General features: G+C 67.1%; 52 protein-coding genes and 1 tRNA gene (1 of these 53 running past the window's edge). 26 read left to right on the plus strand and 27 right to left on the minus strand.

Annotated features, from left to right (window positions below):
- Nucleotides 1–128: 128 nt before the first annotated feature.
- Nucleotides 129–1,505, minus strand: coding sequence for a VWA domain-containing protein (locus F817_RS0111455; protein ID WP_024327780.1), 1,377 nt, complete (start codon nt 1,503–1,505; stop codon nt 129–131).
- Between the two features lie 628 nt (nt 1,506–2,133).
- Here F817_RS0111455 and F817_RS0111460 point away from each other — a divergent pair.
- From F817_RS0111460 to F817_RS0111475, 4 genes are all read left to right on the plus strand, one after another.
- Nucleotides 2,134–2,853, plus strand: coding sequence for a 2OG-Fe(II) oxygenase (locus F817_RS0111460; protein ID WP_024327781.1), 720 nt, complete (start codon nt 2,134–2,136; stop codon nt 2,851–2,853).
- 101 nt (nt 2,854–2,954) lie between these two features.
- Nucleotides 2,955–5,090 (plus strand): adenosylcobalamin-dependent ribonucleoside-diphosphate reductase, encoded by a 2,136-nt coding sequence (locus tag F817_RS0111465; protein ID WP_042799167.1) that lies wholly within the window; start codon nt 2,955–2,957, stop codon nt 5,088–5,090.
- Nucleotides 5,091–5,110: 20 nt separating this feature from the next.
- Nucleotides 5,111–5,818 (plus strand): hypothetical protein, encoded by a 708-nt coding sequence (locus F817_RS0111470; protein WP_024327783.1) that lies wholly within the window; start codon nt 5,111–5,113, stop codon nt 5,816–5,818.
- A gap of 210 nt (nt 5,819–6,028) precedes the next feature.
- Nucleotides 6,029–6,457, plus strand: coding sequence for a hypothetical protein (locus tag F817_RS0111475; protein WP_024327784.1), 429 nt, complete (start codon nt 6,029–6,031; stop codon nt 6,455–6,457).
- A 215-nt stretch (nt 6,458–6,672) separates the two neighbouring features.
- Here the strand turns inward: F817_RS0111475 and F817_RS0111480 are convergent.
- From F817_RS0111480 to aroB, 7 genes are all read right to left on the minus strand, one after another.
- Nucleotides 6,673–6,749, minus strand: a tRNA-Ile gene (locus F817_RS0111480).
- A 104-nt stretch (nt 6,750–6,853) separates the two neighbouring features.
- A complete protein-coding gene (rpoD, locus tag F817_RS0111485) occupies nt 6,854–8,764 on the minus strand; it encodes an RNA polymerase sigma factor RpoD (RefSeq protein ID WP_024327785.1) in 1,911 nt (636 codons plus the stop codon).
- A 184-nt stretch (nt 8,765–8,948) separates the two neighbouring features.
- On the minus strand, nt 8,949–10,736 hold the full coding sequence (dnaG, locus tag F817_RS0111490; RefSeq protein WP_024327786.1) for a DNA primase: 1,788 nt from the start codon (nt 10,734–10,736) through the stop codon (nt 8,949–8,951).
- A 663-nt stretch (nt 10,737–11,399) separates the two neighbouring features.
- Nucleotides 11,400–15,863: a glutamate synthase large subunit gene (gene gltB / locus F817_RS0111495; RefSeq protein ID WP_024327787.1), complete on the minus strand. Its 4,464-nt coding sequence runs from the start codon at nt 15,861–15,863 to the stop codon at nt 11,400–11,402.
- A 366-nt stretch (nt 15,864–16,229) separates the two neighbouring features.
- Complete coding sequence (locus tag F817_RS0111500; RefSeq protein ID WP_024327788.1) at nt 16,230–18,083, minus strand: SPOR domain-containing protein; 1,854 nt, start codon at nt 18,081–18,083, stop codon at nt 16,230–16,232.
- An 11-nt stretch (nt 18,084–18,094) separates the two neighbouring features.
- A complete protein-coding gene (locus F817_RS0111505; protein ID WP_042799168.1) occupies nt 18,095–19,285 on the minus strand; it encodes a deoxyguanosinetriphosphate triphosphohydrolase in 1,191 nt (396 codons plus the stop codon).
- Nucleotides 19,269–20,378, minus strand: coding sequence for a 3-dehydroquinate synthase (aroB, locus tag F817_RS0111510; protein WP_024327790.1), 1,110 nt, complete (start codon nt 20,376–20,378; stop codon nt 19,269–19,271). The genes F817_RS0111505 and aroB overlap by 17 nt, the downstream gene beginning before the upstream one ends.
- Nucleotides 20,379–20,558: 180 nt before the next feature.
- Between aroB and rpsU the strand changes: the two genes are divergently transcribed.
- The 4 genes from rpsU (at nt 20,559) to hemE (ending at nt 23,835) form a co-directional block, all read left to right on the plus strand.
- Nucleotides 20,559–20,774 carry a 30S ribosomal protein S21 gene (gene rpsU, locus F817_RS0111515; protein ID WP_012981683.1) on the plus strand — a complete coding sequence of 72 codons (216 nt, stop codon included), beginning with the start codon at nt 20,559–20,561 and terminating at the stop codon, nt 20,772–20,774.
- Between the two features lie 40 nt (nt 20,775–20,814).
- Nucleotides 20,815–21,264, plus strand: coding sequence for a GatB/YqeY domain-containing protein (locus F817_RS0111520; RefSeq protein WP_024327791.1), 450 nt, complete (start codon nt 20,815–20,817; stop codon nt 21,262–21,264).
- Nucleotides 21,265–21,364: 100 nt separating this feature from the next.
- A complete protein-coding gene (locus F817_RS0111525; protein ID WP_024327792.1) occupies nt 21,365–22,771 on the plus strand; it encodes an FAD-dependent oxidoreductase in 1,407 nt (468 codons plus the stop codon).
- Between the two features lie 8 nt (nt 22,772–22,779).
- Complete coding sequence (gene hemE, locus F817_RS0111530) at nt 22,780–23,835, plus strand: uroporphyrinogen decarboxylase (protein WP_024327793.1); 1,056 nt, start codon at nt 22,780–22,782, stop codon at nt 23,833–23,835.
- Between the two features lie 205 nt (nt 23,836–24,040).
- On the opposite strand, the gene F817_RS0111535 is transcribed toward hemE, so the two are convergent.
- Both F817_RS0111535 and F817_RS0111540 read right to left on the minus strand, forming a co-directional pair.
- Nucleotides 24,041–24,670: a hypothetical protein gene (locus F817_RS0111535; RefSeq protein WP_024327794.1), complete on the minus strand. Its 630-nt coding sequence runs from the start codon at nt 24,668–24,670 to the stop codon at nt 24,041–24,043.
- The gene (locus F817_RS0111540) at nt 24,670–27,045 is read right to left on the minus strand and encodes a penicillin-binding protein 1A (RefSeq protein ID WP_024327795.1); all 2,376 of its coding nucleotides are present in this window, start codon (nt 27,043–27,045) and stop codon (nt 24,670–24,672) included. Before F817_RS0111540 ends, F817_RS0111535 begins: the two co-directional genes overlap by 1 nt.
- Before the next feature lie 143 nt (nt 27,046–27,188).
- On the opposite strand from F817_RS0111540, the gene F817_RS0111545 reads away from it, so the two are divergent.
- The 6 genes from F817_RS0111545 to F817_RS0111570 all read left to right on the plus strand — a co-directional run bounded on the left by F817_RS0111545 (nt 27,189) and on the right by F817_RS0111570 (nt 32,774).
- Complete coding sequence (locus tag F817_RS0111545; protein WP_024327796.1) at nt 27,189–28,256, plus strand: pilus assembly protein PilM; 1,068 nt, start codon at nt 27,189–27,191, stop codon at nt 28,254–28,256.
- Nucleotides 28,253–28,816, plus strand: coding sequence for a PilN domain-containing protein (locus tag F817_RS0111550; RefSeq protein ID WP_024327797.1), 564 nt, complete (start codon nt 28,253–28,255; stop codon nt 28,814–28,816). Before F817_RS0111545 ends, F817_RS0111550 begins: the two co-directional genes overlap by 4 nt.
- The gene (locus F817_RS0111555; protein ID WP_024327798.1) at nt 28,816–29,397 is read left to right on the plus strand and encodes a type 4a pilus biogenesis protein PilO; all 582 of its coding nucleotides are present in this window, start codon (nt 28,816–28,818) and stop codon (nt 29,395–29,397) included. Before F817_RS0111550 ends, F817_RS0111555 begins: the two co-directional genes overlap by 1 nt.
- Nucleotides 29,397–29,939 (plus strand): pilus assembly protein PilP, encoded by a 543-nt coding sequence (locus F817_RS0111560; RefSeq protein WP_024327799.1) that lies wholly within the window; start codon nt 29,397–29,399, stop codon nt 29,937–29,939. Before F817_RS0111555 ends, F817_RS0111560 begins: the two co-directional genes overlap by 1 nt.
- A gap of 19 nt (nt 29,940–29,958) precedes the next feature.
- Complete coding sequence (gene pilQ, locus F817_RS0111565) at nt 29,959–32,151, plus strand: type IV pilus secretin PilQ (RefSeq protein ID WP_024327800.1); 2,193 nt, start codon at nt 29,959–29,961, stop codon at nt 32,149–32,151.
- Between the two features lie 80 nt (nt 32,152–32,231).
- A complete protein-coding gene (locus tag F817_RS0111570; RefSeq protein ID WP_029681118.1) occupies nt 32,232–32,774 on the plus strand; it encodes a shikimate kinase in 543 nt (180 codons plus the stop codon).
- A 184-nt stretch (nt 32,775–32,958) separates the two neighbouring features.
- Here F817_RS0111570 and F817_RS0111575 read toward each other — a convergent pair whose 3' ends face one another.
- Nucleotides 32,959–33,420, minus strand: coding sequence for a nuclear transport factor 2 family protein (locus F817_RS0111575; RefSeq protein WP_024327802.1), 462 nt, complete (start codon nt 33,418–33,420; stop codon nt 32,959–32,961).
- On the minus strand, nt 33,396–33,806 hold the full coding sequence (locus F817_RS0111580) for a nuclear transport factor 2 family protein (protein ID WP_024327803.1): 411 nt from the start codon (nt 33,804–33,806) through the stop codon (nt 33,396–33,398). Before F817_RS0111580 ends, F817_RS0111575 begins: the two co-directional genes overlap by 25 nt.
- Before the next feature lie 133 nt (nt 33,807–33,939).
- Here F817_RS0111580 and F817_RS0111585 point away from each other — a divergent pair, with 133 nt between their 5' ends.
- Entirely contained in the window at nt 33,940–34,830 is an 891-nt protein-coding gene (locus tag F817_RS0111585) for a PfkB family carbohydrate kinase (RefSeq protein WP_024327804.1), read from the plus strand.
- Between the two features lie 60 nt (nt 34,831–34,890).
- Here F817_RS0111585 and F817_RS0111590 read toward each other — a convergent pair whose 3' ends face one another.
- From F817_RS0111590 to F817_RS0111660, 15 genes are all read right to left on the minus strand, one after another.
- A complete protein-coding gene (locus F817_RS0111590) occupies nt 34,891–35,160 on the minus strand; it encodes an HPr family phosphocarrier protein (RefSeq protein ID WP_024327805.1) in 270 nt (89 codons plus the stop codon).
- Nucleotides 35,132–35,557 carry a PTS sugar transporter subunit IIA gene (locus F817_RS0111595; protein WP_024327806.1) on the minus strand — a complete coding sequence of 142 codons (426 nt, stop codon included), beginning with the start codon at nt 35,555–35,557 and terminating at the stop codon, nt 35,132–35,134. The genes F817_RS0111590 and F817_RS0111595 overlap by 29 nt, the downstream gene beginning before the upstream one ends.
- A gap of 51 nt (nt 35,558–35,608) precedes the next feature.
- Nucleotides 35,609–36,481 (minus strand): RNase adapter RapZ, encoded by an 873-nt coding sequence (rapZ, locus tag F817_RS0111600; RefSeq protein ID WP_024327807.1) that lies wholly within the window; start codon nt 36,479–36,481, stop codon nt 35,609–35,611.
- 7 nt (nt 36,482–36,488) lie between these two features.
- Nucleotides 36,489–37,520 carry an HPr(Ser) kinase/phosphatase gene (gene hprK, locus F817_RS0111605; protein WP_024327808.1) on the minus strand — a complete coding sequence of 344 codons (1,032 nt, stop codon included), beginning with the start codon at nt 37,518–37,520 and terminating at the stop codon, nt 36,489–36,491.
- Between the two features lie 51 nt (nt 37,521–37,571).
- The gene (locus F817_RS0111610) at nt 37,572–38,039 is read right to left on the minus strand and encodes a PTS sugar transporter subunit IIA (RefSeq protein ID WP_024327809.1); all 468 of its coding nucleotides are present in this window, start codon (nt 38,037–38,039) and stop codon (nt 37,572–37,574) included.
- A 3-nt stretch (nt 38,040–38,042) separates the two neighbouring features.
- Nucleotides 38,043–38,381 carry a ribosome hibernation-promoting factor, HPF/YfiA family gene (gene hpf / locus F817_RS0111615; protein WP_024327810.1) on the minus strand — a complete coding sequence of 113 codons (339 nt, stop codon included), beginning with the start codon at nt 38,379–38,381 and terminating at the stop codon, nt 38,043–38,045.
- Between the two features lie 16 nt (nt 38,382–38,397).
- Complete coding sequence (locus F817_RS0111620) at nt 38,398–39,879, minus strand: RNA polymerase factor sigma-54 (RefSeq protein WP_024327811.1); 1,482 nt, start codon at nt 39,877–39,879, stop codon at nt 38,398–38,400.
- Between the two features lie 88 nt (nt 39,880–39,967).
- A complete protein-coding gene (lptB, locus tag F817_RS0111625) occupies nt 39,968–40,738 on the minus strand; it encodes an LPS export ABC transporter ATP-binding protein (RefSeq protein ID WP_024327812.1) in 771 nt (256 codons plus the stop codon).
- Nucleotides 40,735–41,259, minus strand: coding sequence for a lipopolysaccharide transport periplasmic protein LptA (lptA, locus tag F817_RS0111630; RefSeq protein WP_024327813.1), 525 nt, complete (start codon nt 41,257–41,259; stop codon nt 40,735–40,737). The genes lptB and lptA overlap by 4 nt, the downstream gene beginning before the upstream one ends.
- Nucleotides 41,240–41,761, minus strand: coding sequence for an LPS export ABC transporter periplasmic protein LptC (gene lptC, locus F817_RS0111635; RefSeq protein ID WP_029681119.1), 522 nt, complete (start codon nt 41,759–41,761; stop codon nt 41,240–41,242). The genes lptA and lptC overlap by 20 nt, the downstream gene beginning before the upstream one ends.
- Before the next feature lie 62 nt (nt 41,762–41,823).
- Nucleotides 41,824–42,363: an HAD family hydrolase gene (locus F817_RS0111640; protein ID WP_024327815.1), complete on the minus strand. Its 540-nt coding sequence runs from the start codon at nt 42,361–42,363 to the stop codon at nt 41,824–41,826.
- Entirely contained in the window at nt 42,363–43,340 is a 978-nt protein-coding gene (locus F817_RS0111645) for a KpsF/GutQ family sugar-phosphate isomerase (protein WP_024327816.1), read from the minus strand. Before F817_RS0111645 ends, F817_RS0111640 begins: the two co-directional genes overlap by 1 nt.
- The gene (locus tag F817_RS0111650; RefSeq protein ID WP_024327817.1) at nt 43,337–44,314 is read right to left on the minus strand and encodes a calcium/sodium antiporter; all 978 of its coding nucleotides are present in this window, start codon (nt 44,312–44,314) and stop codon (nt 43,337–43,339) included. Before F817_RS0111650 ends, F817_RS0111645 begins: the two co-directional genes overlap by 4 nt.
- A 61-nt stretch (nt 44,315–44,375) precedes the next feature.
- Nucleotides 44,376–45,308, minus strand: a complete 933-nt coding sequence (locus F817_RS0111655) for an NAD-dependent epimerase/dehydratase family protein (RefSeq protein WP_024327818.1) — start codon at nt 45,306–45,308, stop codon at nt 44,376–44,378.
- Between the two features lie 11 nt (nt 45,309–45,319).
- Nucleotides 45,320–46,420, minus strand: coding sequence for an LLM class flavin-dependent oxidoreductase (locus F817_RS0111660; protein WP_024327819.1), 1,101 nt, complete (start codon nt 46,418–46,420; stop codon nt 45,320–45,322).
- Between the two features lie 78 nt (nt 46,421–46,498).
- Between F817_RS0111660 and F817_RS0111665 the strand changes: the two genes are divergently transcribed.
- From F817_RS0111665 to hisC, 11 genes are all read left to right on the plus strand, one after another.
- The gene (locus F817_RS0111665) at nt 46,499–47,155 is read left to right on the plus strand and encodes a hypothetical protein (protein ID WP_024327820.1); all 657 of its coding nucleotides are present in this window, start codon (nt 46,499–46,501) and stop codon (nt 47,153–47,155) included.
- Between the two features lie 355 nt (nt 47,156–47,510).
- Nucleotides 47,511–48,344 carry an ABC transporter ATP-binding protein gene (locus tag F817_RS0111670; RefSeq protein ID WP_029681120.1) on the plus strand — a complete coding sequence of 278 codons (834 nt, stop codon included), beginning with the start codon at nt 47,511–47,513 and terminating at the stop codon, nt 48,342–48,344.
- Nucleotides 48,337–49,119, plus strand: coding sequence for a lipid asymmetry maintenance ABC transporter permease subunit MlaE (gene mlaE / locus F817_RS0111675; RefSeq protein ID WP_024327822.1), 783 nt, complete (start codon nt 48,337–48,339; stop codon nt 49,117–49,119). The genes F817_RS0111670 and mlaE overlap by 8 nt, the downstream gene beginning before the upstream one ends.
- A 29-nt stretch (nt 49,120–49,148) precedes the next feature.
- On the plus strand, nt 49,149–49,607 hold the full coding sequence (mlaD, locus tag F817_RS0111680; RefSeq protein ID WP_024327823.1) for an outer membrane lipid asymmetry maintenance protein MlaD: 459 nt from the start codon (nt 49,149–49,151) through the stop codon (nt 49,605–49,607).
- Between the two features lie 244 nt (nt 49,608–49,851).
- A complete protein-coding gene (locus F817_RS0111685; RefSeq protein ID WP_024327824.1) occupies nt 49,852–50,517 on the plus strand; it encodes a phospholipid-binding protein MlaC in 666 nt (221 codons plus the stop codon).
- A complete protein-coding gene (locus tag F817_RS0111690; RefSeq protein ID WP_024327825.1) occupies nt 50,514–50,831 on the plus strand; it encodes a lipid asymmetry maintenance protein MlaB in 318 nt (105 codons plus the stop codon). Before F817_RS0111685 ends, F817_RS0111690 begins: the two co-directional genes overlap by 4 nt.
- A gap of 110 nt (nt 50,832–50,941) precedes the next feature.
- Complete coding sequence (gene murA / locus F817_RS0111695) at nt 50,942–52,201, plus strand: UDP-N-acetylglucosamine 1-carboxyvinyltransferase (RefSeq protein ID WP_024327826.1); 1,260 nt, start codon at nt 50,942–50,944, stop codon at nt 52,199–52,201.
- Nucleotides 52,202–52,239: 38 nt separating this feature from the next.
- On the plus strand, nt 52,240–52,890 hold the full coding sequence (hisG, locus tag F817_RS0111700) for an ATP phosphoribosyltransferase (protein WP_024327827.1): 651 nt from the start codon (nt 52,240–52,242) through the stop codon (nt 52,888–52,890).
- Nucleotides 52,891–52,901: 11 nt separating this feature from the next.
- The gene (locus F817_RS0111705; RefSeq protein WP_024327828.1) at nt 52,902–53,969 is read left to right on the plus strand and encodes a 3-deoxy-7-phosphoheptulonate synthase; all 1,068 of its coding nucleotides are present in this window, start codon (nt 52,902–52,904) and stop codon (nt 53,967–53,969) included.
- Nucleotides 53,970–53,983: 14 nt separating this feature from the next.
- A complete protein-coding gene (gene hisD, locus F817_RS0111710; protein WP_024327829.1) occupies nt 53,984–55,285 on the plus strand; it encodes a histidinol dehydrogenase in 1,302 nt (433 codons plus the stop codon).
- Nucleotides 55,282–56,213: the 5' portion of a histidinol-phosphate transaminase gene (hisC, locus tag F817_RS0111715; protein WP_024327830.1), read on the plus strand. Its footprint extends 163 nt past the window's final position; only the first 932 of its 1,095 coding nucleotides appear in the window; it begins with the start codon at nt 55,282–55,284; its stop codon lies off the right edge, out of view. Before hisD ends, hisC begins: the two co-directional genes overlap by 4 nt.

Genomic DNA, 56,213 nt, shown 5'->3' on the forward strand with positions numbered 1-56,213 from the left:
CACCTGGACCCGACGCTCCATCCATCGCGCCCGAGCGCGGCCTGGATGACGGATATCACCAACGACATCGTCGGCTTCTGCAACGAGCGCCGTCTCCGCACCGAAAATGGCTTTCGATGCAATAACGATTACTGCTGACAAGCCTGGATGGGCTTGATCCCTTCGCCGGCGCGCGTCTCATTGTACTTATCGTCGTACGCTACCGCGACCTCAAGTGAGGATCCTTCGTTATCTGAGAGGCCGCTGAAGTCGATCACATATTGATCCTCGAAGAGCAGGCTGGCCAATTGCTGAAAGACCTGCTGGAGGTTGGCGTCACCTGGCGGCTCGTAGAACAAGCCGCCGGTCTCGTCCGCGAGCCTTTGTAGTTCAGCTATCTGTATGAATGGGCCGAACCCGATCGTGAAGACGGGGATATCCGCCCCTAGGGCCTGATCGATAGTGGCATCCAGTGCGGCCTTCCGCGCGGCTTCCGTGTCGTCAACAAAAGTATCTTCGCCGTCGGTCAGGGTGATGACGGCCTTCCTGTCGTGGGTGCTTTTCTTCGTTCCGAATCGCTCGATGGCTTCCTCGGTTGCGGCGTAGAACGCGGTATCTCTGTCGAGGCCGGGTGGATCGTCGATCGCGTCCTGCAGTATGTCCTGGTCGGAAGTGAAATACTCGGTCATTGGCTTGACCTCGTTGGCGTACTTGATGATGTCCGCGTCATCGTTGGCTTTCATCTCGTTCACCAGCAACGTCGCGCCCGCCTCCATGTTGTCTACAGCATCGGGGAGATCGGTGATACTGCCGCTGTAGTCCATCGCGATGCTGAGAGAGAGGCCGATGTCGGCGACGTGTCCGACATGATCGACCTTGAGCTCCCCGGATCCGAGTTCTACAAGAGTGAAAGCTTCAGTGCGCAGGTTCGAGATTGGGAACCCCCCCTGGTCGGTGACGGACACGAAGGCTTGAGGGCCATTAAGGGCGCAGGCATTGACCTGATTGACGGTGACGAAGATCTCGTCGACTGGTTCGTAGGTCCCGGCTACAGTGCCCCCGACCGCGGGGGTGTTGGGGTTATCGCTCTGCGCGATCAACAGGGCCTCGAATGGGTCCTCGGGTGTGCTGAAACTCCGTGGTTCAAATTCGACCTCAACGGTGCAGCTGCCGCCGGCGGGGAGGTCAAACGGGGGCGCACCACAGGGGGCATTGCCGCCCGAGTCGTCCAGACGAAACTGGCGTGGGTCGCGCCCGAACAGATTTATGCTCGAGATGTTGTGGGACGTCGCTCCCTCGTTGCGGATGATGAACTGGCGAGGGAGCACGTGATCCTCGTTGCCTTCCGTCATGATCCCGAAATCGAAACGCTCCGGTACCACCGTGATCCCGGTTTCTGGCGTGTTGCCACCGCCGCCGCCACCGCCGGCATCACCCCCGCCCCCGCCGCCGCAGCCACTCAGGCCAAGCGACGCAGCCAGCAGGGCTGGTACCAGGAGTCGGGACTTTCCGTATTCAAGCGTCATGGCTTTGTTTCTCCATCGATGGGCGGGTGACCGGGTCGGCGCCCTGCAAGGGTTGCGGGTGCCGGGAACGGTCAGACGGCGCGGCGGGTTGTCCGCCGGGAACCTGATTACGGAAAAAATCTAGTGGAAGAACGAGAACTGGGTCCGTGCGGTGCCGAACATAGGCGCCCCGGCCGCGCCGGAACCCCTTTCGTCCGGAGGGCTCCCTTCTGCCCAAGAATAGTGATGAATGAACGCCGTGGAAGGCCCCCCGTTACCCCCTCGTTAACGCACCGGGATGCCCGTGAAACATGGACTTACCCGGTTAAAGCGGACACTCGCGAGAAGGCCCATGCTGGGCCGAAGGCGTGTTCATCACGCAGCGCAAACGGTACAGCCCCGAATACCAGCACGAAGCGCTGGAGGTTGTGTGTCACGTGGTGCAGAAGTGCGGCGGCCATGTTCGGTTGGTCGTCGGCTCAGGCCGCCCTGCGTCAGCACCTGGGTGCCGGCGGTTTCCCGACGCACTGAGCGGGCCGGGGCAGGACGCTCCGAAAGGGGCTTGCGCAGGGGCTCGTTCCCGGTATATTGCTTCGGCAGGCACTTGCCTGCGTGCCGCCACGGCGGCCCGAATGGACGACCCCTGCACGTGAATCTGCCTCTCCCACGGCCCGAGTGGCCATCCCCGACCGAGATCGATCCGGCCTGCCTGCCGGGGCCGTCGGATGGTGCGTTCCCCGGAACCCGCGAGCCGGATGGCTGGCTGGATGCCCTGGCGCGCGATCAGTTATTCGTCTGGCCCGATTTCCTGCCCGTGGCGACGGTCGACGCCCTGCGCGACGAGGTGTATGCGCTACGGGATACGGCGCGGCTGGAGCAGGCGCGGATCGGGCGTGCCGGGGAACGTCATCGCGACCGGTCCACACGCGGCGACTGGATTCACTGGCTGGATGGTGCGAGCCCCGGCCAGCAGGTGTTCATGGCGCGCCTGGACGAGATCCGGCTGCAGGCGAGCCGATCCTTGATCCCGGGCCTGTTCGAGACGGAATCGCACTTCGCGCTGTACCCGCCCGGCACGCATTACGCCCGGCACGTGGATGCCTTCCAGGCCGGCAACTGCCGCCGCCTGTCGCTGGTGTTCTACCTGAATCGCCACTGGCGCGAACGCGATGGCGGCCAGCTCGCGATCTACGACCGCGATGGATGCGAGATCCGCCGCATCCAGCCGCGGGCGGGGACGCTGGTGATGTTCCTCAGCCAGACGGTGCCCCACGCGGTGCTGCCCACCCGTCGCTGGCGCGCCAGCATCGCCTCCTGGATGCGTATCCGCGACCTGTCGAACCCGCTCGCCAGCCTCGACCGCTTCTGATGGATGTCGTCGGCGCTGCCTTGCAGCGTCCGGCGCCGGCGCCCATGATCGGAGAACGGGCTTCCTGAAGCCCCGGATCGAACGCGGAGCGGCGGGCCATCATGGGCGACAGCTGGCAATCGCAGGACAAGCCGACACCCCTCCGGGACACGTTGCCCGACGTGCCCCTGCAGGCGTCCTCGGCTTCGATCTGGGCCGAGCGCTATCAGCTGCGCGATGCACATGGCGAGCCGGTGGACGCCTCGATGGGGGCGATGTTCGACCGGGTGGCTCGGGCGCTGTCCGCGGTGGAGGCGCCGGAGAAGCGCGCGCACGTCGAGCAGGACTTTCGCTGGGCGCTGGCCAACGGCGCCATCCCGGCCGGGCGCATCCTGGCCAATGCCGCGGCCGAGGCGTTCAAGCCGCACACCACACTGATCAACTGTACGGTCTCGCGCACGATCCGTGACTCGCTGCAGGCCATTCTCGAGGCTAATACCGCTGCCGGCCTGACGCTGAAGGCCGGGGCTGGCATCGGCTACGACTTCAGCACCCTGCGCCCGAAGGGCGCGCTGGTGGCGGGCGCCGGGGCCCCGACCAACGGCCCGGTTGCCTTCATGCAGATCTTCGACCAGACCTGTCGGACCATCGGTGCGGCCGGCGGGCGCCGCGGGGCGCAGATGGCAACGCTGGATATCGGCCACCCGGACATCGAGCGCTTCATCCGCGCCAAGCGCCGCAAGGGGCGGCTGACCCAGTTCAACCTGTCCGTGCTGGTGCGCGATGCCTTTCTGGAGGCCGTGGAGCGCGACGACGAATGGGCGCTCGCCTTCCCGCTGCTGCCTGTCGAGCACGACAGAGTGCCCGCATCCGATCTCGTCTATCGCGACTGGCCGGTGGTCGAGGACGGCTACCGCGTCGACGACCAGGGCCGGGTCGCCTGCCGTGTCTATCGCCGCGTGCGCGCCCGCGAGCTGTGGGACACGCTGATGCGAAGCACCTATGACGTTGGCGAACCCGGCGTCATCCTGATCGATCAGGTCAATCGGCAGAACAATGCCTGGTTCGACGAGGTCATCCGCGCGACCAACCCCTGCGGCGAGGAGCCGCTGCCGCCGGACGGGGCCTGCCTGCTGGGGTCGGTGAACCTGACGGGCTTCGTCTCCGGTCCGTTCACCGAAGACGCCGCATTCGACTGGGAACGCTTCGAGCGGGTGGTGCGCGTGTTCACGCGCATGCTGGACAACGTCGCGGACATCTCCGGGCTGCCGCTGCCGGAGCAGCGCGCCGAGATGCTGCGCAAGCGCCGCCACGGCATGGGCATCCTCGGGCTCGGTTCGGCGCTGGCGATGCTGGGGGAGACCTACGGCTCCGAGGCGGCCGCTGACTTCACCGCAGAGGTCTGTCGCCGCCTGGCGCTGGAGAGCTGGCGGGCCGGACTGGAGCTGGCGCGCGAAAAGGGCCCGGCGCCGATCATGGACGAGGACTTCACGCTGACCGCGGACATGCTGCGGCGGCAGCCGGCTCTCGCCGAGGCCGGCTACCAGATGGGCGACGTGCTGAAGGGGCGGGCGCTGCATGCCCGCTTCAGCCCCTACATGCAGCGCATCGCCGAGGAAGACCCGGCGCTGGTCGCGGCACTGGCCGAGGAGGGCGCGCGTTTTACCCACGCCACCTCCATCGCGCCCACCGGCACCATCAGCTTTTCGGTTGCCAATAACGCGAGCAATGGCATCGAGCCAACCTTTCTCCACCACACCACGCGCAACATCCGTCGCCCCGGGCGGCGTACCCGCGAGGCCGTGGACTGCTACTCCTACGAACTGCTGGCGTACCGGGCGCTGGTGGATGCCGAGGCGGGACCGGAGGATCTGCCCGCCCGCGCGATCACGGCGGACCGGGTCAGTGTGGATGCCCACATCCGCATGCAGGCCGCCGCACAGCCGTGGGTGGACTCGGCCATCTCCAAGACGCTCAATGTCCCGAGCGAGTTCCCGTTCGAGGATTTTCAGGAGGTCTACCTGCAGGCCTGGCGCGCGGGGCTCAAGGGCTGCACCACCTACCGGCCGAACCCGCAGGCGCAGATGGGTGTTCTGGTGGACCCGGAACGCCTGCGCAGCACCTGGTACACCTTCACCCTGGCGGACGGCCAGGAGGTGACCCTGCGTGGCGATGAAGAGGTGGAGTACGAGGGACAGGTGCACACCGCCGCCAACCTCTTCGCCGCGCTGGACGAGGGCTACTACGACGACGTCTAGACGTCGTCGGGGAGAAAACGATGCACCGGATCGACCAGCCCATCATCGCCTTTCGCCGCTCGGATGCGGCGGCCGGGGAGAGTGCCCCGGCGGGCGACGACAATCCGCTCGGCAAGCGTATCCCGTCGCGCCCCGAGGGCGAGCTCGAGTCGATCACCGAGAAGGTGCGCTACTGGACCCAGGACGGGCCGCAAACGGTGTACCTGGTGGTCAGCTTCGTGGCCGTCTCCGGCACGGTGGACGGCGAGACCGTGACCATCGAGCGCCCCATCGAATTCTTCCTGCCCACCGGGCAGCACTCCGAGTCCTATCAGTGGATATCCGCCACCATGCGCAGCCTGTCGCTGGCGGCCCGTGGTGGCTACGCCGCCCGCGCCCTGCGCGACCTGCGGAAGGTCACCTGGGACCGCGGCCCGGTCCGTAGCGGCACCAACGACTACGGCAAGCCCCTCTATCACCCCTCCGAGGTCGCCGCCATTGCGCACGCCCTGCAGCGGATACTCCAGCGTCGCGGCTTCCTCGACTCGGACGGACACCCGCGCCCGCTACGCGAGTTGGCCGCCGCCTACCAAGACAAGGCTCGGGGCACTCGGCCGGCGGGTGTTCTTACTTGGGATTCGCCGCTGTCTGGGCCGATGGGTTCGTCCTTCTGCCCGCAGTGCGGCGGCCATCTGGAAATCATCGACAGCTGTCCCACCTGCCGCGACTGCGGTTACTCGAAGTGCTAGGTCCCTTGGTGGAGGGCCGCCCTGTATGACACCCGCGACCGAACCGAGCCATCCGACTCCGACACGTGATGGATCATCGATCGAAGCGTCTCTTGGCCCTTGTTGCGTACACACCCGAATGGATAACCCCTCGGCATACGGGGCCGCCGTGGAAATCTCTAAGGGGGTCTCGTAGTCTCCCCGGCTCGTCCATTCCGCTCTGGAGACATCGTGGCCAACATCCTGAACCCGTACGCCGACGATCAGCCTGAACCCAAGCACATCGTGCTGCGTGCCCGCAGTGGCCAGGCGGTCTCGGCCGACTTCACCCTGCAGGATCGGCGGGGGCGCCAGAGCGCGGCGGAATATCTATTTCATCTCTATTCCACCATCAAGCAGAAGCTGGACGAGCCGGTCCTGGATACCGCCGCGCCATCGCCGGACGACCAGGCCGCCATGCAGCGACTGATCCTGTACTCGGCGGGTGCCCACGACACCATGTTCGGCACCTTCAATGGTTCCAATACCTCCTCGGAGATGCCGGAGGAACAGCGCAACGAGTTCGTGGAGATCTTCCTGCTAGCCTGCGCCACGGTCATCGAAGGTCAACGGATCACCGTCGACCTCCAGCGCGGCCTCATCACCGCCGACGCGGCCTGAGCGCAACACCCCGCGCGGGGTCGCCGCCGCAGGGGGGCGTGCAGACGAACATGGATGTATGTCTGCTTGTTTCAGGGACGGCCTTGTGCTGTCGCCTTCCCGTAAATCTCGGATTGGACTGGTGGGGGCCGGTTGGGTGGAGGCCGGCCGCGTAGCGGCGCGAAGCACGGCTTCACGAGGCCGGAACGGCGTACGCCGGCAGGCGCGCAAGCGAGTGGTGGGCCCGGTCGGACTCGAACCGACGACCAAGGGATTATGAGTCCCCTGCTCTAACCAACTGAGCTACAGGCCCGTATTCGGGGAGGGTACAAACGACTGCGGCGCCATTCTACCCGGAAAGGCAGGGATGGCGCCGCAGCGGCAGGGCAGGTTCCGGCCGTGCGGCCGGGACACCGGTTACTCGGCGTCGGTGTAGGTGCGCAGCAGTTCGGCGCGGGTCGGGTGGCGCAGTTTGCGCAGGGCCTTGGCCTCGATCTGGCGGATGCGCTCGCGGGTGACGTCGAACTGCTTGCCGACCTCCTCGAGGGTGTGGTCAGTGTTCATGTCGATACCGAAGCGCATGCGCAGGACCTTGGCCTCGCGCGGGGTCAGCGTGGACAGGATCTCGCGGGTGGCCTCGGTGAGGCTCTCCTGCGCGGCGGAGTCGGACGGCGAGGCGACCTTCTCGTCCTCGATGAAGTCGCCCAGATGCGAGTCTTCGTCGTCGCCGATCGGGGTCTCCATGGAGATCGGCTCCTTGGAGATCTTGAGCACCTTGCGGATCTTGTCTTCGGGCATCTCCATGCGCTCGGCCAGCTCTTCCGGTGTGGCCTCGCGGCCCATCTCCTGCAGCATCTGGCGGGAGACACGGTTGAGCTTGTTGATCGTCTCGATCATGTGCACCGGGATGCGGATGGTCCGGGCCTGGTCCGCGATGGAGCGGGTGATCGCCTGGCGAATCCACCAGGTGGCGTAGGTCGAGAACTTGTAGCCGCGGCGGTATTCGAACTTGTCCACGGCCTTCATCAGGCCGATGTTGCCTTCCTGGATCAGGTCGAGGAACTGCAGGCCGCGGTTGGTGTACTTCTTGGCGATGGAGATCACCAGACGCAGGTTGGCCTCGACCATCTCCTTCTTCGCGCGGCGTGCCTTGGCCTCGCCGATGGACATGCGGCGATTGATCTCCTTGATCTCGGAGATGTTCAGGCTGGCCTCGTGCTCGATCTCGGCGAGCTTCTTCTGCAGGCGTACGATCTCGTCCTCGTGCTCGGCGAGGGCGGTGGTGTACTTGCCCTTGGCCTTGCAGGCTTCCTTGATCCAGTCGAGATTGGTCTCGTTCTTGGGGAAACTGTCGATGAAGGCCTTGCGCGGCATCTGGGACTGCTCCACGGCCAGCGCCATGATGCGACGCTCGTGGCGGCGGATCTGGTCGATGCTGCCGTGCAGCTGGGTGGTCAGCTGGTCGACCATGCGCGGCACCAGCTTGAACTCCATGAAGTACTTGGCGGTGGCCTCGCGCGCGACGGCATAGGCCTCGCGGTTGCCCTTTTCGAAGGCCTTGTGCGCCTTGGCGTGCAGCTTGCGCAGCTTCTCGAAGCGTTCGCGCGCTTCTTCCGGATCCGGGCCGGTGTCGACCGGCTCGGCAGCCTCTTCGTCTTCCTCGGCGTCTTCCACCTCGTCGACGATGGCATCCAGTTCGGCGCTGGCCTGCTGCTCGGCGGCTGCCGCGGCGGCGGCCTTCTGCTCGTCCTGGGCCTTCTGGGCCTGTTCCGGCGTGACCAGGCCACGGGCGACGGCCTCGCCATTGGCGTGGTCGTTCGGGTCGATGAACGAGACCACGAGGTCGGTCAGGCGGCCGTTGTTTTCGACGATCTGGTCGTACTCGTGGATCAGTCGCTCGATCGCGCCCGGGTGATGGGCCAGCGCGAACAGGACCTGCATCAGGCCCTCCTCGATACGCTTGGCGATGCGGATCTCGCCCTCACGGGTCAGCAGCTCGACCGTACCCATCTCGCGCATGTACATGCGCACGGGGTCGGTGGTGCGGCCGAAGTCGCTGTCGGCGGAGGCCAGCGCGGCCACGGCATCCTCGGCGTCCTCGTCGGCGGAGACGGAGCCGTCGGACAGCAGCAGGCTGTCGGCGTCCGGGGCCTGCTCGTGCACCGCGATGCCCATGTCGTTGATCATCGCGATGATGTCCTCGACCTGGTCGGAGTCGATGATCGAATCGGGCAGGTGGTCATTCACCTCGGTATACGTGAGGTATCCCTGCTCCTTGCCCTTGGCAATCAGTTCCTTGAGCTGGGATTGCTGCTCTTCACGATTCATTGCGGTAGCACTCCGAGGGAAGTCGAGTCGGCCAAAAATTAATCCTACATTGTAGCAGAAGATTCTTATATTGCTGGCTGCCCGACATAATTTGCGGTCAAGGGCATGCCGCGAGCGCCGTGTGAGGCGGTTCCGCTGACTGCAACAGTGCGGGCAAATGCCGCCACTTCAAGGGCCTGGAGGGCTATCGTGGCGTGTCGAATTTCTGCAGCTGCCCGGTAAGACGAGCGAGCTCGGCGCGTTGTTCCGTCCCGAGTTCGGTTCCGGGGCGTGTCAGTTCACGAATTCGCGAACGATAGTGCTGGCGCAGGAGCTGCCGGGCGCAGTCGAGGGCCGTCTGCCGGGTGACAGCCACCTCGCCGTCGTCCAGCGTCTGGTGGGCCAGGGCCATCAGTCGCTGGAAGTGGCGCTGGTCGCGGAAGCGTTCCAGCAGGCCGGCGGTATGCCGTTCGGGGTTCTCGTCCAGGGCCGCGAGGAGTTCGCGCAGCGTCGTCGCAGCCACGCCGGGCAGTTCGACCAGCTGGCGGAACTCGGGTTCGGACCAGTCCAGCTCCGGGTGTTGCAGCACGCGGGCCAGCAGGGCGCCCCACAGCGCCGGGGGGCTTTCCCCCCCACCCGCAGGTGCGTGGGCGCCGCCGGATGGGGCCGGGAGCTCGCCGCCCGCATACGGGTCGATCCCACGGGCGGGCCCGGGTGGTTGTTCGGCCAGGACCTGTTCCAGGCGCTCGTGGCTCAGTCCGGTTTCCTGTCCGATGCGTTCGACCAGCTGGTCGCGGAATAGCGGATCGCGGGCGGTGGCGACCAACTTCATCGCCGCGTGGGCGAAGCGGGTGCGGCCCTCGGCGGTATCGGTCGGATGTTCCTCGCGCAGCAGCCGCACCAGGGTTTCGGACAGCGGGAGGGCGCTGGCCAGGCGTTCCTCCCAGCCGGCCAGCCCGTCTCGCAGTACCAGGCTGTCGGGGTCGTCGCCCTCCGGCAGGAACAGCACGCGCACCTCGCGCAGGCCCTGGATCGCGGGCAGGGCCTCGCCCAGGGAGCGCCAGGCGGCGCGGCGGCCGGCGGCATCGCCGTCGAAGCACAGGGTGATGCGCGAGACCTGGCGGAACAGGCTGTCCAGGTGGGCGCGGGTGAGGGCGGTGCCCATGCAGGCCACCGCGCGGCGGAAGCCGGCGCGTGCCAGCCCGACCACGTCCATGTAGCCCTCGACCACCACGATGTCGTCCAGACGGGTGTTGGCCTTGCGTGCCTCGAACAGGCCGTAGATGACCTGGCCCTTGTGGAAGACCTCGCTCTCCGGACTGTTCAGGTATTTCGGCTCACCGTCCTCGATCAGGCGCCCGCCGAAGCCGGTGATGCGCCCGCGCCGGTCGCGGATCGGGAACATGATGCGGGCGCGGAAGCGCTCGCGGATGCCGCCGTCGTCGCGCCGCGCGGCCAGCCCGGCATCCACCAGCTGCTGCGGGGTGAAGTGCGGCTTCAGCACCTCGATCAGGCCCGACGGCGGAGCCCAGCCGATCTGGTAATCGCGTGCGGTCGTGCCGTCGATGCCGCGCTTTTTCAGGTAATCCACCGCCTTCGGCGTCTGGCGCAGCTGCTGCACGTAGTACTCGGCGGCGGCATTCAGCGCGTCATACAGTGGCGCGTGGGCTTCGGGCTGCTCGGAGCCCCCGGCCTCGCGCGGGACCTCGAGCCCGGCCTGCTCGGCCAGCTGCTCGACCGCCTCGGGAAAGCTCAGGTTCTCGTACTCCATCAGGAAGCTGATGGCCGTGCCGTGCGCCCCGCAGCCGAAGCAGTGATAGAACTGCTTTTGCGGGGAGACGTAGAAAGATGGCGTCTTCTCGCCGTGGAACGGGCAGCAAGCCGCGAACTCGCGTCCGGCCTTCTTCAGGCTGACGCGACGCTGGATGACTTCGACGATGTCGCTGCGCTCGAGCAGCTCGTCGATGAACGCCTGGGGGATGAGGCCTGCCATGGTGTCGCGGGGTGTTCCTCGGGGGTGTGCTCGTCGTCAGGTTCGCATGATAGCCCGGCGTCGGGCCGCAACACGTCATTGCGGCACGCCTAGGGAGACGCTGATCAATGCGCACGTCCGCGCTCGAGTCGACTTTGCGGGCTGACAAGGCGCGGCGAGTGAAGTGTAGCCGAGCTACATGAGCGAGCCGCTACGCGGTCAGCGGGCAAAATCGGCCGAGCCCCTTCGGGGTTGGGCCCCATTTTCCCCGATCCTGCGTTGCGCCGCTTGACCGTAGAATGACTACGGCGCTGCGCTGCGCGCCTTGTCTCGGGAAAAATGGGGCACCAACGCGGACGTGCGCATTGATCAGCGTCTCCCTAGGCCGACGGGGCAAGACCCGGCGGTTTCCAAGGCGGACGCCGGGGTTGCCCGTGGAGATCGCCACGTCGCTTCGCTCCTCGCGATGACGGTGTTTCGCTCTCCCGTCATTGCGAGGAGCCGGAGGCGACGAAGCAATCGTTATCTATGGCCCCCGATTCCGGTGCGGGACGCGGGACTGGATATTACGCGCTGCTCCTTTGCCACGGTCCCTGTTGGGTCCTGTAATGACGGACTTTTACGCGCGCAAACAAAACGGGCCCCGTGAGGGGCCCGAATCGGGGTGCCGCCGGCTGTGGCGGGTCAGGCGGCCTGGCGCAGGTTGGCCAGCAGGCCCCGGAGTTCCGAGGCCTTGGGCTTCACCAGCCAGAACGAGCCCTGGTAGTCGTCGAAGCGTTCCAGGATCTCGCGGCCCCAGGCGCTGTCCGTCTCGTGCACGAACTCGGTGATGAGCTCCTCGAGATAGTTGCGGTGCGCCTCCATCTCCTCGGTGTCGAGGCGATGCAGGTCGATCAACTCGTTGTTGATGCGGTCCGGGAAGTCGTTCTCCCGGTCCAGCACGAACGCGAAGCCGCCGGTCATGCCCGCGCCGAAGTTGATGCCGGTGTTGCCCAGCACCACCATCACGCCGCCGGTCATGTACTCGCAGCCGTGGTCGCCGATGCCTTCCACCACGGCGAGCGCGCCGGAATTGCGCACGCCGAAGCGTTCGCCACACTGGCCGGCCGCGAACAGCTTGCCGCCGGTCGCGCCATACAGGCAGGTGTTACCCATGATGGTGGTGTCCTGACTGGCGAAGCTCGAGCCCTCCGGCGGACGGATCACCAGCTTGCCGCCGGTCATGCCCTTGCCGACATAGTCGTTGGCGTCACCCTCCAGGTACAGGTGCAGGCCGCCGGCGTTCCAGACGCCGAAGCTCTGCCCGGCCGTGCCCTTCATGCGCACGGTGATCGGGGCATCGGACATGCCCTGGTTGCCATGGCGCTTGGCGATCTCGCCGGACAGGCGGGCGCCGATCGAGCGATCGGTGTTGGCCACGTCGAACTGGTATTCGCCCCCGGCCTTGCTCTCGATCGCCTCGAGCATCGCCGCGACCATCTTCTCGGCCAGCTCGCCCTTGTCGAACGGCTCGTTCTTCGGCGCCTTGCAGAAGCGCGGCTTGTCGGCCAGATCGCCGCTGGCCAGCAGGCCGTTCAGGTCCAGGTGCTGCTGCTTGGGCGTCTCCCCCGGCAGGACCTCCAGCAGATCGGTGCGGCCGATCAGGTCGGTCATGCTGCGCACACCCAGTTTCGCCATCCACTCGCGGGTCTCGCGGGCGACGAACTGGAAGTAGTGCATGACCATCTCGGGCAGCCCGATGAAGTGGTTCATGCGCAGCACCTTGTCCTGCGTGGCGACACCCGTTGCACAGTTGTTCAAGTGGCAGATGCGCAGGTACTTGCAGCCGAGTGCCACCATCGGACCGGTGCCGAAGCCGAAGCTCTCGGCCCCCAGGATCGCGGCTTTGATCACGTCCAGGCCGGTCTTCAGGCCGCCGTCGGTCTGCAGGCGCACCTTGTCGCGCAGGTCGTTGCCGCGCAGGGTCGCGTGGGTCTCGGTCAGGCCCAGCTCCCACGGGGTGCCGGCGTACTTCACCGAGGTCAGCGGGCTGGCGCCGGTCCCGCCGTCGTAGCCGGAGATGGTGATCAGGTCGGCGTAGGCCTTGGCCACGCCGGCGGCGATGGTGCCGACCCCGGCTTCGGAGACCAGCTTCACCGAGACCAGCGCATCCGGATTGACCTGCTTGAGGTCGAAGATCAGCTGCGCCAGGTCCTCGATGGAGTAGATGTCGTGGTGCGGCGGCGGCGAGATCAGGGCCACGCCCGGATTCGAGTAGCGCAGCTCCGCGATCATCTTGTTGACCTTGTGCCCCGGCAGCTGGCCGCCCTCGCCGGGCTTGGCGCCCTGGGCCACCTTGATCTGCAGGACCTCGGCGTTGACCAGGTAGTGCGGGGTCACGCCGAAGCGGCCGGAGGCCACCTGCTTGATCTTGGACATGCGCTCGGTGCCGTAGCGGGAGACGGCCTCGCCGCCCTCGCCGGAGTTGGAGCGCCCGCCGAGGCGGTTCATCGCGGTGGCCAGGGCCTCGTGGGCCTCCGGCGACAGCGCGCCCAGGCTCATGCCGGCGGAGTCGAAGCGCGGCAGGATCTCGGCCTCGGACTCGACCTCATCCAGCGCGATCGGCTCGATGTCGTCGCGCACCTTGAGCAGGTCGCGCAGTACGGTCACCGGGCGCTCGTTCACCAGGTCCGCGTATTCCTTGTAGACGCCGTAGTCGCCGGACTGCACCGCGCGGTGCAGGGTCTGGATCACGTCCGGGTTGTAGGCGTGGTACTCGCCCCCGTGGACGTACTTCAGCAGGCCGCCCTGACCGGCGCTCTTGCGCGGGTTCCAGGCGCGCTTCGACAGCGTCTCGAGGTCCGCCTGGATGTCGGCGAAGCGGGTGCCCTTGATGCGGCTGGTGGTGCCGGTAAAGCAGGTCGCCACGACCTCGTCGGCCAGGCCGACGATCTCGAACAGCTGCGCGCCGCGGTAGCTGGCGATGGTCGAGATGCCCATCTTCGACAGGATCTTGAACAGGCCCTTGTTGATGCCGCGGCGGTAGTTCTGCGCCAGGGTCAGCGGGTCGGCGTTCGGGATCTCGCCGGACTGGCACATGCCGTGCAGCGCGGAGTACGCCAGATACGGGTAGATCGCGGTGGCGCCGTAGCCGAGCAGCACCGCGAAATGGTGCGGGTCGCGCACGGTGGCGGTCTCGGCGACGATGTTGGCGTCGGTGCGCAGTTTGGCGCGGATCAGCGCGTGATGCACCGCGCCCACGGCCAGCGCGGCCGGGATCGGGCGGCGTTCCGGGTCGATGCCGCGGTCCGACAGCACCAGCACCACGGCACCGTCGCGCACGGCCTCGACCGCGTTTGCGGTCAGGGCCTTCACGGCGTCCTCCAGCGAGCCGGAGTGGACGTCGTAGTTGAGGTCCATGCGCTCGACGCGGAAGGCGTCCTCGGTCTGGTTGCACAGCTCGCGGAACTTGGCCTCGGACAGCACCGGGGAGTCGGACACCAGGCGGTGGGCGTGGTCCGGGGTCTCCTCGAACAGGTTCTGTTCGCGGCCGAAGCAGGTCTCCAGCGACATCACGATGCTCTCGCGCAGCGGGTCGATCGCCGGGTTGGTCACCTGGGCGAACTGCTGGCGGAAGTAGTCGAACAGCGAACGGGTGTGGCCGGAGAGCACCGCGAACGGCGTGTCGTCACCCATGGAACCGACGGCCTCCTGCCCGGCCTCGGCCAGCACGCGCAGGATCTGGTCGCGCTCCTCGAAGGTCACGTCGAACAGCTTCTCGTAGGTCTCCAGGCGCTCGGGCGGCATCGGCTCGCCGGAGAACAGCTGGTTGTCGTCCAGCTGGCTCTTCAGGTGCCGGACGTGCGCCCGCAGCCACTGGCGGTAGGGCTGGCGGGTGCGGTTGATGCGGTCGATGTCCTCGGGCTGCAACAGCTCGCCGGATTCGGTGTCCACGGCCAGCATCTGGCCGGGCTTCAGGCGCCCCTTGGCGACCACGTCCCCGGGGGCGTAGTCATACACGCCGATCTCCGAGGCCAGGGTGATGTGGCGGTCCTTGGTAATCACGTAGCGCGCCGGGCGCAGGCCATTGCGGTCCAGGGTGCAGGCGGCGTAGCGGCCGTCGGTCAGCACGATGCCGGCCGGGCCGTCCCAGGGCTCCATGTGCATGGAGTTGTATTCGTAGAACGCGCGCAGGTCGGAATCCATGTGCGCGACGTTCTGCCACGCCGGCGGGACCAGCAGGCGCATCGCGCGGAACAGGTCCATGCCGCCGGCCAGCAGCACCTCCAGCATGTTGTCCAGGCTCTGCGAGTCCGAGCCTTCGAGGTTGACCAGCGGCTCCAGCTCGGCCAGCTCCGGCAGCTTCTCGGTGGCGAATTTGTGCTGGCGCGCGACCGCCCAGTTGCGGTTGCCCTGCACGGTGTTGATCTCGCCGTTGTGGGCGAGGAAACGGAACGGCTGCGCCAGGCCCCACTGCGGGAAGGTGTTGGTGGAGAAACGCTGGTGGAACACGCAGATCGCGGTCTCCAGTTCCGGGCGCTTCAGGTCCGGGTAGAACACCGGCAGGTTGGCCGGCATCACCAGGCCCTTGTAGGAGAGCACGTGCGCCGACAGGCTGGGCACGTAGAACACCGGATCGTCGCCCATTGCGATCTCGGCGCGGCGACGCACCACGAACAGCGCGCGTTCGAAGGCGGCCGCGTCCATCTCTGCCGGGGCATTGATGAACACCTGCAGGATGTGCGGCTGGCTCTTCATCGCCTCGGCGCCGCAGGCGTCTTCCGGATTGACCGGCACCTCGCGCCAGCCGGCAAGCCGGAGCGGGCCGCGCTCGATGGCGCTCTCCACGGCGGCGCGGGTCTCGGCGATCTGGGCCGGGTTGATGAACACGATGCCGGCGGCGAAGCGCTCGGCCAGTTCGATGTTCGACTCGGAGGCGAGGGTGCGCAGGAAGGCCTCGGGGGTCTTCATCAGGAGCCCGCAGCCGTCGCCGGTCTTGCCGTCGGCGGCGATCGCGCCGCGGTGGGTCATGCGTTCCAGGGCCTTGATCGCGGTGTCGACCACCCAGTGGCTGGCTACGCCGTCCATGTGCGCAATGAGGCCGAAGCCGCAGTTGTCGCGCTCGAATTCGGGGCGGTAGAGGGTGCCGTTCAGTTGGTTCTGTCGCATCGGTCAACTCCGGTCGCAGCGCGCGGGGCCATACGCGGGCGCGGTACGTTGGTCAGGGCCGTCCCTGGAAAAAGAACACGGAAAAAGGCGCAGGAATATAGCCGAACCGTCATTCTCCCGGCAAACCGGGGCCGGTCAAGAAGACACGACACCGACGCAGGTTAAGCGTGGCAGGGCGGCTCGCTCCGAACCGCGCGAAGCCACAAATCAGGTGAAGGGCGATTTACAGGAAGACGCGAAGATGGGAAGGAAAGGACGATTCTGACTAAAAACAATCCAAGTCCCTACCATCTTGCCTTTCCATCTTTCTGTTAATGCTTTTCAGGTCTTCTTTGAGCGCTTCGTGGTGAACAAGCAGCCTGGGGATTAGTCGCGGACGGCGTTCTGGACCGAGCCGATGGAGCGGATCCAGGGTTCGTCACTGCGCACGGCGGCTGGCAGGTCCTCCACCGCGCGCTGGGCGGCGGCCCGGTCGGGAAAGACCCCGGCCAGGATGACCACGAACTCGCGGTTGTTGACCCGCGTCGGGATGTAGCGGATGCCGCCCAGTTCGTGCTGGTCGGCATAGGCTCGTGCAGCCCCCATGTTCGGCGCGGCCAGCAGCTGGATGGTGGTGGCGCCGCCGTCCTGGTCGTTCAGCCAGGTGCGGTCGTTCTGCAGGCGCTCGGCGTCCCCATCTTCTGTAGCGAGTTCCTCGGTGGCGGGCTCCGGTTCCGGGTCGGCGGTGGGCTCGGGCGCGGGTTCCGGCTCCGGTTCCGGTTCCTGAGCGGGTTCGGGCTCGGGCTCGGGCTCGGCTTGAGGTGCCGGCTCTGCCGGTTCCGCGGGCATCTCGGGTTCGGGCTCGGCCGGGGTCGGTGCGTCGGTCGGTGGTTCGGTCGGTTCGGCTTCAGCCGGACCGGGCAGGTCCAGCGGGTCGGCCACGACGACCTCGTCGTCGGTGGCGGGCGCGGCGGGTTCCGGCTCGGCCTCGGTGATGCGCGGTTCGGGCAGGGGCAGTTCGATGATCTCGCTGTCGGCGGGCGCGGGTTCGCTCTCCAGTAGCTGCCAGGCCACCGGTGCGGCAATCCCCAGGGCCACGGTGATGGCCACGGCCGGGACGAACCAGCGCTGGTTCCAGAATGCCGCGTTTTCCGTAACTGGGGGTTCGGGGATGCGGTCGTCCGCGTCGATGCCGCCCGGCCCGCGCGCCTGGGGTTCGGCTGCAATGCCGGATTCCGGAGTGTCGGACGGGGCGGTCGAGGCCAAGGCCTCGGCCGCTGGTGTGAAGTCGTCGTCTGCATCGCGGCTGGCACGTATTGCCGGTTCGGTGGGCGCCTCCGACCCGGTCTCGGGGGCGGCGGTGAACACGGCCTCGTCGGTTCGCGGTGGGTCTGCGGCGCCTCCTGCGGTGCCGGCCTCGGCCGCTTCGCCGGCGGCAACCCCGGGAGCTGTGCTGTCGAGGGCGGCTGCGCCGCCGGCTCGGCGTTCGCTGCGGCACTGGCGCTCGAGGAAGTTGTTGGCCTCGCGGTTGAGGTTTCCGGGCAGGCCCTGGCTGGTGGTCTGCAGGTGGTGGATGGTGTCCGCATCCAGCAGGCGCTCCGGGTCGGCGAGGCCGGCCGCCTGTAGCCGGTGGCGCAGGTAGGCCGCCGTCTGCTCGAGGTTGAACGGGCGCAGGCTGACGCGGGTGACCTGGTCCTCGTCGGCGGGGTCGGGGAGGTAGAGGCGCCGGCGCAGAAGGCCGCCGGAACCGACCAGGACGATGCGCGGGGCGCGGCCGTGCTTGGCGAGGACCTCGCTGCGCATGCGCATCAGGTTGTTGACGATGTCGGTGCCCACAAGGTGGGCGTCGTCCATTGCGATGACCGGGTCTACGCCCTCGGCGATGCGGTCGGCCAGGAGTTCGGTCAGGGGGCGGTCGGGGTCGTCCGCGTTCTGCGAGCGCAGGTAGTTGCGGATGGTGTTGTCCACCGACTCGAACTGGGTGTTGATGCGGGCGCGGAAGGCGATCAGCTCGAACGGGTCGGGCAGCATGGCCAGCAGCCGCATCAACTGGAGGCTGCGGCCGGACCCGTTCTCGCCGGTCATCAGTACGACTGCGCCGGGGCCGTTCAGGGCCGCGCGGGCCGATTCCAGCAGCCCGTCGAGCAGGGGGTCGCTGTAGACGAAGGTCTCGTCGGGGGCGTCGTCAAACGGCGGTGCGTGCAGGCCGAGTTGTTCCAGGCATTGTTCGGAAAGTGCCATCAGATTCGGTCTCAGGTCAGCGTGCCCAGGTCGAACAGGCGGTGATGTTCGCGGATGGCGTGGCGGTCGGTCATGCCGGCGATGTAGTCGGCGACGGCCCGCTGCGCACCATGCGGGTCGTGGGCGGCGATCTCCTCGGCGTGGCGCTGGTAATTCTCGGGCATCAGGCGGGGGTCTGCCTCGAACGCGGAAAACAGGTCGTGGATCAACTGGCGGGCCTTGTGCATCACCCCGTGTACCTGGTGGTGATGGTAGAGGTTCTCGCGCAGGAAGGCCTTGAGTTCGCGCGCCTGTTCCGCCATTTCCGGGCTGAACCGGATCAGCGGTTCACCGGTGCGGCGCACGTCGTCGGGGCTTTGCGGGCGGCGCTGGTCGATCGTGGCCTGGCTGGTCTCGATCAGGTCGCCGACCAGGGCGTCGATCATGCGTCGTACGGTTTCGTGCTGGGTCCGCCGCGGATCCAGCCCCGGATAACGGGCCTGGACCGTCTCGCGGCATTCGCGGAACAGGGTGACCTCGGCGAGGCTGTCCATGGTGAGCAGGCCGGAGCGCAGGCCGTCGTCGACGTCGTGGTTGTTGTAGGCGATTTCGTCGGCCACGTTCGCGAGCTGGGCCTCCAGGCTCGGCTGTTCCTTCTGCAGGAAGCGCACGCCGATCTCGCCCAGCTGGCGGGCCTTCTCCGGCGAGCAGTGCTTGAGGATGCCCTCGCGCGTCTCGAAGGTCAGGTTGAGGCCGTCGAAGTCGGCGTAGTGGCGTTCCAGCAGGTCGACGATGCGCAGGGACTGCAGGTTGTGCTCGAAGCCGCCGTGCTCGCGCATGCAGGCATTCAGCGCGTGCTGACCGGCATGTCCGAAGGGGGTGTGGCCGAGATCATGCGCCAGGGCAATGGCTTCGACCAGGTCTTCGTTCAGCCGCAGGGCGCGCGCGATGGAGCGTCCGATCTGGGCGACCTCCAGCGAGTGGGTCAGGCGGTTGCGGAACAGATCGCCCTCGTGACTGATGAAGACCTGGGTCTTGTACTCCAGCCGGCGAAAGGCACTGGAGTGCACGATGCGGTCGCGGTCGCGCTGGAAGTCGCTGCGGTGGCGGGGTGCCGCCTCGGTCTGGGCGCGACCGCGCGAGCGCGTCGGGTCGCAAGCCCAGGGCGCCAGGCCTGACGCGGTCGTGCTGATGGTGGCCGTGACTTCAGGCGACACGGGCATGCTCGTGCAGGGTGTGGTCCAGCGCGGTCTCGTCGAATTGATCGGTCAGGACGGCCTCGCCGATGCCGCGCAGCAGCACCAGGCGCAGGCGCCCGCTGGCGACCTTCTTGTCGATGGCCATCAGTTCGCGGAAGCGCTCCGGCGTGACCGCGGCCGGCGGTTCCAGGGCGAGGCCGGCGCGGCGGATCAGGGCCTCGGCACGTTCGCGCCCCGCGCGGTCCAGCCAGCCCATGCGCTCGGACATGCGGGCGGCCATGGCCATGCCGGTGCCCACGGCCTCGCCGTGGAGCCAGGCGCCGTAGCCCATGCCGGCCTCGATCGCATGGCCGAAGGTGTGGCCCAGGTTGAGCAGGGCGCGGATGCCACCCTCGCGCTCGTCGGCGGCGACGATCTCCGCCTTGCAGGCGCAGGAGCGGCGGATGGCGTAAGCGAGGGGCTCCGGCTCCAGGGCGCGCAGGGCGTCGATGTGCTCTTCCAGCCAGGCGAAGAACCCGGCGTCGCGGATCAGGCCGTACTTGATGACCTCGGCCAGGCCCGCCTGCAGCTCGCGCTCGGGCAGGGTCTTCAGGGTGTCGGTATCGATGACCACGGCGCGCGGCTGGTGGAAGGACCCGATCATGTTCTTGCCCAGCGGGTGGTTGACCCCGGTCTTGCCACCCACCGACGAGTCCACCTGGGCGAGCAGGGTGGTCGGCACCTGCACGAAGTCGATGCCGCGCTGGTAGATCGCGGCGGCAAACCCGGCGATATCGCCGACGACGCCCCCGCCCAGAGCGACGATTCGGCTGCCGCGATCCAGCCGGGCCTCCAGCAGCCGGGTCAGGATGGTCTCCACGGTGGCCAGGGTCTTGTGCTGTTCGCCGTCGGGCAGTTCGATCCACAGCGGCTCGCCGCTGATGGTGCATTGGTCCAGGGTTGCGCGCAGGGCTTCGCCGTACAGCGGGCCGACCGTGGTGTTGGTCACCACGGCGACGCGCCGGCCCTCCAGCGCCGGACGCAACCGTTCCGGGGCGGCCAGCATCCCCGGTCCGATGTGGATCGGGTAGGCGCGCTCGCCCAGTTCTACATTGAGGCTTTCCATGCCCGTCATCATAGCGTGCGGGTTGGCGGCGGCGTAAGCGGGGCATCGCCCACGCTGCGGATCGCTTCACGGACTTTTGCAATTGGTGCGGGTTGGATTACCATAGGGAGTTCTGCATGGTCGCCCGGAGTGTTTGGCGGCCAGTTTTGTTGTTTTTGATCGAGATGATCCAGCATCCGTTTCGGAGATTGTATGCCGCACGTACGAGTTCGTGAGAATGAGCCCTTCGAGGTTGCCCTGCGCCGCTTCAAGCGCACCTGCGAGAAGGCCGGCGTGGTCGCGGAAGTCCGCCGCCGCGAGTACTACGAAAAGCCGACCACCGAGCGCAAGCGCAAGGCCGCCGCGGCGGTGAAGCGCCAGCTGAAGAAGAATTCCCGCGACATGACCCGTCGGGTGCGTCTGTACTGAACCCCTATCCGGGTGGCTGCCCGGACCCGAGGACCCAAAGATGTCGCTCAAGGCCCGGTTGCAGGATGACGTGAAGCAGGCCATGCGGGCCCGGGAAAAGGACCGCCTGGCCGCATTGCGCATGATTCAGGCCGAGGTGTCGCAGTTCGAGGTGGACGAGCGGCGCGAGGCCGACGACGACACCGTGCTGGCGATCCTCAACCGCATGCTCAAGCAGCGGCGCGATTCCATCGATCAGTACCAGAAGGGTGGTCGCGAGGACCTCGCCGACCGCGAGGCCGCCGAGGTCGCCATTATCGAGGAATACATGCCCGAGCCGCTGGACGCGGCGGCCCTCGATCAGCTGGTGCAGGAAGCGATCGCCGAGACCGGCGCCGCAGCCCCCGGTGACATGGGCAAGGTGATGGGTGTGCTCAAGCCGCGGGTGTTTGGCCGCGCCGACATGGGGCAGGTGAGCCAGAAGGTCCGGTCCGCGCTGGGGAATTCTTGACCGGCCTGCCCGGTTGGCCGTAAAGCCCTCCTAACCTGAACGCAACAACGGGGAACCCGTGGCGTCCGCGCCTGCGAGTGTTCGCCGGAGCGAGTGATCCATGGCTTCCAATCCGATGCAGTTCCTGGACCTTCCGCGCCAGGACCCCCAGAAGACCCCCGCCGAGATCCGGATCCACGAGTTCGGCGAGATCATCGGCCAGTTCGATCCGGCGACCGCCGGGCAGCAGGCCGGCCGTTGCCTGGCCTGCGGCAACCCCTATTGCGAATGGAAGTGCCCGGTCCACAACTTCATCCCGAACTGGCTGAAGCTGGTGGAGGAGGGCAACCTGTTCGCGGCCGCGGAGCTGTCGCACAAGACCAACTCCCTGCCCGAAGTCTGCGGCCGCGTATGCCCGCAGGACCGTCTGTGCGAGGGCGCCTGCACCCTGAACGACGGCTTCGGCGCGGTCACCATCGGCTCGGTCGAGAAGTACATCACCGACGAGGCCCTGAAGGCCGGCTGGCGCCCGGATCTGTCCGATGTCACTCCGACCGGCAAGCGGGTCGCGGTGATCGGCGCCGGGCCCGCCGGGCTTGGCTGTGCCGATATCCTGGCGCGCAATGGCGTGCAGGCGGTGGTGTATGACCGCTATCCGGAGATTGGCGGCCTGCTGACCTTCGGCATCCCGCCGTTCAAGCTCGAAAAGCAGGTGATCCGCACCCGCCGCGAGATCCTCGAGGGCATGGGCGTCGAGTTCCGCCTGAATACCGATATCGGCCGCGACATCGCGATGGACGCCCTGCTCGAGGAATACGACGCCGTTTTCCTCGGCATGGGCACCTACACCGCGATGCAGGGCGGCTTCCCGGGCGAGGACCTGCCGGGCGTCTACCCGGCCCTGCCATTCCTGATCTCGAACATCCGCCAGGTGATGGGCTGGCCGCAGGAAGAGGGTGGCGAGTTCATCGACATGGCCGGCCAGCGGGTGGTCGTGCTGGGTGGCGGCGACACCGCGATGGACTGCAATCGCACATCGATCCGCCAGGGTGCGGCCTCGGTGACCTGTGCCTACCGCCGCGACGAAGACAACATGCCCGGTTCGCGCAAGGAAGTCGTCCATGCGCGCGAAGAGGGCGTGCACTTCGAGTTCAACGTGCAGCCGGTGGAGATCGTCGGGGACGGCAAGGTCGAGGGCGTGAAGGTCGTGCGTACCCAGATGGGTGCCCCGGACGAACGCGGCCGCCGCCGTCCCGAGCCGGTCCCCGGCTCCGAGCACGTGATCCCGGCCGACCGGGTGCTGATCGCTTTCGGTTTCCGTCCGTCGCCCTCCGACTGGTTCGCCGACTACAAGATCGGCATCGACGAGGGCGGCCGCGTGCAGACCGCGGGCGAGCACGCCTTCCAGACCGGCAATCCGAAGGTCTTTGCGGGCGGCGACATGGTGCGCGGCTCCGACCTGGTGGTTACCGCCGTCTTCGAGGGCCGCGAGGCCGCCGAAGGCATCCTTGAATATCTCGGCGTTTGAGCCTTTCGATGTCCCAGAACCTGAAGAACGACCTCCTGCTGCGAGCCCAGCTGCGCGAACCGGTGGAGCGTCCGCCGATCTGGATCATGCGCCAGGCCGGGCGCTACCTGCCGGAGTATCGCGAGACCCGCGCCCAGGCCGGCAGCTTCATGAGCCTGTGCCAGAACCCGGAGCTGGCCTGCGAAGTCACCATGCAGCCACTGCGCCGGTTTCCTCTCGATGCGGCGATCCTGTTCTCCGACATCCTCACCATCCCCGACGCGATGGGGCTGGGTCTGTATTTCGAGACGGGCGAGGGCCCGCGTTTCCGCGAGCCGGTGCGTACGCTGGAGGCGATCGAGAACCTCCCGGTGCCCGATCCGGAGCAGGAACTGCGCTACGTGATGGACGCGGTGCGCCTGATCCGCCGCGAACTGGACGGCCAGGTTCCGCTGATCGGTTTTGCCGGTAGTCCATGGACGCTGGCGACCTATATGGTCGAGGGTCAGGGCTCGCGCGACTTCGCCGAGACCAAGCGTCTGATGTACGGCGAGCCGCAGGCGATGCACGCCCTGCTGCAAAAGGTCGCCACCGCGGTGACCGACTACCTCAACGCGCAGATCCGCGCCGGCGCCCAGTCGGTGATGATCTTCGACACCTGGGGGGGCTCGCTTACCCCGCGCGGTTATCGCGAATTCTCGCTGGCGTACATGCAGCGCATCGTCGACGGGCTGATCCGCGAGAACGACGGCCGCCGCGTGCCGGTGACACTGTTCACCAAGGGCGGCGGGGCCTGGCTGGAGGCGATGGCGGACACCGGGGCCGATGCCCTGGGGCTGGATTGGACGATCGAGATCGGCGAGGCCAGCCGCCGGGTCGGCGACCGCGTCGCATTGCAGGGCAACCTCGACCCGTCGGTGCTCTACGCACCGGAGGCCGTGGTGCGCGAGGAGACGCAGCGCGTGCTGGACGGCTTCGATCGTGATTCCGGGCACATCTTCAATCTGGGCCACGGCGTTCATCCGGGGATCGACCCGGAGCGTGTCGCCGCGATGGTGGACACCGTCACCAACTACCGACGCTAGGGAGACGCTGATTCAATCGCACGTTCCCGTTGGTGCCCCCTGTTTCCCGCGCACGGCGTTGCGGCGCCGTTGTGCAGAATGGCTGAACGGCAGTCACCGCGCCTTGTTCGCACGCAAATGCGACTCGAGCGCGAACGTGCGATTGAATCAGCGTCTCCCTAGCCCGCAGGAGGGCTTCGGGTTTCGGTGGCCCGCTCTAGTCGGCCTAGTCGGCCGTGACGGCGGCCTCGTCGGCGCTGGCTTCCGCGAGCAATCTCTCCACGTCCACGCGGGTGGCGCGCGCCATCGGGCGCCCGTCCACGGGTGACGGCGGCGCCTGGCGCATGCCGTCCAGCGGGAACACCGTGAGTTCGATATCGGTGTCGTCCGGACCGCTAAAGGCGAGGAAGGGGATCCGTTGTTCGCGGCCTTGGCGGCTGCGGTAGCGGCGTTCCCCGCTCTCGCAGTGGATGCCCCGTTCGCCCAGTTCCAGGATCACCTCCTCCACTGTCTCCGCGAAGGCATGGAGATTGATCAGCGGCTGCGACTCGACAAGTCCCTGGAGCAAGGGGCCGACCAGGCGCGGCTCCAGATGCCGCAGGCGCTCCATCACGATCAGGGCGGCCTCCAGGCGTTCGCGGTAGGCGGCCCGGCTGGCGGGGCTGGCAAACAGCCGGCTGCGTTCGATGGCCGCGTCCTGGATCTCCAGGTTTCCGGGCATCTCGTGGCGGGCATCCACACCCAGGTGTTCGGCGGCCTTGCGCTTGGCGAGACCGAAGTCGCGAATGCCGTCGTCGAGCATGATCCGGGCGGCCTCCTGCGCCAGTTCCAGGCGCACGCGCGAAGGGCTGCCCATCAAAACACCAGTTCGGGTTGCTGGCTGTTGCCGCCGTTGCCCCCGTCACCGGGGATGACGTGCCCGCGTTCGGGGATCTGGTGCGGCAGCAACCACTGGTTAGTGGCGCCCGGGGCGTCGTCGCTGGGCGCGCGCTGGCCATTGGGAAGGATGGCGACGCGGACGAGATCGTCGGGACGTTCCAGCGGACGCTCCGGTTGGTCGGCCAGCACACTGCCCATAAAGCGGGTCCAGATCGGCAGGGCGGCGCGGCCGCCGCTCTCGCGCCGGCCCAGCTCGCGATTGTCGTCGAACCCGATCCACGCGGTCGCGACGAGGTCTGCGTTGAACCCCGCGAACCACGCATCCCGGTAGTCGTTGGTAGTGCCGGTCTTTCCGGCCAGGTCGGACCGGCCCAGTTCCATGGCCCGCCGCCCGGTTCCCGATGTGATGACGCTGCGCAGCATGTCACCCATCTGCCAGGCGATGCCCGGGTCCAGGACCGGAATCGGGTCGGTGTACTGCAGTGGCCCACTGCTGGCGACCAGCGGCAGGTCCTGACCCTTCGGGCTGGAACAGGGGGCCGGGCAGGCGCGTTCGGTGGCGGCTTCGTAGAGCACCTCGCCGTCCACGGTCTCGATCCGCGAGATGATCCACGGGCTGTTGAGGCGCCCGCCGCTGGCGAACACGCCATAGGCGTTGTTCAACTGCAGCGGGGTCAGCGTCCCCGTGCCCAGAACCATGGACAGGTTGTTCGGCTGCGTCTCGCGGCTGAGGCCGAAGCGGCCGAGTTCCTGGTGGACGTTGCCGGTGCCGAGCCGATCCAGCAGGCGGATGGACGCCAGGTTGCGGGAATTGGCGAGTGCCTCGCGCAGCGTCGTCTCGCCATGGAAGCGTCGGGTGTAGTTTTGCGGGCGCCATTCGGCCCCCAGGGCCGGATCATTGAACACCATCGGGGCGTCGACGACCGTCCCTTCCGGGCGGTGGCCTTCGCGCAGGGCCAGGGCATAGACCAGCGGCTTGAAGGCGGAGCCGGGCTGGCGCTGGGCCTGCGTCGTTCGATCGTAGCGGTTCTCGAAGAAGTCGAAGCCACCGGCCAGGGCTGTAATGGCCCCGTCCTCCGGCGCCTGGGCGATTACGGCGCCGGTCGCCTCGGGCTTCTGTGCCAGGCGCCAGCGCCCGTCGATATAAGGCCGGACGCGAATGACATCGCCCCGTTCGAATTCGGGGGAGTCCGCCCATTCGCGGTCTTCCGGCAGGATCTGCTGCTCGCCGATGCGACCACCGTCCACGTGCAGTACACCGTCGTCGTCCTGCTCCAGAACCACCGCCGGGAACAGCAGCCGACCATGTACGCCGATGGCCAGCAGCGCGCGTTCGCGCGCCTCGGCGTCTTCCATGGTCGCGGCCGGGACGCGCATCTCAGGGCCGCGAAAACCGTGACGTTCGTCATATTCCAGCAATCCTTCGCGCAGCGCCTGATTGGCGGCCTCCTGCTGGCGGGAGTCGATCGTGGTGTGTACCTGCAAGCCGCGGCGATAGGCATCGTCACCCCACAGGTTGACCACCATCTGGCGCGCCATCTCCGCCACCCAGTGGGCGTCGATCTCGGTGGCCGCGGTATGGCGTTCGGACAGCACGGGCCGGGACATCGCTGCCTCGAAGGCTTCTTCGTCGATGGCCCCGGTTTCCAGCATGCGGCGCAGCACATAGTTGCGGCGAATCTCCGCGCGCTCAGGGCTGGTGACCGGATTGGTGGTCGACGGTGCCTTCGGCAGGGCCGCCAGCGTGGCAATTTCGTCCAGCTCCAGTTCGTCCAGCGAGCGGCCGAAATATACCCGCGAGGCGGCTTCAATGCCGTAGGCGCGCTGCCCCAGGTAGATTTTGTTGAGGTAGAGCTCGAGGATCTCGTCCTTGGTCATCTCCTGTTCCAGGCGGATGGCCAGGAAGATCTCGCGCAACTTGCGTTCATAGGTGCGCTCGCGCGTCAGGAAAATATTGCGCGCGAGTTGCATGGTGATGGTGCTGCCGCCCTGGCTGCGTTCGCCGCCGGTGGAGATGACATTCAGCCCGGCTCGGGCGAGCCCCATGACATCGACCCCTGGATGGTCGTAGAAGCGCTCGTCTTCTGCCGCAATAAAGGCGTCGCGCACTTGTTGCGGGATTGCGTCGATCGCGACCGGAATGCGGCGTTCTTCGGCGAATTCTCCCATCAGGCGGCCGTCCGCGCTGCGTACCTGCAGTGGTGTCTGCAGACGCACGTCGCGCACGGCGTCGGCCTCGGGGAGGGTCGGCGCGTAATGGATATAGAGAGCGGCCAGTGCGATGGACAGGCCGACTCCGGCTGCCAGAATCAGGGCAAGCAGCGCCGTAGTAATCTTGAGGACCGGATTCATGACAGCAAAAAAAGTGAGGCCAAGGTAAGAAGTCGCTTTCAATGCGACTTGCAACCTTGAAGTCGCGGTGTATATTGTGAACCAGCTAGCATACGTGATTGTAACGCTACCAGTTACTTTCGTTGGGGTATACAGGGGGATGTGTGCTGAGTCTCGGAAAATCCAAACAAGGGGTCCTGGGCGTGGATATCAGCTCGGCAGCCGTCAAGGTGCTGGAGCTGGCGCGACAGGGTAAGGGGTACCGGGTCGAGGCCTTCGCGGTCGAACCCCTTCCTGACGGGGTTATGGTCGACAAGGTCTGTCAGGACACCGAAGCCGTGGGCAATGCCCTCGCCCGCGCGGTCAAGCGTTCCGGCACCCGGCTCAAGCACTGCGCGATGGCTGTTCCATCCTCCGCCGTGATCACCAAGACGATCCAGATGTCGGCCGCGCTGGGCGATGCGGAGCTCGAAGGCCAGGTCTTCGTGGAGGCCGACCAGTACATCCCCTATACCCTCGAGGAGGTCAACCTCGACTTCCAGGTCCTCGGCAAGAACGAGAAGAATCCGCAGATGGTGGACGTGCTGGTGGTCGCCTCGCGCCGCGAGAACGTCGATTCCCGCGTGGCCATCGCCGAGGCCGCCAAGCTTACCCCCGAGCTGGTGGATGTCGAGGCCTACGCCATCGAACACACCGCCGAACGCCTGATGGAGCAGGTCCCCGATCGCGAGAACAAGCCGATCGTCGCGGTCGTCGACGTGGGCTCGTCGGTCACCGCGGTCTACGTGGTCAGTCAGGACGAGGGCGTGGTCTATACCCGCGAGCAGAACTTCGGTGGCCGCATGCTCACCGAGGAGATCATGCGCCGCTACAGCATGAATTATCAGGAGGCCGGCGCGGCCAAGATGAGCGGGGACCTTCCCGCCGACTATACGAGCGCCATCCTCGAGCCGTTCAAGCAGACCATGGTGGACCAGATCCAGCGGCTGCTGCAGTACTTCTACGTGACCCGTCCGCAGGACACCATCGATCACATCCTGCTGGGTGGTGGTTGCGCGGCCATCCCGGGTGTGGACGAGCTGCTCGAGGAGGCCGCCGGGACGCCGGTATCCATCGCCAATCCGTTCCGCGGCATGGCCCTGGCCAAACGGGTGAACCAGGAACGCTTCGCGAATGATGCCCCGGCGCTGATGACGGCCTGTGGCCTGGCCATGCGGGGGTATGCGTCATGATTTACATCAACCTGCTTCCCTGGCGCGAGAAGGCCCGCGAACAGCGGCGCAAGCAGTTCTTCGCGGCCGTTGGTGGCGCGGCCGTGGTCGGTGTCCTGCTGGCGTTCGCCGGATACAGCTTCATGGGCTCGCTGATCGATCACCAGCAATCGCGCAATCAGATGCTGGAGAGCGAGATCCGCGAACTGGACCGTCAGATTGCCCGGATCCGCGATCTCGATGAACAGCGCGAGGCGCTGATCGCTCGCATGGAAGTCATCCAGACCCTGCAGGCGCGGCGCCCCGAAGCGGTCCACCTGTTCGATCAGCTCGTCGAGACCCTGCCCGATGGCACCTATCTCAACGAGGTTCGACAGGAGGACGAAAACGTCCGCCTGGTCGGGCGTTCCGAGTCCAACACCCGCATCTCCGCGCTGATGCGCCGGATCGACGCCTCGCCCTGGCTGGGCAGTTCCAACCTGCAGATCATCGAGACACGGGAAGAGGGCCGCCTCCAGGTCCGTGACTTCCGTCTGGATGCCACGCAGACCCGGCCGGATGCCGAAGAGGGGGATTCCTGATGGATCTGAAGGAACTCAACCAGATCGACTTCAACAACATCGGGGAGGCCTCCTGGGGCGTTAAGGGCCTGATCCTGGCCGTGATCGTCCTGGCCATCCTCGGCCTGTCGTATTACCTCTTCATCGGTGATCAACGCACGGAACTCGAGCGCGCGGAAAGCCGCGAGCTGCAGCTGCGGGACGAGTTCGAGGACAAGCAGGAACGCGCGGCCAACCTGCAGGCCTACGAGGACCAGCTCGAGGAGATGGAGCGCATGTTCGCCTCGCTGCTGGAGTTGCTGCCGAGCAGCGCCGAGATTCCCAGCCTGCTGGTGGACATCTCGCAGACCGGGCTGCAGGCCGGCCTCGAGATCGAACTGTTCGAGCCACGGGGCGAGAACCGCCGCGACTTCTACGCCGAAGTGCCGATCCGCCTTCGGGTCCGCGGCGATTACGAGGATCTCGCGGAGTTCGTCAGTGGGGTCTCGGCCCTGCCGCGCGTGGTCACCATGCACAACATGCACATCCGTCCCGGTGATTCCGACAACGACCTGCTGATGGACGCGGTCGCCCGAACCTACCGCTACCTGGAGGAGAACTGATGAAGCATTCTTCCATGCAGGCGGTGTGGCCCGGGCTGGCCATGATCCTGGCGGGCGGTTTCCTGTTATCCGGATGCGCCCAGGACAACCGGGATCTCCAGGAGTACATCGCCGAGGTCAAGGAGCGCCCCGGCAGCGGCATCGAGCCGATTCCGACCCTGGAGCCGCACGAGCCCTATCTCTATCCGGGGCATACCCGGTCGCCCTTTGATTCCTCGGTGATCGCCCAGCCGGAACTGGCCGCCGCCGAGGGCCAGCCGGGTGATGCGGAGATCGATCCCGATCGCCCGCGCGAGTTCCTCGAGGGCTTTCCGCTGGACTCCCTGCGCATGGTCGGCTCGCTGGAGCAGCACGGGGTGCGCTATGCCCTGGTCCGGACCCCGGATCGAGGGGTGCAGCGTGTCACTGCCGGCAATTACATGGGACAGAACCACGGGGAGATCGTGGAGATCACGCCGACGCAGATTCGTCTGGTCGAGATCGTGCCGGATGCCTTCGGCGGCCATGTGGAGCGCGAAAACTCCGTGGCGCTGACCGACTAGCGGTTTGGGGGAGAAGAACATGATGACGAGCATTCGCCGCAAGGTCGGCACAACCAACAGGGGATTCAACATGGGTTCTTCCATGCGCGCTTTCGCAGGGACGGTCATGGCCGGCCTGCTGTTCATGGTGTCCCAGGGGGTGGCTGCCACCGAACTGGAAGAGATCCGGGCCGGCAGCCTGAGCGGGGACCGGGTGCAGGTGAACCTGCGCTTCTCGGAGGCGCCGCCCTCCGATATCCGGGCCTTTGCGATCGATTCGCCCCCGCGCATTGCCCTGGACTTGCCCAACGTGGGGAATGCCCTGCCGAGTCGCGAGACGGACCTGAATGTCGGTCCGTTGCTGCGCGCCAGTTCGGTCGAAGCCGGCGACCGCACCCGCGTGGTCTTTAATCTGACCCAGGCCTCCGAGTACCAGACCCGGGTGGAGGGCAACAACCTGATCCTTACGCTGGGCCGCGGTGTATCCGAGGCGGATGCCCGTACCCAGCAGGTCGTGGATCGGGCCGGTGAGCCGACCACTACGACCCGCAGCGCGCGCCCCGTGGAGATCACGGGGATCGATTTCCGCCGTGGCGGCGAAGGCGAGGGCCGCGTCGAGGTGGATCTTTCCCGCTCTGGCGCCGAGATCAACGTGCGCGAACAGGCGGGCCGCATCGAGATGACCTTCCCGCGCGCGATGATCGACGAAGGCCTGGAGCGCCGACTCGATGTCGTCGACTTCGCCACTCCGGTTCACACCATCGATACCGTTTCGGAGCGTGACCGCGTGCGTATGGAGGTCGAGGCGCGTGGCGAATACGAGATCCTTTCCTATCAGAGTGATCGCCAGTTCGTCCTCGAGGTCGCGCCGATTTCCGAGGCGGAACGCCAGGCCCGCGCCCGCGAGGAGCGGGAATTCGAGGGCGAACGCCTGTCGCTGAATTTCCAGGACATCGAGGTGCGTTCCGTCCTGCAGCTGCTGGCGGACTTCACCGACCTGAACATCGTGGTCAGCGATACCGTGGACGGCAACATTACGCTGCGCCTGAACAACGTGCCGTGGGATCAGGCACTGGACGTCATTCTCCAGGCGCGAGGCTTGGACAAGCGAATGGACGGGAACGTCCTCTACGTCGCTCCCAGCGAGGAGATCGCGGCTCGTGAGAGGCTAGAGATGGAAGCTCAGCGCGATCGCCAAGAGTTGGAGCCCTTGCGCACTGAGTTCGTTCAGATCAACTTTGCTCAGGCCGAGCAGATCGCCTCCCTGATTCGGAGTGACGAAGGCGGTCAGTTCCTGTCCGAGCGCGGTAGTATCACCATCGACAGCCGGACGAACACTCTGCTTATTCAAGACACGCAGAGCCGTATTGAAGATGTTCGGCGGCTAGTGTCTACGTTGGACGTACCCGTTCAGCAGGTGTTGATCGAAACGCGTATTGTTATTGCCGAGGATAACTTTCAACGTGACCTTGGTGCGCGTTTCGGCATCAGTGGCACTCGTGGTACTGGAAGACGTACGGGCCTCGGCGTCGGAGGGTCTCTTGCTGGGGCGGACGTGGCGCGAGATGGAACCACTAGCGCCCTCGGAAGCCGTCTTTCGAATGAAAATGCCGCTCCTTACGGCGATTACAATTACGGCGAAGACTTCCTAATGGGGAATCGACTTAATAGCTCGCTTCCTGCGGGCCCCGATCGGGCTGCAGGAATCGGGTTCAGTATTCTCCGTAGTGGAGTCCTGCTTGACCTGGAACTCAGTGCGTTACAGGTCGAAGGGCGTGGTGAAGTGATCTCAAGCCCGCGAGTTGTCACGGCGAACGGGCAAACCGCGAGGATCGAGCAGGGGGAGCGGATTCCCTATCAGGAGGCAACCGGACAAGGTAATACGACTACCCAGTTCATTGATGCATTACTGAAAACCGAGGTTACCCCCCAGATCACCCCCAATGGCAATATCATCATGGATATCTTGGTTACGCGGAATAATCGGAGTAATGAACCTCCAGTTCAGGGGGTGCCTGGCATTTCGACGCGCGAGGTTGAAACGCAGGTGTTCGTTGGGAATGGCGAAACGGTGGTCCTTGGGGGTGTCTATGAAATCGAAAGTGCCGAAGCCTTGGAAAAAGTCCCGTTCTTTGGCGATATCCCATTCCTCGGTAATTTCTTCCGGAATCGATCGAACCAAAACAGCAAGGCAGAACTGCTGGTCTTTGTAACGCCACGCGTGATCGATTAACCGGCCATTGCTGGTCGTTTCAAAGCCGGGGCCTGTCCCCGGCTTTTCTTTGGCTGCCCCAGCCAGTAGCCTTGGCGTCCATGCAGAACATCGTACTGGTAGGCCCGATGGGGGCCGGCAAGAGCACAATCGGGCGTGGCCTCGCGGGGCTGCTGCGTCGGCCGTTCTTCGATACCGATCAGGAGATCCAGCGGCGTACCGGTGTGGATATCCCGACCATCTTCGAGTTCGAGGGGGAGGCGGGCTTTCGCAAGCGCGAGACGGCGATGCTGGAGTCGCTTCTGGAACAGGAGGGGGCGGTGATTGCCACCGGGGGCGGGATCGTCGAGCGCCCGGAAAACCGCGAGCTCCTGCGCGACGAGTTCGTGATCTACCTGCGGGTGCCGGTGGAGGAGCAGTTCCGGCGTACCCGGCGCAACCGGAAGCGCCCGCTGATCGCGGAGGCGGCAGACCCGAAGGCGCGCCTGCAGGAGCTTTTCGAGGCCCGCGACCCGCTGTACCAGGAAATCGCCAGCCTGACGCTCGAGGGCAAGGGGCGGCGGGTGCGCGACGCGGTCAAGGGCGTGTGTTCTGCCCTCCAGGTGCAGCGCCCCGACCTGTGCCAGCCCCGCTCCGACGGTTAGTCTTTATTTGGCTACAAAGCCACGTAATATAAAGCCGAAACAGGAAGATAGGAAGATTGGGAGTGGGGTAATGCCACTGGGATTGCCACCTCATTACTCAACGAGCAGTCCTTTCTGCCTTCCCAGCTTCCTGTGAATCTCCCTTGACCTTCGGACCCTGTGCGGGCGTTTGTGGTGAAGGCTGCTAATGGCGGGTGCTGCCGCCGCCGTTAGGGACGAATGTGCCGTCCTGGGACGGTGGCGAACGACGTCCGTGCGAGGCGTGGTGGAACAGGAGGCGCCAGCGATCGTCCAGCCAGCGCCAAGTCTGGCTGATCAGGATCGTACCGGTCGGGGCGACGTCGCCCGGGCGTGTGATCGCCTCCTCGATGACCACGCTGATGATCTCCCCGGTTTCGTGGCGCCCCACGATCTTCGGCTCGATGCCGATGTTGAGCTCGCGTGCGAAGACCAGCAGCCAGCTCTCCATGACCTCCGCCACGCCCCTGTGGGCGCGCGGGCTGCCCGGATGGATGCAGACGATATCCGGGCGCTCGCCCCACAGGCGCATCATCTGTTCGATGTCGGCGGCGCGGAAGGCGGCGTAGTAGTCCTCGACGCAGCGGTCAACGTCTCCCGGCATCAGTGCATTCCCCCGGTGGGCCATTCGGGTGTCGGCTCCGGGTCGGCACTGGCGTGGTGGAGCACCATGCGCCAACTGTCACCGACCTGACGGTAGCCATTGGTCGCCAGCATGACGCCACGGCGTTCGCCGTGGACGTACAGGTTCTCCCGCAGGACATGAACGACCAGGTCGTCACCCGGTATGGCGGTCACCTGGGTCCGGTGCACGATCACCCCGCGCATGCCCGGCAGGATGTCGTCCCAGCTCTCCAGGATCACGTCCGTTCCCTGCAGGCGCTCGCCACCGGGGTGGATGCATACGCACTCCGCACTGTCGTGCCAGATCTCGCGCATGCCCTGCGCGTCGCCTGCCTGAAAGGCTTCGTAGAAGGCGGCTTCCGTGGATTCGGGAGAGGGGAACGTGGCCATACGGGTCGGGCCTCCTGGGACGGGGTCTCCATTGTCGCAGGAGCATTCGCGGATGACGAATGCGGCGCCCACCCGTGGATGACGGATTCCGCGCGAACCGCCAGAATGACGCTCCTTGAACCAGGGAGCCCCTATGGCACGCATCCTCGCCACCGGTATTGTCACGCTGGACCACACCCTCGATGTCGAGGTCTACCCGGCCGAGGACGGCGAAGTCCGGGCGCTCGACAGCACCACGCAGCCCGGCGGGAATGCCACCAATACCGCGGCGATCCTCGCCCAGTTCGGACACCGGCCGGGCCTGGCCGCGGTGGTGGCCGCGGGCGCGGACGGGGATGCCCTGACCGAGCAGCTCAAGGCCCGCGGGCTGGATATTCGCCACTGCGTGCGGCGGCCGGGCGTGACGCCGACCTCGCACATCCTGCGCTCGCGGGCCACCGGCAGCCGCACGATCGTCCACCATCGCGATCTGCCCGAGCTCGCGGTCGCGGATCTCGCCGCCATCCCCTGGCCGGAATACGACTGGCTGCACTTCGAGGGGCGCAATCCGGAGGCCCTGGCGTCGATCCTGCGTGCCGCGCGGGACAGTATCTTCGATCAGCCGCTGTCCCTGGAGCTGGAGAAACCCCGTCCCGGGCTGGAAGCATGCCTGGATTACGCGGACGTCCTGATGCTCTCGCGTGACTGGGCCGCGAATATTGCGGACAGCCCCGAGGCGGCGCTGAAGCAACTGGCCGCGCGGTTTCCTGACCGCATCCTGACGGTTACCGCCGGCAGCGCCGGCGCGTGGATGGCTGCGCGCGGCGAGATCCACCATCGTGCGCCGACGCCCGGTCTCCGGGTGGTCGACAGCGTGGGGGCGGGGGATACCTTCAATGCCGGCCTGATCCATGCGCTGGTTTCCGGGGAACCACCGGAGCAGGCGTTGACCGCTGCCGTGCGCCTGGCCGAGCGCAAGCTTGTGCAGGTCGGCTTCGAGGGGTTGGCGGCGGAGGTTTCCGACCCGGGGGCGTGGCCGGGCTAGCGCCCCCAAGAAACTTGCATCGTCACCGGCGCGGTGACGTGACCCTGCGAGGGGGCGGGGTCAGGCCTCTTCGCCGAAGCGGTCGGCGACCAGCTCGGTCAGCGCGTCCAGGGCCTCGGATGCATCCTCGCCCTCGGCCTCGATGGTGATCTCGCTGCCCTGGGCGGCCGCCAGCATCATGACGCCCATGATGCTCTTGCCGTTGACCTCCTGCTGGTTGCGGGAGACGGTGACGTCCGCGGCGTACTGGCTGGCCAGGCTGACAAACTTGGCCGCTGCGCGCGCGTGCATCCCCAGGCGGTTAACGATGGGGACTACGCGCTGCGGCATCGCTGCACTCCTGATCGCAGAGAAGAATCCCGTCGTGCCCCCCGGAAAGGGCCTTGTTGACCAGTTCGGTCAGGGGAAGGTGCTGGTAGTTGAGCACGCGGATCAGCATCGGCAGGTTGATGCCGGCGATCACGCGCGCATTTGCGCCGCGGGCGACGCGGCTGGCCACGTTGGAAGGCGTGGAGCCGAACATGTCGGTCAGGATCAGGACCCCCGAACCGCTGTCCAGGGTGGTCAGGCGTTCGCGCGCACGGGTCAGGACCTCGTCCGGGTCGTCGTTCTGGGACATCGCCATGGACTCGCAGTCCTCGGGCAGACCCCCAAGCATGCTCTGCGCGGTCTGCAACAGGGTGTCGCCCAGATTTTGATGCGTGATCAGAATGAGACCAACGCCCATGGATCGGCTCCGATTGCGGGTTCCAGAAAGGCCTTTGCCCGCGTCCAGTGTTTACTGCTTGGCCAGCTCGCGGTGACGGATGCTAACAGTAACATGTTCCCGATCCTGCCACGCCCTCGCGAGGCGCTCGACCAGGTACACCGAGCGGTGCTGTCCGCCGGTGCAGCCGATGGATACGGTCACGTAACTGCGGTGGTCATCCACCAGGCGCGGCAGCCACTGCGACAGGAAGCCCTGCACGCTGTCGAACATGGCCGCGACCTCCGCGTGTCCCTCGAGGAAGTCGCATACCGGCTGGTCGCGACCGGTCAACCCGGCCAGCTCCCGTTCATAGTGCGGGTTGGGCAGGCAGCGCACATCGAACACGAAATCGGAGTCCAGGGGGGCCCCGTGCTTGAAGCCGAAGGACTGGAACAGCAGTGACAGTTCGTGCTCCCCGCGTTCGCCCATGCGATCGCGCAGGGTGCGGGCGAGATCGTGCATCGACAACCGCGAGGTGTCCACCGTCAGGTCGGCTTCCATGGCCACGTGGCCCAGCCACTCGCGTTCGCGGTCGATGGCCTCGACCAGCGGCACCCCGTCGCGCGCCAGCGGATGGCGCCGCCGGGTCAGATGGTAGCGTCGCAACAGGACCTCGCTGGAGGCCTGCAGGAACAGCACCTCCACCTGGATTTCCTCGGCCCGCAGCTGCGCGAGAAGGCCGGCGAATCCCTCCAGTGCCTCCAGTCCGCTGCGCACGTCCACACCGACGGCCAGGTGGCGATCGCCCTCGGTGTCATAGTGGCCCTGGCGTACCTGGTTGATCAGGTCCGGCAGCAGCGGCAGCGGGAGGTTGTCGACGCAGAAATAGCCGGCATCCTCCAGGGTGTGCAGGGCTACGGTCTTGCCCGACCCGGAGAGACCGCTGACGATCAGCAGACGCATGACGGGATCAGCCCTCCGGGTCCGGGTTGGGAACCGTGGTGGCGGGTACCGCACGGTGATAGGGCGGTTCCTCCGCCTCGCCGGTCATCTGGCGTCGCTGGCGGGCGCGCAGGTCGTCGCCGGCGATGTAGCCCTGCATGTGCAGCATGTGGTTGCGCACGGCGGCCTCGATCATTACCGCGATGTTGCGACCCGGTGCCACCGGGAGGCTGATCAGCGGGATCCGCAGGCCGAGGATGTCGATCTCGCCGCGGCGCCCGTTGAGCCGGTCGTCGGGGACCGGCGAGGGTTCGCCGTGATCGCGGAGGTCGATAATCAGCCGCAGGTACTTGCCACCCTTGATCGCCGAGTCGCCGTACATCGCGCGGATGTTCAGGACCCCGAGCCCGCGCACCTCGAGCAGATCCTGGAGCAGGGCCGGGCAGTGGCCGCGCACGATGTCGGGCGCAATGCGCGCGAATTCGGGGGCATCGTCGGCGATCAGGCGATGCCCGCGCGAGATCAATTCCAGCGCCACCTCGCTCTTGCCGACGCTGGAGGCGCCGCTGATCAGCACCCCGATGCCGAGGATCTCCATGAATACGCCATGGCGTACCTCGAAATGGGCCAGGCGCTGCTGCAGGAAATAGCGCAGCAGCGAGATGATCTCGTGGCTGCTGGTGCTGGAGCACAGGATCAGCGGCAACGCCTCCTGCGGGGCGTCCGGCATCTCCGAGAACGGGCAGGTGTCCTCGGCGAAGATCACCGCGGTGGTCCCGGTGCGGGCCATTTCCAGGATCAGGTCGTTGCGCTGGCTGTCGCTGAGGTTGGCGATGTAGCGGGCTTCGAAGTCCCCGATGACCTGGATGCGGTTGGGCCGGATGAGGTTGAGGTGACCGGCCAGGGGCAGGTCATCACCGTCCTCGCCGACCAGCTTGCGGTCGCCGGCGGCATGTTCGCCGTGGACAAAGCGCAGGTCCAGGCGATGGCCCATCGCCTGAATCAGGCTCTCCACATTGATGTCGCGGGCGATCCCGCCTTCGCCCAGCGCCTCGTTCATGGTGCGGGCCGGTGCGGACTGATAGCGGGGCGGGGTGCGGGCTGCACGGGATCAGTCCTCGCGGAAGCGGCGGACGAGTTCCTGTTCCAGGCTGGCGGCATCCCCGGCCCGGCGCAGCGCGGCAATGGTGTCCGGCTGCGAAAGGCCCCGAGCGAGCTGGGCCAGCAGGTCGAGGTGCTCGCTGGTGGCGGCCTCCGGGACCAGCAGGGCAATCAGGATGTCCACTGGCTCGTGGTCCATGGCGTCGAAATCGACGCCGTTCCCCAGGCGCAGTACGGCCACCCGGGGCGCCTCGAGATCGGCCAGGCGGCCATGGGGAATCGCGACCCCGTGGCCCAGCCCGGTAGAGCCCAGCTTTTCGCGCGCCGACAGGGCCTCGAAGATCGCGCCGCTACCCGGTCCGCCGGCATCATCGCCAGCGGCGAGGAGTTCGGCCAGGGTCTCGAGGGCCCGCTTCTGACTGGAACACTCGGGCTCCAGCCGGATGCGCTCGGCGGTGATCAGCTCGGCAATGCCCATGGATCAGGAAGCCTGCTCGCGGTTGCGCTGGGCGCCCTCGGCGCGGTGATGGTCCTTGACCTTCTCCTTGTGCTTGATCAGCTGGCGGTCAACCTTGTCGATCAGGGCATCGATCGCGGCATACATGTCCTCATGCGAGGCCTCGGCATGGATGTGGTTGCCGCTGACCTGGAGGTTTGCCTCGGCCTTGTTGTGCTGGTTCTGGGTCTTCTCGTGGGTCAGCACGACGTGGACGTCGATGACCTTGTCGAAGTGGCGCTCCAGCTTCGTGAACTTCTCGTTGACGTAGTCGCGCAGGGCATCGGTGAGGTCCACGTGGTGGCCGGTCAGGTTGATCTGCATGGTCAGGACTCCTTGGTTACTTGTTGCCGGTGGGCATCGAGGCCATCTGCCGGCGTTCGCTGGATGAAGGGATGTGCATCGCCTCGCGGTACTTGGCCACGGTGCGACGCGCCACGTTGATGCCCCGGTCCGCCAGCACCTGGGCGAGCCGGGCATCGCTGAGCGGTTTGTTCGGGGGTTCGTCGTCGATCAATTCGCGAATCATGGCACGGATGGCGGTGGCGGAACACTCGCCGCCATCGTTGGTGCCGACGTGGCTGGAAAAGAAATACTTGAACTCGAAAACCCCGCGCGGGGTGTGCATGTATTTCTGGGTCGTCACCCGGGAGATGGTCGATTCGTGCATCTCCAGGATCTCGGCGATATCGCGCAGGATCAGCGGCTGCATCGCGACCTCGCCGTGCTCCAGAAAGCCCTGCTGGCGATGAACGATGGCCTCGGCGACCCGCAGGAGGGTGTCGTTGCGGCTGTGCAGGCTCTTCAGGAACCAGCGCGCCTCCTGCAGCTGGTCGCGCATAAAGGCGCTGTCGCGGGCATCCGAAACCTGGCGCACCATGCCGGCGTAGAGGTCGTTGATGCGGATGCGCGGGGCGATCTCCGGATTCAGCTCCACGCGCCAGCCCTCGGGGGTATGCCGCACGTAGACATCCGGTACCACGTATTCGGAAGTGGCGGAGCTGATCTGTGCGCCGGGGCGCGGATTCAGGGTGCGGATCAGGTCCAGTGCGCGCGCCAGTTCGTCCGGGTCGCGCACCCCGGACTGGCGTTGCAGGGCCTTGTAATCGCGCTTGCCGAGGCTGTCCATGCCGTGTTCCAGGATCGCCCGTGCAGCGTCGCGGGCCGGGGCGTCCGGGGCCAGTTCGCGCAGCTGGATCTCCAGGCATTCGCGCAGATCGCGCGCGCCCACGCCCAGCGGGTCGCATTGCTGAATCCAGTGGAGCACTGCCTCGACCTCGTCGACGCCGACGGTTTCATCCTCGCCTCGGCTGATGGTCTCGGCCAGGGTGTCGAGGTCGCCCTCGAGATAGCCGTCGGGGCTGATGGCGTCGATCAGGGCCGCCCCGATGCGCTGGTCGCGCGGCGTCAGGTGGCTGAGGTGCAGCTGCCATAGCAGGTGGTCCTGCAGGCCCTCGCCGTCGTCGTCGCTCGTGTTTTCGAGCGGGTCGCGGTCGTCCACGCCCTTGGGGGCGGGGGCCGGCTCGTAGATGTCGTCCCAGCGGCTGTCGGTGGTGAGTTCCTCGGGGATCACGTCATCGCTGGTAGTGGTGGCCTCCATGCGATCGCCTTCCACCAGCTCGCCATCGTGGTTCAGGCGCTCGGTGTCGGCCTCGGACTCTTCGTCCTCGACCTGTTCGAGCATGGGGTTGCTCTCCAGTGCCTGCTGGATTTCTACCTGGAGCTCGAGCGTGGACAGCTGCAACAGGCGGATCGCCTGCTGCAGTTGCGGGGTCATGGTGAGCGTCTGACCCAGCTGCAGATTCAGGCCGGGTTTCAGCATCGGGTATTCGGGTCGAGGGTGACCATAAGGAGATCTTAAATCCTGCCTCGTGTCTTGTGCACCGGCCTGAATGCTGTGCGTGCCGGTATCACAGGCGGAAGTGCTCGCCGAGATAGACCCGGCGTACCTGGGGATCGGCCAGCAGCTCGTCCGGTGTACCGGCGGCGAGCAGGCGTCCCTCGCTCAGAATATAGGCCCTGTGGCAGATGCCGAGGGTCTCGCGCACGTTGTGATCGGAGATCAGTACGCCGATCCCGCGCTGGGCGAGATGCCGGATCACGTCCTGGATGTCGCCCACCGAGATCGGATCCACCCCGGCGAAGGGCTCGTCCAGGCAGATGAACTGCGGATCCCCGGCCAGGGCGCGGGCGATCTCGGCGCGGCGGCGTTCGCCGCCGGACAGCGCGATGCCGGGGCTGTGGCGCACGGTCTCGAGCTGGAACTCCTCGATCAGCGCATCGCCAATGCGGCGGCGCTCGTGGCGATCAAGTCCGGGGCGCAGTTCCAGCACGGCCTGGAGGTTGTCCCACACGCTCAGGCGGCGAAAGATCGAGGCCTCCTGCGGCAGGTAGCCCAGGCCGGCCCGGGCGCGCACGTGGATGGGGGCGCGGGTGATGTCGCGCTCGCCCAGGGTGATGCGTCCGGCGTTGGGGCGGATCAGCCCGACCAGGCTGTAGAAGCAGGTGGTCTTGCCGGCCCCGTTCGGGCCCAGCAGGCCGACCACCTCGCCGGGCGCGAGGTCGACGTCCACCTGGTCCAGCACCGTGCGCTGGCCATAGCGCTTGGTCAGTTCGCGCCCGATCAGGCGGTCGCGGGCCTCCGCTGGTGCTGCAGCCGGGCTGGGGGCGGTGGCGTTCATTCGTCGTCGCGCGGCTGGATGGTGATGCGTACGCGTTCGCCGTCACCCTCGCCGCGCTCGGCCTCGATCACGTCGGTCGTCAGGTCATAGGTGATGCGCTTGCCGCGCGCCTCTTCGCTGGCGGTAACCACATGGGCCTGGTCGGTGAGGATCATGCGGTCCTCGTTCAGCAGGTAGTCGATGCGCAGCGCTGTGGCAATGCGCATCTCCCCGGTTTCCGGATCGGGTGATTCCAGGCGAGCCGGCTCGCCGTGGGCCTCCATCTCGTAGGGGCGGCGATCGCGGGTGCGCACGTAGACCTTGTCGGCCTCCAGGGTCATGTCGCCACGGATCACGATCACGTCACCGGTGTAGGTACCCAGCCCCTGGCGTTCGTCCATCTCCGCGTGGTCGGCGGTGATCTCCACCGGCAGTGCCGGCCCCGAGCCCTGCTGGGCCATCGCCGGGATGGCCGGGAGGCCGGCCAGCAGGGCCGCCGCCAGGAGGCGCGGGAGCCGGCGGCTATGGGGATTCGGGGTCATGCGCGGGATCCTCCTCGCTCGTCTCGCTGTAGAGCGAGTAGACGTCATGGAATAGCTCTATGGTATCCGCTCGCGAGTCCACGCGCAGGCCGGTGCCGCGCTGGAACAGGCCCGGCTGGTTCAGGGTGGAGAGGAAATCCGAGGTGGCGACCATGGTGTCCGTGGCGATGCGCACGTCGTGCGAGTCGATCACGGTCTGTACGCGCTCGCCTCGGGCCGGCTGGACGCCATGGGTGGGGCCGACCAGATCCAGGGTCTCGTCGCCCGGGCGGTGCAGCGCGGCCGGGGCGGTCCAGCGCCACTCGATGCCGCCGTCGGCGAACAGGTCGAGGTCCGGATCGTCTACCCACTGGGGGCCGTCGCGGCCGAACTCGCGCAGGCGGGTGCCCTGCAGGCGATGGGTCTGTTCCCCGTCTTCGCCGGTGGCATGCAGGGTGAACCCGTCGATCTGCAGCGTGACCTCGCCCTCGGGTGGGTTCACCTCTGCCGCGGCTGCTGCCATGAGCACGAGCGGCGCAAGGGGGAGTGTCAGAACGAGCGCGAACCCGCTGCGAATCCGGTGATTCATCCGTTCAGGTAGGTCTCGAGCAGGGCGTCCAGCCGGCCCTGTGCGGCCAGCAGCGCCTCGCAGGCCTCGCGCACGGCCCCGCGCCCGCCATGCGCCTCGGTGATCCACTGGGCATGGCGGCGCACCAGTGGATGGGAATCGCCGACCGCAATCCCGAGTCCGACCCGCCGCATCGCCGGCAGGTCCACGATGTCGTCACCCATGAAGGCCGCCTCGGCGGGGTCGTGGCCGGTGCGCTGCAGCAGTTCGTGCAGGGCCTCGCCCTTGTCGCGGCGGCCCTGGATCAGATGCTCCACGCCCAGGTCGCGCATGCGGTGCTCGACGACCCCGGAGGTGCGCCCGGTCAGGATGGCGATCTCGATGCCGCCGTCCAGGGCCAGACGGATACCGTGGCCGTCGCGGCTGTTGAAGGCCTTGTACTGCTCGCCGCCGTCGCCGAGGAACAGGCTGCCGTCGGTCAGCACGCCGTCCACGTCCAGGATCAGCAGGCGAACGGCCTGCTGGCGGGTCTGCAGGGTTGCGGCGTCCAGGTTCATCAGGCCACCCCGGCACGCAGCAGATCGTGCATGTTGATCACGCCCACCAGGCGGTTTTCGGCGTCGGTAACCGGAAGGGCGTTGATGCGCCGGCTCTCCATGGTCTCCAGGGCCTCCACCGCCAGCCAGTCGGGCTGCGCGGTGTGACCGCCGGTGGTCATGGCCTCGCCGATGGTCAGGCTGTCCAGGCTGTGCCCGGCGTCCAGGGTGCGGCGCAGGTCGCCATCGGTGAACACGCCCTGGATCTTGTCGTCGGCGCCGGCCACGATCACCAGTCCCAGGCCCTTGCGGGTGATCTCGAACAGGGCGTCCTTGAGCGGCGCCTCCGGGGTGATGCGCGGGATCGCATCATCGGTGTGCATGATATCGGCGACATGCACCAGCAGGCGCCGACCGAGGCGGCCGCCGGGGTGCGAGCGGGCAAAGTCGTTGGCGGTAAAGCCGCGTGCATCCAGCACCGCGACGGCCAGGGCATCGCCCATCGCCAGCGCGGCGGTGGTGCTGGAGGTAGGAGCCAGGCCCAGCGGGCAGGCCTCGCGTTCGACGCTGACATCCAGGTGTACGGTGGCATCCGCACCGAGGCGCGATCCGGGGTTGCCGGTCATCGCGATCAACGGCACGCCCAGGCGCCGGATCAGCGGCAGGATGGTGATGATCTCGTCGGTCTCGCCGGAGTTCGACAGCGCGATGACCACGTCCTCGCGGGTGATCATGCCGAGATCGCCGTGGCTGGCCTCGCCCGGATGCACGAAGAAGGACGGCGTGCCGGTGGAGGCCAGGGTCGCGGCCAGCTTGCTGCCGATGTGCCCGGACTTGCCCATGCCGGTGACGATCACGCGGCCCTTGCACGCGAGGATGCAGCGGCAGGCCTCGAGGAAGCGGTCGTCGATGCGCCGGGCGAGGTTGCGTACGGCCTCGGCCTCGTCATTGAGGACGGCCAGGGCGAGGTTGCGGGTGGTTTCGGGGTTGAAGTTCATGCAGTAGCCGTGATTCCCAAATAGACAAGGTAGCTTGCGAAGGCGACGAGGAGAAGGGCGCCCTGCCAGCGCCGGATCTGTCCGCGGCGGCCCAGCGCGATCAGGAACAGGGCCACGGTCAATGCCAGCATCACCGGATAGTCGCGCGCGAGCACATCGGCGTCGATTGCCAGCGGTGCGATCAGGGCCGGTACCGCCAGTACCGCGAGCAGGTTGAACAGATTGGAGCCGACTACATTCCCGATCGCCAGTCCGGCCTCGCGGCGGAAGGCGGCGACCACCGAGGTCGCCAGCTCCGGCAGGCTGGTGCCCACCGCGACAATGCTCAGCCCGATGACCAGGTCGCTGACCCCCAGTTGTTCGGCGATTTCGACGGCCCCCCAGACCAGGGCCTGGCTGCTCGCCAGCAGGAGCAGCAGCCCGAACACGAGCCAGGCGATCGCGGGCCCCAGTCGGTCGCCCTCCGGGATCGTCTCGACCATGCCGCGCACCACCTCGGGGGTGTCGTCATGGGGAGACGGGCGTGCGCGCCGGGCGCTGATGGCCATCCAGGCAGTGAACAGGACCAGACCGGCCAGCAGCGCGATGCCCTCCAGCCGGCCCAGTTCGCCATCCACAAGCAGGAGCAACACGCCGAAGCTGACCAGCAGCAGGATCGGCAGTTCGCGCCGAACCATGCCGCGCCCGATCGCCAGCGGCGCGACCAGGGTCGCGGCCCCCAGCACCAGCGCGATGTTGGCGATGTTCGAGCCGATCGCGTTGCCCACCGCCAGCCCCGGGTTGCCCTGCAGGCTCGCGAGCACCGAGACCACGATCTCCGGCGCCGAGGTCCCGAATGCGACGATGGTCAGCCCGATCAGCAGCGGGCTGACGCCGACCCCGCGCGCGAACGCGGAGGCGCCGAAGACGAAGCGGTCGGCGCTCCAGGTCAGCAGGATCAGGCCGACGATGACGGCGGCAATGGGTAGTGCCATGGACAGTCCATGTTTCCCTGGGAGGGTCAGGGCCGCGATTGTAGCGGATCGGGACGCCGTTTCAGCGGCGCAGGCGCTCCAGACATTCGTCGGTGGTGACTCGCGGCGACCAGCCGAGCTGTTCACGGGCACGGGTGCAGTCCAGTACCAGCGGGCCGTCCAGCCCGCGCACCCAGCCGGGGTCCCCGGCGCGCGCGGTCACGCGCCAGGCCAGTGGGTGCAGGCCGCGGATCAGCGCCAGGGGGATTGGCAGGCCCCAGCGCCGCCGGTAGCGCGCCATCGCGCGCAGCGACCAGGCGGGTTCCGCCCCCAGGTTGAAGGTCCCCGCCGTGCGGGTCGTGACGCTGCGCACGATCGCGGCTGCGGCATCGTCTTCCCACAGAATCTGCACCGGCTGCGCCTCCCCGGCGGGGTAGAATCGCCCGCGGGCGATCTGCAGCAGCAGCGGGTGGGCGTGCGGGCCGACGATCGCGGGAGGGCGCAGGACGGTCACGTGGCACTCGGGGTGTTCCCGGGCTAGCGCGCGCAGGGCCTGCTCCACGGCGACTTTGTCCTCGGCGTAGGGGAAGCGTGGCCGGGTCGGGGTATCCTCGGTCAGCGGTTGCGGGCTGTCCGGCCAGGGGCCGTAGACCGCGGCGCTGGACAGGAACACGATGTGGCGCACACCGGCCGCAACCGCGGACCGGAAGACATGATGGCTGAGGGCGACGTTCTGCTCCCGGACCCAGGCACGGTCGTGGCGACGCCGCTGGCCATGCCCCCCCATCAGCTGAAAGGCGAGGTGTACCAGGGTATCCACTCCGGTCAGCTCCTGCGGCTGGAGCTGCGCCAGGTCGAGCACGCGCGCGTCGATGGCGGCGCCGTTTCCGGGGGGTGGCAGCGTCGGCGTGGCCCGGTCCAGCGCGAGGACGTGCTGGACGGCCGGCTCGCGCGCCAGGGCGGGCAGCACGGCCTGCCCCAGGCACCCGGCGGCGCCGGTCACGGCGACGTGCATCCGTGTTTCCCTCAGGTCGCGCTGCGGGCGACGGTGGCCGGGGCGGGGTCGGCAAACGCGGGCATGACCTCTTCCGCGAAGCAGTCCATGGACTCCTCGGTCAGCGCATGCGGAACAGCCCCGGCGCCGAAGGCGAGCAGCACCTGGTCGACCCCGGCCTCGCGCAGCCCCTCGATGCGTTCGCGACACTCGGTGGGGGTGCCGACGAGCGTCATGCCCAGCATGTCGAGGACCTTCAGGTTGATCCCGGCCTTGACCAGATGGCGGAAGCGGCCGAGCGAGCGGTAATAGTCGTAGCCCTCGATCAGGCGTTCCAGCACCGGCAGGGTTTGCTGGAACATGTGGCGGTAGAACCACTCGAAGGCGGGCTTGGCCTCGCGCCGGGCGCGCTTGCCGTCCGGCAGGCACAGGACCCCAAGCGTCATGCCGACCCGGGGCGGGTGGGCCACGTCCGTGCGTGTCGCGTCCCAGGCCTCGTGGTACAGGCGGATGTCCTCGCGGATCATCTGCCAGGGCTTGAATGGCCCGGCCAGCGCCCCGATGCCCTGCTGCGCCGCCCAGGTAAAGGACTCCGGGCTGACCGCGGCGGTCCAGATCGGTGGGTGCGGGGTCTGTACCGGGCGCGGCATCACCGGCACGTCGTCCAGGTGATGGAACGGCCCGTCCTGGGTGATGCGGCCGGTGGCGAAGGCCTGGCGCAGTGCATCCAGCCCGGCGTCGACCCGGGCGCGGGACTCGCTCATCTCGGCCCCGAATGTGGCATATTCGCGCGGCGAGAAACCACGCCCGATGCCCAGGTCCAGGCGTCCGCCGGAGAGCTGGTCGAGCATGCCGACGCGCTGCGCCACGCGTAGGGGGTGGTGGTAGGGCAGCGGGACCACGCCCAGTCCCAGGCGCAGGTGCTCGGTGCGCTGGCTGGCGGCGGCCAGGACCAGGTCCGGCGCGGTGGAGTGGGAGAACTCCGGCATCAGGTGGTGCTCCACCAGCCAGGCGGTGCCGAAGCCGAGACGATCTGCGCGCTCCCACAGGCGCAGGGTGTTCTCCAGCACCTCCGCTTCGGAGGTCTGCAGGAAGTCGGGCACCGAAAGCTCATGGAACAGGTCGAAACGCATGGCGCCAACTGTGCCGCGCGCACGAGAGCGATACAAGCAGGCCGCGCAAAGCTGCGGTTACGTCAGACGAGGAGAGGCATGTCACAGGATCAGGGGGCGATGGTATTGCAGGCCGCCGGGGTCGCGGGCCCCGGCGAGGACTGGTGGGAAGGCTTCTTCCCGGAGGATCTGCCGCGGGAGTGGCAGCTCGAGTACTACACCCATTACCACAGCCGCTTGCTGCTGCCCGCTTCGGTGTGGCTGGAGACCGAAGCCCCGGCCTTTGGCGACTGGGGCGAGGCCGTGGCCCCCGCGCTGCGCCTGACACTGGACTGGCCGGCCGATCTTGCTCCCGGGGCGGGGGCCGCGCGGGTCCTCGCGCTCGCGGAGGCCGTTGGCGACTGCCTGCAGGCGGTGGTCCCGGGGCCGATGGACGCGGCCCGGGTACAGGCGATACGGGAGGCGCTGGAGTCGGCCGATCTGGGCCGCCTGACCGTCTACGGGGCCGGAGAGGATCGCGCGATCGCACGGGCCGCGGTGGCCTCGTTTCATCCGCCGGCAGGGGGTGAGTCGGCGGCCGCCGGCGGGGCCTGGCAGCTCGCCCCCGAGGCCGGACTGGATGCCCCGGGCTGGCGGGCGCTGGTGGAGGCCCTGGGTCAGGCCGGTGGCAGCGGGGAGATCCCGGTGTTCCTGCGTGCCCGCCCGGAACGTCTTTCCGACTTCCGTACCATTGCCCAGTTGCTGGGGGTGGGATGAAGTCTTCCAATACGGGTTTGACGGCCCCCGGGCCGGCGGCCAGACTTCCGGGTTCCGAGGGCCTAAGGAAACACTGATTAATGTACACACTCGCGTTGGTACCCCAGGTTTTCCGAGGCAAGGCGCGCGACGCAGCGGGTAGTGGTTCTACCCGCAAGCGGCGCAACGCAGGATCGGGGAACCTGGGGTACCAACCCCGAAGGGGCTCGGCCTCTTTTGCGTGCGCACGGCGTTGCGGCTCCCTTGTGCAGAATGACTGCACGGCGGTCACCGCACTCCACTCCTTCGCCCGCAAAAGCGACTCGAGCGCGAGCGTGTACATTAGTCAGTGTTTCCTTAAGGGCGAGGAGCGCGCGTGACTGACCCGGCAGTGGAAGACAGTCCGCATATCGTGATCGAGAACCTGCGCTTCCGGCGCGGGCGCAAGGTGATCTTCGATGACCTGTCGATGCGCATTCCGCGCGGACAGGTGACGACCGTGATGGGCCCCAGCGGCAGCGGCAAGACCACGCTGCTGCGCCTGGTCGGCGGCCAGCTGCGCCCCGACAAGGGCCGCATCTGGGTTGATGGCCAGGAGGTGGCAAGGCTCTCCACGCGGCGGCTGTACGCCCTGCGCAAGCGCATGGGCATGCTGTTCCAGAGTGGTGCGTTGCTGACCGATCTCTCGGTGTTCGAGAACGTCGCCTTCCCGCTGCGCGAGCACACCGACCTGCCGGAGGACGTGCTGCACGCGCTGGTGCTGCTGAAACTCGAGGCGGTGGGGCTGCGCGCAGCGCGCGACCTGGACCCGGCCTCGCTGTCCGGGGGCATGGCGCGGCGTGTCGCCCTGGCGCGGGCGATCGCACTGGATCCGGACCTGATCCTCTACGACGAGCCCTTTACCGGGCTGGATCCGATCACGATGGGTCAGATCGTCAGCCTGATCCGCCGGACCAATCAAAGCCTGGGGCTCACCAGCGTACTGGTCTCGCATGACGTGACCGAGGCGATGGCGATCTCCGATCAGGTGGTGCTGATCGCCGATGGCCGGGTGGTGGATGCCGGACCGCCGGACGAGCTGGAGGCGCGTGCCTCCGACTGGAGCGCGCAGTTCCTGCAGGGGCGTCCGGACGGGCCGGTTCCGTTTCATTACCCGGGCGCGTCCTACCGCGACGACCTGCTGGGGCAGGCGGAGCGCCGCGATGACTGACGCGATCGCCTCGCTGGGCCGGACCACGATCAACGCGCTGGTGGTGTTCGGTCGCGCGTTCGTCTTCCTGATCCGGGTGCTGGCCAGCCTGGATATTGTCATCCGTCGTTTCGGCCTGACGCTTGCCCAGGTGTACTCGGTGGGCGTGCGGTCGCTGCTGATCATCATCGTGTCGGGGCTGTTTGTCGGCATGGTGCTGGCGTACCAGGGCTACATCACGCTGGTGAACTTTGGCGCCGCCGAGGCCCTGGGCGGGGTAGTCGCGCTGTCGCTGGTGCGCGAGCTGGGGCCGGTGGTGACGGCGCTGCTGTTCGCCGGGCGCGCCGGCTCCGCGCTGACCGCGGAGCTGGGGCTGATGAAGACCACCGAGCAGCTCTCGGCGATGGAGATGATGGCGGTGAACCCCTATCGCCGGATCTTCGCGCCGCGTTTTGTCGCCGGGTTCCTCTCCATGCCGCTTTTGGCCGCGATCTTCAGCGCCGTGGGCGTGATGGGCGGCTATATCGTCGGGGTGGGGCTGCTCGGCGTGGACAGCGGCGCCTACTTCTCGCAGATGCAGTCGGTGACCGACTGGAACGAGGATGTGCTCTCCGGCGTCATCAAAAGCATCGTGTTCGGCTTCGTGGTGACCTGGATCGCGGTGTTCCAGGGCTTCAATGCCCAGCCGACGTCCGAGGGCATCTCGCGCGCCACGACCCAGACGGTGGTGGTGTCGTCGCTGGCGGTGCTGGGCCTCGATTTCATCCTGACCGGGCTGATGTTCGGCGCGGGTTGACCCATCAGTGTTTCCCTAGGGTGGCAATAATGAAGGTACGTTTCTTCGAACTGGCGGTCGGTGTCTTCGTGCTCCTGGGCATCGGGGCGCTGTTCTACCTGGCGGTCCAGGTCAGCAACGTGACCGACTACCACGATCGCGACACCTACACCGTGACCGGCTATTTCGACAACATCGGCGGCCTCAAGACGCGGGCCCCGGTCACGGTCTCGGGTGTGCGCATCGGCCGGGTCGCGGATATCCGCTACGATCCGGAACGCTTTCGCGCCGAGGTGACCCTGGCGATCCGCTCGGAGCACGACTACCTGCCGATGGATACCCAGGCCGCCATCCATACCGCGGGGCTGCTGGGCGAGCAGTACATTGCGCTGGAGCCGGGTGGCGACTACGAGACCCTGCAGGATGGTGATGAAGTGATGTTTACCCAGTCGGCGCTGGTGCTCGAGAACCTCATCGGCCGTTTCATGACCAATATGGGGAGCGACTGAGCGCCTAGGCAAACACTGATTAATGTACACACTCGCGTTGGCACCCCACAAGCGATTGAATGCAGGGGCTCGGCCGCCCGTTGTTGACGAAAACGGGCGCGCGCACGGCGTTGCGGCTCCCTTGTGCAGAATGACTGCACGGCGGTCACCGCACTCCACTCCTTCGCCCGCAAAAGCGACTCGAGCGCGAGCGTGTACATTAATCAGTGTTTGCGTAGAACGATCCAAACCGGGAGCAAGAGACATGACATGGTTGCGTGACTACATGCGGATCCTGCCGCTGGGGCTGCTGGCCCTGCTGCTGGCAGCACCAGCCCAGGCCGACAACCCGAGCGAGCTTATCAAGCAGTCCATCGACGCGGTCTACGATGAGCTGCGCGCCAACAAGGAACGTGCCCAGGAGGAGCCCGATTTCGTCATTGGCGTGATCGAGGACAAGATCCTGCCCGGCGTGGACCTCGACGGCATGGCGCGTCTGGTCCTGGCTCGCCACTGGCGCGATGCGTCCGATGAGCAGCGCGAACGCTTTACCGAGGGATTCAAGAACACCCTGCTGCAGGCCTACGGGGTGCAGCTGGCGGATCACCTGGACAAGGACGTGCGCGTGATCGAACGCCGCTCGCGCCAGGACGAGCGCATGGCGGTGGTGGCTACCGAGGTGGTGATGGGCTCCGGCCAGTCGAACATCCAGGTCAACTACCGTCTGCGCCCGGTGAACGGCGAATGGAAGGTCTTCGACGTCGAAGCCGAGGGGCTCAGCTTCGTGGGCAACTTTCGTACCCGCTTCAACGAGGAGATCAACCGCGACGGCCTGGATGCCCTGATCGCGCGCCTGGAGGACGGGGACGAGGCGCTGATCGAGGATGCGGTCGGAGATGTAACCCCTGACAATGGGGCCGGAAACCGGTGAGTGATGCGCAGATACGGGCGGACGAAGGCGGTCTGGTCGTCAGCGGGCCACTGACCTTCGCGACGGTGGCCGGGCTGGAGGCACGGGGCCGCGGGCTGGCGGCGCAACTCCCCGAGCACGCCCGGGTGGACCTTGCCCGGGCCGGGCGTATCGACAGCGCCGGCGTGGCCTTTCTGGTAATCCTCTGGCGCCGGGCCCGCGAGCAGGGGCGCACCCTGGTCTTCGAGCCGCTTCCCGAGGGGCTGCGGCCGCTGCTGGAGTTGTACGACCTGGAGTCCATCATCACCGACTCCGCCGCCCGTTCCGTGGCCTGAGCGGCCGGAAACGTGCCGCGGGCCGGCGAACGGGCGAGCCCCGCGCGGATTCGTTATCATGGCGCGTTTCGCCGGACCACGGTCGGTTCGGCGGCGAATCCGGGCACCCCATGGACAAGCTGATCATCACCGGAGGCGACCGACTCGAGGGTCAGGTCTGGATCTCCGGGGCCAAGAACGCCGTGTTGCCGATCCTGTCCGCCACCCTGCTGGCGGATGGGCCGATGACCATTGGCAACGTCCCGCATCTGCAGGACGTCACCACGACCATGGAACTGCTCGGGCGCATGGGCGTGAGCCTGACCGTCAACGAGCGCATGCGCATCGAGGTCGACCCGACCACGCTGACCCAGTGCGTGGCCCCGTACGATCTGGTCAAGACCATGCGCGCCTCGATCCTGGTGCTGGGGCCGTTGCTGGCGCGCTTCGGAGAGGCCGAGGTCTCGCTGCCGGGTGGCTGCGCCATCGGCTCGCGTCCGGTGAATCTGCACCTGCGCGGTCTCGAGGCCCTGGGGGCGGAGATCGATGTCGATGGGGGCTACATCCGCGCCCGGGCGGACCGCCTGAAGGGTGCCCGCGTGGTGTTCGACCAGGTCACCGTGACCGGGACCGAGAACCTGCTGATGGCCGCTACCCTGGCCGAGGGCGAGACCCTGATCGAGAACGCCGCGCGCGAGCCGGAGGTGACCGACCTGGCGGATTGCCTGACGGCCATGGGCGCGAAGATCCAGGGTGCGGGTACCGACACCATCCGGGTGCAGGGCGTGGAGCGCCTGCATGGCTGCGAATACGACGTGATGCCGGATCGCATCGAGACCGGCACCTTTCTGGTGGCCGCCGCGGTGACGCGCGGGCGGGTGCGCTGTCGCAACACCCGTCCGGAACTGCTGGACGCGGTGCTGGCCAAGCTGGTCGAGGCCGGCGCGCGCGTGGATACCGGACCGGACTGGATCGAACTGGACATGGAAGGCCGGCGCCCGAAGGCAGTGAACCTGCGCACCGCGCCGTTTCCGGCCTTCCCGACCGACATGCAGGCCCAGATGATGGTCATGAATACCGTGGCCGAGGGCACGGGCTCGGTGGTGGAGACGGTCTTCGAGAACCGCTTCATGCACGCGCTGGAACTGCAGCGCATGGGGGCCCACATCACCATCGAGGGCAACACCGCGATCGTCGAGGGCGTGGAAAGGCTGGTCGGGGCGCCGGTCATGGCGACCGACCTGCGCGCCTCGGCCAGCCTGATCATCGCCGGCCTGGTGGCCGAGGGCGAGACCGAAGTGGACCGCATCTACCACATCGATCGCGGCTACGAGTGCATCGAGGAGAAACTGAGCCAGATCGGCGCGACGATTCGTCGCGAGCCGGTCTGATCCCGCGACTCAAACCGAACCGGACGAACGCCTGACCCATGATGGATCCCAACGCCCTGACCATCGCCCTGTCCAAGGGCCGCATCCTCAAGGACACCCTGCCGCTGCTTTCCAGCGCGGGGATCGAACTGCTGGAGGATCCGGACAACACGCGCAAGCTGATCCTCGACACCAACCGCGAGGACGTGAAGATCGTGGTGGTGCGCGCGACCGACGTGCCGACCTACGTGCAGCATGGCGCGGCATCCATCGGCGTGGCCGGCAAGGACGTACTGATGGAGCACGGCGCGGCCGGGCTGTACGAGCCGCTGGACCTGCACATCGCCCAATGCCGCCTGATGCTGGCGGGCCGTCCGGGGCGGCAGCCGGACCCGCAGCAGCGCCTGCGCATTGCCACCAAGTTCGTGAACATCACGCAGAACTACTTCGCCCAGCAGGGTCGCCAGGTCGAGATCATCAAGCTCTACGGCTCGATGGAACTGGCACCGCTGGTGGGCCTGGCCGACTACATCGTGGACCTGGTGGATACCGGGAACACCCTCAAGGCCAACGGCCTGGAGCCGCTGGAACTGATTACCCCCATCAGTTCCCGGTTGATCGTGAACCAGGCAGCCATGAAGATGCGACATAGAACCATTCAAAATCTTGTCGAGGGCCTGCGGGAGGCCGTCACCCCCGCGACGACGTAACCGAGAACACCATGACCGCCGATACCGACGACCTGCGAATCCGAGAAATCCAGGAGGTGTCCGCCCCGGACACCGTCCGCGAGGAGCTGCCGATCACCGATGCGGCCGCCGACACCGTGTTCGAGGCACGCCAGGCCTGCCATCGCATCCTGCACGGCGAGGACGACCGCCTGCAGGTGATCGTCGGCCCCTGTTCGATCCACGACGTGGATGCCGCGCTGGACTATGCCGATCACCTGAAGACCCTGCGCGAGGAGCTATCCGACGCGCTGCACATCGTGATGCGCGTGTACTTCGAGAAGCCGCGCACCACGGTCGGCTGGAAGGGCCTGATCAATGACCCCGACCTGGACGGCAGCTTCCATATCAACAAGGGCCTGCGCGTGGCGCGCGGACTGCTGCGTGATCTGGCGGTCAAGGGCATGCCCTCGGCCACCGAGTACCTGGACCTGATCAGCCCGCAGTACATCGCGGACCTGGTCGCCTGGGGCGCGATCGGCGCGCGCACCACCGAGAGCCAGGTGCATCGCGAGCTGGCCTCCGGCCTGTCCTGTCCGGTGGGCTTCAAGAATTCCACCGACGGCAGCCTGCGCGTGGCGATCGACGCGATTCGTTCCGCGTCGCGGCCGCACCACTTCCTGTCGGTGACCAAGGCCGGGCGCTCGGCGATCTTCTCCACCACCGGCAACGCCGACTGCCATATCATCCTGCGTGGCGGGAAGCAGCCGAACTACGATGCTGAGAGCATCGAGCAGGCCTGCAAGGAATTGCGCATGGCGGAGCTGCCGGAGATGGTGATGGTCGACTGCAGCCACGCCAACAGCCGCAAGGACCCGAAGCAGCAGGTCGAGGTCGCGCGCGTGCTGGGCGAGCAGATTGCCGGCGGTGACCGGCGCATCATGGGGGTCATGCTGGAGAGCCACCTGACCGGTGGTCGCCAGGACATCCTGCCCGGCAAACCGCTGCAATATGGCCAGAGTATTACCGACGCCTGCATGGGCTGGGACGACAGCGAGGCCACCCTGCGTCTGCTGGCCGATGCCGTGCGCGCGCGCCGCAAGGCCGCCGTTCCTGCCTGACCGAGGAGTTTCACATGCCATCGATTGCCCGACTCGATACCCAGCAGCCCGATTTCGATCAGGCCCTGGAGCACCTGCTGTCCTGGGAATCCGTTGCCGACACCGGCGTGCGGGACGCGGTGGACGAGATCCTCGGCGCGGTGCGCTCCGAGGGCGACGCCGCGGTCCTGCGCTACACCACCAAATTCGACCGTCTCGACCGCGCCGCAGTCTCCGAGCTGGAGATCCCGCACGACCGGCTGCAGGCCGCACTGGAGTCGATCCCGCCGGAGCAGCGCAAGGCCCTGGAGCTGGCCAGCGCACGCATCCGCCGCTACGCCGAGCACCAGCTCATGCGGGATTGGGATTTCACCGACGAGGACGGCACCGTTCTCGGCCAGCGCGTGACCGCGCTGGACTCGGTGGGCCTGTACGTCCCCGGGGGCAAGGCGGCCTACCCGTCCTCCGTGCTGATGAACGCCATCCCGGCCAAGGTCGCCGGTGTCGAGTTGCTGGTCATGGTCGTGCCCGCCCCCGGCGGTGAGTTGAACGATCTGGTGCTGGCCGCGGCCGCCGTGGCCGGCGTGGATCGCGTGTTTACCGTGGGGGGTGCCCAGGCCGTGGCCGCGCTGGCCTATGGGACGCAGACGATCCCGGCGGTGGACAAGATCGTTGGTCCCGGCAACATCTTCGTGGCCGCGGCCAAGCGCGAGGTGTTCGGCACCGTCGGCATCGACATGATCGCCGGTCCGTCCGAGATCCTGGTGGTCTGCGACGGCGAGACCGACCCCGACTGGATCGCGGCCGACCTGTTCTCTCAGGCCGAGCACGACGAGCAGGCCCAGTCCATCCTGCTGTCCTGGGACGACGCGTTTCTTGACCGCGTGGCCGAGGCCATGGACCGTCTGCTCGAAGAAATGCCGCGCGCCGAGATCATCCGCACCAGCCTCGACAAGCGCGGCGCGCTGGTGAAGGTGCGCGACTCGGCCGAGGCCGTCGCGGTCGCCAACCGCATCGCCCCGGAGCACCTGGAGCTGTCGGTGGCCGACCCGCAGGCGATGCTGGATGCCGGGCTGCGCCACGCCGGCGCGATCTTCATGGGCCGCTATACCTCCGAGGCCCTGGGCGACTACTGCGCCGGTCCCAACCACGTGCTGCCGACCTCGCGTACCGCGCGCTTCTCCTCGCCACTGGGCGTGTACGACTTCCAGAAGCGTTCGAGCATCATCCACTGCTCGGCCGAGGGCGCGGCCAAGCTGGGCGAGACCGCCGCGGCGCTGGCCCATGGCGAGGGCCTGACCGCCCACGCGCGCTCCGCCGAACTGCGCAGTCGATGACCGCCCGTGCGACCCGGACCCCGGACGCCCTGATGCGCCCGGAGGTGCTGGCGCAGCCGGCCTACCAGGTGGCCGACGCGACGGGCCTGATCAAGCTGGACGCGATGGAGAACCCGCATCCCTGGCCGGGGGAGCTGGAAGACGCCTGGCTGGCGGCCCTGCGCGATCCGCAGCTGAACCGCTATCCCGACGCCCAGGCACTGGGTCTGGCCGCACAGGTGCGCGCCGCCCACGGCGTGCCCGAGGCCGCCGGATTGATGTTCGGCAATGGCTCCGACGAACTCATCCAGATCCTGATCACGGCGGTCGCGGGTTCCGGGCGTCCGGTGCTGGCGCCGGAGCCGACCTTCGTGATGTATGGCGTGCTGGCCCGAGCGCTGGGGGTGCCGTTCATCGGTGTCCCCCTGAACGCGGACTTCACCCTGGCCCTCGACGCGATGCGCGCGGCGATGGCCGAGCACAACCCGGCGCTGGTGTTCCTCGCCTACCCGAACAATCCCACCGGGACGCTGGACGATGCCGCGACGGTAGAGGCCATCGTCGACGAGAACCCCGGTGTCACGGTGGTCGACGAGGCCTACGCCCCGTTCGCCGCGCACAGCTTCCTTCCGCGCGTCGGAGAGGATGACGGCCTGATGGTGATGCGCACGGTCTCCAAGCTGGGGCTGGCCGGTGCACGGCTTGGCTATCTGGCAGGCACGCCGGCCTGGATCGATGCGCTGGATCGCCTGCGCCTGCCGTACAACATCAATACCCTGACCCAGCGCTCGGTGGCCTTCGCCCTGGAGCACCGCGAGGCGCTGGACACGCAGGCGCGCGGAATCGTCGAGGAACGCGACCGCCTGAGCGAGCGTCTGATCGCGACGACGGGGGTCGAGCAGGTCTTTCCCAGCCAGGCGAACTTCATCCTGTTCCGGGTACGCGCCGG

The sequence above is a fragment of the Thioalkalivibrio sp. AKL19 genome (assembly GCF_000420165.1).
Taxonomy (GTDB): domain Bacteria; phylum Pseudomonadota; class Gammaproteobacteria; order Ectothiorhodospirales; family Ectothiorhodospiraceae; genus Thioalkalivibrio.

What these genes read in the sequence shown, in the direction of transcription:
- F817_RS0111455 (WP_024327780.1), bottom strand. Translation starts at nt 1,505, where the DNA reads ATGACGCTTGAATACGGAAAGTCCCGACTCCTGGTACCAGCCCTGCTG.
- F817_RS0111465 (WP_042799167.1), top strand. Translation starts at nt 2,955, where the DNA reads ATGGGCGACAGCTGGCAATCGCAGGACAAGCCGACACCCCTCCGGGAC.
- F817_RS0111470 (WP_024327783.1), top strand. Translation starts at nt 5,111, where the DNA reads ATGCACCGGATCGACCAGCCCATCATCGCCTTTCGCCGCTCGGATGCG.
- rpoD (WP_024327785.1), bottom strand. Translation starts at nt 8,764, where the DNA reads ATGAATCGTGAAGAGCAGCAATCCCAGCTCAAGGAACTGATTGCCAAG.
- dnaG (WP_024327786.1), bottom strand. Translation starts at nt 10,736, where the DNA reads ATGGCAGGCCTCATCCCCCAGGCGTTCATCGACGAGCTGCTCGAGCGC.
- gltB (WP_024327787.1), bottom strand. Translation starts at nt 15,863, where the DNA reads ATGCGACAGAACCAACTGAACGGCACCCTCTACCGCCCCGAATTCGAG.
- F817_RS0111500 (WP_024327788.1), bottom strand. Translation starts at nt 18,083, where the DNA reads ATGGCACTTTCCGAACAATGCCTGGAACAACTCGGCCTGCACGCACCG.
- F817_RS0111505 (WP_042799168.1), bottom strand. Translation starts at nt 19,285, where the DNA reads ATGCCCGTGTCGCCTGAAGTCACGGCCACCATCAGCACGACCGCGTCA.
- aroB (WP_024327790.1), bottom strand. Translation starts at nt 20,378, where the DNA reads ATGATGACGGGCATGGAAAGCCTCAATGTAGAACTGGGCGAGCGCGCC.
- rpsU (WP_012981683.1), top strand. Translation starts at nt 20,559, where the DNA reads ATGCCGCACGTACGAGTTCGTGAGAATGAGCCCTTCGAGGTTGCCCTG.
- F817_RS0111520 (WP_024327791.1), top strand. Translation starts at nt 20,815, where the DNA reads ATGTCGCTCAAGGCCCGGTTGCAGGATGACGTGAAGCAGGCCATGCGG.
- F817_RS0111525 (WP_024327792.1), top strand. Translation starts at nt 21,365, where the DNA reads ATGGCTTCCAATCCGATGCAGTTCCTGGACCTTCCGCGCCAGGACCCC.
- hemE (WP_024327793.1), top strand. Translation starts at nt 22,780, where the DNA reads ATGTCCCAGAACCTGAAGAACGACCTCCTGCTGCGAGCCCAGCTGCGC.
- F817_RS0111535 (WP_024327794.1), bottom strand. Translation starts at nt 24,670, where the DNA reads ATGGGCAGCCCTTCGCGCGTGCGCCTGGAACTGGCGCAGGAGGCCGCC.
- F817_RS0111540 (WP_024327795.1), bottom strand. Translation starts at nt 27,045, where the DNA reads ATGAATCCGGTCCTCAAGATTACTACGGCGCTGCTTGCCCTGATTCTG.
- F817_RS0111550 (WP_024327797.1), top strand. Translation starts at nt 28,253, where the DNA reads ATGATTTACATCAACCTGCTTCCCTGGCGCGAGAAGGCCCGCGAACAG.
- F817_RS0111555 (WP_024327798.1), top strand. Translation starts at nt 28,816, where the DNA reads ATGGATCTGAAGGAACTCAACCAGATCGACTTCAACAACATCGGGGAG.
- F817_RS0111560 (WP_024327799.1), top strand. Translation starts at nt 29,397, where the DNA reads ATGAAGCATTCTTCCATGCAGGCGGTGTGGCCCGGGCTGGCCATGATC.
- pilQ (WP_024327800.1), top strand. Translation starts at nt 29,959, where the DNA reads ATGATGACGAGCATTCGCCGCAAGGTCGGCACAACCAACAGGGGATTC.
- F817_RS0111570 (WP_029681118.1), top strand. Translation starts at nt 32,232, where the DNA reads ATGCAGAACATCGTACTGGTAGGCCCGATGGGGGCCGGCAAGAGCACA.
- F817_RS0111575 (WP_024327802.1), bottom strand. Translation starts at nt 33,420, where the DNA reads ATGGCCCACCGGGGGAATGCACTGATGCCGGGAGACGTTGACCGCTGC.
- F817_RS0111580 (WP_024327803.1), bottom strand. Translation starts at nt 33,806, where the DNA reads ATGGCCACGTTCCCCTCTCCCGAATCCACGGAAGCCGCCTTCTACGAA.
- F817_RS0111585 (WP_024327804.1), top strand. Translation starts at nt 33,940, where the DNA reads ATGGCACGCATCCTCGCCACCGGTATTGTCACGCTGGACCACACCCTC.
- F817_RS0111590 (WP_024327805.1), bottom strand. Translation starts at nt 35,160, where the DNA reads ATGCCGCAGCGCGTAGTCCCCATCGTTAACCGCCTGGGGATGCACGCG.
- F817_RS0111595 (WP_024327806.1), bottom strand. Translation starts at nt 35,557, where the DNA reads ATGGGCGTTGGTCTCATTCTGATCACGCATCAAAATCTGGGCGACACC.
- rapZ (WP_024327807.1), bottom strand. Translation starts at nt 36,481, where the DNA reads ATGCGTCTGCTGATCGTCAGCGGTCTCTCCGGGTCGGGCAAGACCGTA.
- hprK (WP_024327808.1), bottom strand. Translation starts at nt 37,520, where the DNA reads ATGAACGAGGCGCTGGGCGAAGGCGGGATCGCCCGCGACATCAATGTG.
- F817_RS0111610 (WP_024327809.1), bottom strand. Translation starts at nt 38,039, where the DNA reads ATGGGCATTGCCGAGCTGATCACCGCCGAGCGCATCCGGCTGGAGCCC.
- hpf (WP_024327810.1), bottom strand. Translation starts at nt 38,381, where the DNA reads ATGCAGATCAACCTGACCGGCCACCACGTGGACCTCACCGATGCCCTG.
- F817_RS0111620 (WP_024327811.1), bottom strand. Translation starts at nt 39,879, where the DNA reads ATGCTGAAACCCGGCCTGAATCTGCAGCTGGGTCAGACGCTCACCATG.
- lptB (WP_024327812.1), bottom strand. Translation starts at nt 40,738, where the DNA reads ATGAACGCCACCGCCCCCAGCCCGGCTGCAGCACCAGCGGAGGCCCGC.
- lptA (WP_024327813.1), bottom strand. Translation starts at nt 41,259, where the DNA reads ATGACCCCGAATCCCCATAGCCGCCGGCTCCCGCGCCTCCTGGCGGCG.
- lptC (WP_029681119.1), bottom strand. Translation starts at nt 41,761, where the DNA reads ATGGCAGCAGCCGCGGCAGAGGTGAACCCACCCGAGGGCGAGGTCACG.
- F817_RS0111640 (WP_024327815.1), bottom strand. Translation starts at nt 42,363, where the DNA reads ATGAACCTGGACGCCGCAACCCTGCAGACCCGCCAGCAGGCCGTTCGC.
- F817_RS0111645 (WP_024327816.1), bottom strand. Translation starts at nt 43,340, where the DNA reads ATGAACTTCAACCCCGAAACCACCCGCAACCTCGCCCTGGCCGTCCTC.
- F817_RS0111650 (WP_024327817.1), bottom strand. Translation starts at nt 44,314, where the DNA reads ATGGCACTACCCATTGCCGCCGTCATCGTCGGCCTGATCCTGCTGACC.
- F817_RS0111655 (WP_024327818.1), bottom strand. Translation starts at nt 45,308, where the DNA reads ATGCACGTCGCCGTGACCGGCGCCGCCGGGTGCCTGGGGCAGGCCGTG.
- F817_RS0111660 (WP_024327819.1), bottom strand. Translation starts at nt 46,420, where the DNA reads ATGCGTTTCGACCTGTTCCATGAGCTTTCGGTGCCCGACTTCCTGCAG.
- F817_RS0111665 (WP_024327820.1), top strand. Translation starts at nt 46,499, where the DNA reads ATGTCACAGGATCAGGGGGCGATGGTATTGCAGGCCGCCGGGGTCGCG.
- mlaE (WP_024327822.1), top strand. Translation starts at nt 48,337, where the DNA reads ATGACTGACGCGATCGCCTCGCTGGGCCGGACCACGATCAACGCGCTG.
- mlaD (WP_024327823.1), top strand. Translation starts at nt 49,149, where the DNA reads ATGAAGGTACGTTTCTTCGAACTGGCGGTCGGTGTCTTCGTGCTCCTG.
- F817_RS0111685 (WP_024327824.1), top strand. Translation starts at nt 49,852, where the DNA reads ATGACATGGTTGCGTGACTACATGCGGATCCTGCCGCTGGGGCTGCTG.
- murA (WP_024327826.1), top strand. Translation starts at nt 50,942, where the DNA reads ATGGACAAGCTGATCATCACCGGAGGCGACCGACTCGAGGGTCAGGTC.
- hisG (WP_024327827.1), top strand. Translation starts at nt 52,240, where the DNA reads ATGATGGATCCCAACGCCCTGACCATCGCCCTGTCCAAGGGCCGCATC.
- F817_RS0111705 (WP_024327828.1), top strand. Translation starts at nt 52,902, where the DNA reads ATGACCGCCGATACCGACGACCTGCGAATCCGAGAAATCCAGGAGGTG.
- hisD (WP_024327829.1), top strand. Translation starts at nt 53,984, where the DNA reads ATGCCATCGATTGCCCGACTCGATACCCAGCAGCCCGATTTCGATCAG.